43 protein-coding genes, 1 tRNA gene and 1 pseudogene (1 of these 45 cut by a window edge) are annotated in these 57,639 nt (G+C 63.2%); 16 read left to right on the plus strand and 29 right to left on the minus strand.

The genetic code is table 11. From position 1 onward, the window contains the following. The 4 genes from E8F06_RS25935 to E8F06_RS25950 all read right to left on the minus strand — a co-directional run. A protein-coding gene (locus tag E8F06_RS25935) for an MMPL family transporter (RefSeq protein ID WP_280359978.1) crosses the window boundary here: on the minus strand, positions 1–80 show its start. Its footprint begins 2,341 nt before the window's first position; 80 of the gene's 2,421 nt are visible here — the first part of the coding sequence; it begins with the start codon at positions 78–80; its stop codon lies beyond the left edge, outside the window. Between the two features lie 56 nt (positions 81–136). Then, the gene (locus E8F06_RS25940; RefSeq protein ID WP_256873270.1) at positions 137–1,234 is read right to left on the minus strand and encodes a YCF48-related protein; all 1,098 of its coding nucleotides are present in this window, start codon (positions 1,232–1,234) and stop codon (positions 137–139) included. Between the two features lie 75 nt (positions 1,235–1,309). Next, on the minus strand, positions 1,310–2,668 hold the full coding sequence (locus tag E8F06_RS25945) for a DUF1329 domain-containing protein (protein ID WP_179057929.1): 1,359 nt from the start codon (positions 2,666–2,668) through the stop codon (positions 1,310–1,312). 8 nt (positions 2,669–2,676) lie between these two features. Then, positions 2,677–4,320 carry a DUF1302 domain-containing protein gene (locus E8F06_RS25950; RefSeq protein WP_348530032.1) on the minus strand — a complete coding sequence of 548 codons (1,644 nt, stop codon included), beginning with the start codon at positions 4,318–4,320 and terminating at the stop codon, positions 2,677–2,679. Positions 4,321–4,992: 672 nt separating this feature from the next. Here E8F06_RS25950 and E8F06_RS25955 point away from each other — a divergent pair. Together E8F06_RS25955 and E8F06_RS25960 are read left to right on the plus strand one after the other, a co-directional pair. Beyond that, positions 4,993–5,889, plus strand: coding sequence for a LysR family transcriptional regulator (locus E8F06_RS25955; protein ID WP_179057928.1), 897 nt, complete (start codon positions 4,993–4,995; stop codon positions 5,887–5,889). Positions 5,890–6,087: 198 nt separating this feature from the next. After that, positions 6,088–6,444, plus strand: coding sequence for a histone-like nucleoid-structuring protein, MvaT/MvaU family (locus tag E8F06_RS25960; RefSeq protein WP_179057927.1), 357 nt, complete (start codon positions 6,088–6,090; stop codon positions 6,442–6,444). A 231-nt stretch (positions 6,445–6,675) separates the two neighbouring features. On the opposite strand, the gene E8F06_RS25965 is transcribed toward E8F06_RS25960, so the two are convergent. The 4 genes from E8F06_RS25965 to E8F06_RS25980 all read right to left on the minus strand — a co-directional run bounded on the left by E8F06_RS25965 (position 6,676) and on the right by E8F06_RS25980 (position 9,755). Further along, entirely contained in the window at positions 6,676–6,990 is a 315-nt protein-coding gene (locus tag E8F06_RS25965) for a hypothetical protein (RefSeq protein WP_179057926.1), read from the minus strand. Positions 6,991–7,169: 179 nt separating this feature from the next. Then, entirely contained in the window at positions 7,170–8,027 is an 858-nt protein-coding gene (locus E8F06_RS25970) for an inositol monophosphatase family protein (protein WP_179057925.1), read from the minus strand. Between the two features lie 81 nt (positions 8,028–8,108). Next, positions 8,109–8,315, minus strand: coding sequence for an antitoxin Xre/MbcA/ParS toxin-binding domain-containing protein (locus tag E8F06_RS25975; RefSeq protein ID WP_179057924.1), 207 nt, complete (start codon positions 8,313–8,315; stop codon positions 8,109–8,111). 840 nt (positions 8,316–9,155) lie between these two features. Beyond that, entirely contained in the window at positions 9,156–9,755 is a 600-nt protein-coding gene (locus E8F06_RS25980; protein WP_179057923.1) for a DUF6088 family protein, read from the minus strand. 303 nt (positions 9,756–10,058) lie between these two features. On the opposite strand from E8F06_RS25980, the gene E8F06_RS25985 reads away from it, so the two are divergent. Continuing rightward, positions 10,059–10,403: a YggL family protein gene (locus E8F06_RS25985; RefSeq protein WP_179057922.1), complete on the plus strand. Its 345-nt coding sequence runs from the start codon at positions 10,059–10,061 to the stop codon at positions 10,401–10,403. A gap of 397 nt (positions 10,404–10,800) precedes the next feature. Here E8F06_RS25985 and E8F06_RS25990 read toward each other — a convergent pair. After that, positions 10,801–10,863: pseudogene (locus tag E8F06_RS25990) on the minus strand (hypothetical protein); the annotation flags it as partial. A 224-nt stretch (positions 10,864–11,087) separates the two neighbouring features. Between E8F06_RS25990 and dacB the strand changes: the two are divergent. Next, complete coding sequence (gene dacB, locus E8F06_RS25995; RefSeq protein WP_280372120.1) at positions 11,088–12,545, plus strand: D-alanyl-D-alanine carboxypeptidase/D-alanyl-D-alanine-endopeptidase; 1,458 nt, start codon at positions 11,088–11,090, stop codon at positions 12,543–12,545. A 33-nt stretch (positions 12,546–12,578) separates the two neighbouring features. Here the strand turns inward: dacB and E8F06_RS26000 are convergent, their stop codons facing one another. Then, the gene (locus E8F06_RS26000; RefSeq protein ID WP_280372121.1) at positions 12,579–15,356 is read right to left on the minus strand and encodes a diguanylate cyclase; all 2,778 of its coding nucleotides are present in this window, start codon (positions 15,354–15,356) and stop codon (positions 12,579–12,581) included. A gap of 174 nt (positions 15,357–15,530) precedes the next feature. Continuing rightward, on the minus strand, positions 15,531–17,708 hold the full coding sequence (rlmKL, locus tag E8F06_RS26005) for a bifunctional 23S rRNA (guanine(2069)-N(7))-methyltransferase RlmK/23S rRNA (guanine(2445)-N(2))-methyltransferase RlmL (protein WP_280372122.1): 2,178 nt from the start codon (positions 17,706–17,708) through the stop codon (positions 15,531–15,533). Positions 17,709–18,140: 432 nt separating this feature from the next. Between rlmKL and E8F06_RS26010 the strand changes: the two genes are divergently transcribed. Further along, positions 18,141–18,356: a ribosome modulation factor gene (locus tag E8F06_RS26010; protein WP_151132935.1), complete on the plus strand. Its 216-nt coding sequence runs from the start codon at positions 18,141–18,143 to the stop codon at positions 18,354–18,356. A gap of 100 nt (positions 18,357–18,456) precedes the next feature. Here the strand turns inward: E8F06_RS26010 and E8F06_RS26015 are convergent, their stop codons facing one another. Further along, on the minus strand, positions 18,457–19,479 hold the full coding sequence (locus E8F06_RS26015) for a quinone-dependent dihydroorotate dehydrogenase (protein ID WP_280372123.1): 1,023 nt from the start codon (positions 19,477–19,479) through the stop codon (positions 18,457–18,459). Between the two features lie 57 nt (positions 19,480–19,536). Continuing rightward, complete coding sequence (locus E8F06_RS26020; RefSeq protein ID WP_280372124.1) at positions 19,537–19,758, minus strand: DUF2835 domain-containing protein; 222 nt, start codon at positions 19,756–19,758, stop codon at positions 19,537–19,539. A 147-nt stretch (positions 19,759–19,905) separates the two neighbouring features. On the opposite strand from E8F06_RS26020, the gene E8F06_RS26025 reads away from it, so the two are divergent. Then, positions 19,906–20,775 carry a DUF6685 family protein gene (locus E8F06_RS26025; RefSeq protein ID WP_280372125.1) on the plus strand — a complete coding sequence of 290 codons (870 nt, stop codon included), beginning with the start codon at positions 19,906–19,908 and terminating at the stop codon, positions 20,773–20,775. 183 nt (positions 20,776–20,958) lie between these two features. Here E8F06_RS26025 and E8F06_RS26030 read toward each other — a convergent pair whose 3' ends face one another. After that, positions 20,959–25,821 (minus strand): NAD-glutamate dehydrogenase, encoded by a 4,863-nt coding sequence (locus E8F06_RS26030; RefSeq protein WP_280372126.1) that lies wholly within the window; start codon positions 25,819–25,821, stop codon positions 20,959–20,961. A gap of 408 nt (positions 25,822–26,229) precedes the next feature. Here E8F06_RS26030 and E8F06_RS26035 point away from each other — a divergent pair, with 408 nt between their 5' ends. The 6 genes from E8F06_RS26035 to E8F06_RS26060 all read left to right on the plus strand — a co-directional run bounded on the left by E8F06_RS26035 (position 26,230) and on the right by E8F06_RS26060 (position 33,054). Then, positions 26,230–27,189: a MoxR family ATPase gene (locus E8F06_RS26035; protein ID WP_280372127.1), complete on the plus strand. Its 960-nt coding sequence runs from the start codon at positions 26,230–26,232 to the stop codon at positions 27,187–27,189. A gap of 122 nt (positions 27,190–27,311) precedes the next feature. After that, positions 27,312–28,187: a DUF58 domain-containing protein gene (locus tag E8F06_RS26040; protein ID WP_280372166.1), complete on the plus strand. Its 876-nt coding sequence runs from the start codon at positions 27,312–27,314 to the stop codon at positions 28,185–28,187. Then, positions 28,184–28,675 carry a DUF4381 domain-containing protein gene (locus E8F06_RS26045; RefSeq protein ID WP_280372128.1) on the plus strand — a complete coding sequence of 164 codons (492 nt, stop codon included), beginning with the start codon at positions 28,184–28,186 and terminating at the stop codon, positions 28,673–28,675. The genes E8F06_RS26040 and E8F06_RS26045 overlap by 4 nt, the downstream gene beginning before the upstream one ends. Beyond that, a complete protein-coding gene (locus tag E8F06_RS26050) occupies positions 28,668–29,687 on the plus strand; it encodes a VWA domain-containing protein (protein WP_280372129.1) in 1,020 nt (339 codons plus the stop codon). Before E8F06_RS26045 ends, E8F06_RS26050 begins: the two co-directional genes overlap by 8 nt. Further along, entirely contained in the window at positions 29,684–31,405 is a 1,722-nt protein-coding gene (locus E8F06_RS26055) for a VWA domain-containing protein (RefSeq protein WP_280372130.1), read from the plus strand. Before E8F06_RS26050 ends, E8F06_RS26055 begins: the two co-directional genes overlap by 4 nt. Then, positions 31,405–33,054: a BatD family protein gene (locus tag E8F06_RS26060; RefSeq protein ID WP_280372131.1), complete on the plus strand. Its 1,650-nt coding sequence runs from the start codon at positions 31,405–31,407 to the stop codon at positions 33,052–33,054. Before E8F06_RS26055 ends, E8F06_RS26060 begins: the two co-directional genes overlap by 1 nt. Before the next feature lie 476 nt (positions 33,055–33,530). Here the strand turns inward: E8F06_RS26060 and E8F06_RS26065 are convergent, their stop codons facing one another. The 10 genes from E8F06_RS26065 to E8F06_RS26110 all read right to left on the minus strand — a co-directional run bounded on the left by E8F06_RS26065 (position 33,531) and on the right by E8F06_RS26110 (position 47,902). Next, positions 33,531–35,906 (minus strand): RND family transporter, encoded by a 2,376-nt coding sequence (locus E8F06_RS26065; protein ID WP_280372132.1) that lies wholly within the window; start codon positions 35,904–35,906, stop codon positions 33,531–33,533. A 19-nt stretch (positions 35,907–35,925) separates the two neighbouring features. Continuing rightward, positions 35,926–37,014 carry a YCF48-related protein gene (locus E8F06_RS26070; protein WP_280372133.1) on the minus strand — a complete coding sequence of 363 codons (1,089 nt, stop codon included), beginning with the start codon at positions 37,012–37,014 and terminating at the stop codon, positions 35,926–35,928. Positions 37,015–37,215: 201 nt separating this feature from the next. Then, complete coding sequence (locus E8F06_RS26075) at positions 37,216–38,583, minus strand: DUF1329 domain-containing protein (protein ID WP_280372134.1); 1,368 nt, start codon at positions 38,581–38,583, stop codon at positions 37,216–37,218. 61 nt (positions 38,584–38,644) lie between these two features. Further along, entirely contained in the window at positions 38,645–40,714 is a 2,070-nt protein-coding gene (locus tag E8F06_RS26080; RefSeq protein WP_280372135.1) for a DUF1302 domain-containing protein, read from the minus strand. Positions 40,715–41,234: 520 nt separating this feature from the next. Then, positions 41,235–43,892: an aminopeptidase N gene (pepN, locus tag E8F06_RS26085; RefSeq protein ID WP_280372136.1), complete on the minus strand. Its 2,658-nt coding sequence runs from the start codon at positions 43,890–43,892 to the stop codon at positions 41,235–41,237. A 155-nt stretch (positions 43,893–44,047) separates the two neighbouring features. Then, positions 44,048–44,878 carry a DUF2797 domain-containing protein gene (locus E8F06_RS26090; RefSeq protein WP_280372137.1) on the minus strand — a complete coding sequence of 277 codons (831 nt, stop codon included), beginning with the start codon at positions 44,876–44,878 and terminating at the stop codon, positions 44,048–44,050. Continuing rightward, positions 44,878–45,138: a DUF1315 family protein gene (locus tag E8F06_RS26095; protein ID WP_190828545.1), complete on the minus strand. Its 261-nt coding sequence runs from the start codon at positions 45,136–45,138 to the stop codon at positions 44,878–44,880. Before E8F06_RS26095 ends, E8F06_RS26090 begins: the two co-directional genes overlap by 1 nt. 39 nt (positions 45,139–45,177) lie before the next feature. Then, positions 45,178–46,044, minus strand: a complete 867-nt coding sequence (locus E8F06_RS26100; protein WP_280372138.1) for a rhomboid family intramembrane serine protease — start codon at positions 46,042–46,044, stop codon at positions 45,178–45,180. After that, entirely contained in the window at positions 46,041–47,015 is a 975-nt protein-coding gene (locus E8F06_RS26105; protein WP_280372139.1) for a metallophosphoesterase, read from the minus strand. Before E8F06_RS26105 ends, E8F06_RS26100 begins: the two co-directional genes overlap by 4 nt. Beyond that, on the minus strand, positions 47,015–47,902 hold the full coding sequence (locus E8F06_RS26110) for an NAD(+) kinase (RefSeq protein ID WP_280372140.1): 888 nt from the start codon (positions 47,900–47,902) through the stop codon (positions 47,015–47,017). The genes E8F06_RS26105 and E8F06_RS26110 overlap by 1 nt, the downstream gene beginning before the upstream one ends. Positions 47,903–47,996: 94 nt before the next feature. Between E8F06_RS26110 and E8F06_RS26115 the strand changes: the two genes are divergently transcribed. After that, positions 47,997–48,941 (plus strand): DUF1853 family protein, encoded by a 945-nt coding sequence (locus E8F06_RS26115; protein WP_280372167.1) that lies wholly within the window; start codon positions 47,997–47,999, stop codon positions 48,939–48,941. Positions 48,942–49,032: 91 nt separating this feature from the next. Here E8F06_RS26115 and E8F06_RS26120 read toward each other — a convergent pair whose 3' ends face one another. The 3 genes from E8F06_RS26120 to E8F06_RS26130 form a co-directional block, all read right to left on the minus strand. Next, positions 49,033–50,139 (minus strand): cyclic nucleotide-binding domain-containing protein, encoded by a 1,107-nt coding sequence (locus tag E8F06_RS26120; RefSeq protein ID WP_280372141.1) that lies wholly within the window; start codon positions 50,137–50,139, stop codon positions 49,033–49,035. A gap of 4 nt (positions 50,140–50,143) precedes the next feature. Continuing rightward, positions 50,144–51,109, minus strand: a complete 966-nt coding sequence (locus E8F06_RS26125; protein WP_280372168.1) for a pyridoxal-phosphate dependent enzyme — start codon at positions 51,107–51,109, stop codon at positions 50,144–50,146. Between the two features lie 70 nt (positions 51,110–51,179). After that, positions 51,180–52,550: a chromosome partitioning protein ParA gene (locus E8F06_RS26130; protein ID WP_280372142.1), complete on the minus strand. Its 1,371-nt coding sequence runs from the start codon at positions 52,548–52,550 to the stop codon at positions 51,180–51,182. Positions 52,551–52,688: 138 nt separating this feature from the next. On the opposite strand from E8F06_RS26130, the gene E8F06_RS26135 reads away from it, so the two are divergent. Further along, on the plus strand, positions 52,689–52,880 hold the full coding sequence (locus E8F06_RS26135) for a hypothetical protein (RefSeq protein ID WP_280372143.1): 192 nt from the start codon (positions 52,689–52,691) through the stop codon (positions 52,878–52,880). Positions 52,881–52,940: 60 nt separating this feature from the next. Here E8F06_RS26135 and E8F06_RS26140 read toward each other — a convergent pair whose 3' ends face one another. Next, positions 52,941–54,977 (minus strand): NADPH-dependent 2,4-dienoyl-CoA reductase, encoded by a 2,037-nt coding sequence (locus E8F06_RS26140; protein WP_280372144.1) that lies wholly within the window; start codon positions 54,975–54,977, stop codon positions 52,941–52,943. 205 nt (positions 54,978–55,182) lie between these two features. Here E8F06_RS26140 and E8F06_RS26145 point away from each other — a divergent pair, with 205 nt between their 5' ends. Continuing rightward, on the plus strand, positions 55,183–56,115 hold the full coding sequence (locus E8F06_RS26145) for a hydrolase (protein ID WP_280372145.1): 933 nt from the start codon (positions 55,183–55,185) through the stop codon (positions 56,113–56,115). Beyond that, complete coding sequence (locus E8F06_RS26150; RefSeq protein ID WP_280372146.1) at positions 56,112–57,149, plus strand: AraC family transcriptional regulator; 1,038 nt, start codon at positions 56,112–56,114, stop codon at positions 57,147–57,149. The genes E8F06_RS26145 and E8F06_RS26150 overlap by 4 nt, the downstream gene beginning before the upstream one ends. A 252-nt stretch (positions 57,150–57,401) precedes the next feature. On the opposite strand, the gene E8F06_RS26155 is transcribed toward E8F06_RS26150, so the two are convergent. Further along, positions 57,402–57,478 (minus strand) — tRNA-Asp (locus tag E8F06_RS26155). Positions 57,479–57,639 lie beyond the last annotated feature (161 nt).

Consider the following 57,639-nt stretch of genomic DNA (forward strand, 5'->3'; position numbering starts at 1 on the left):
ACGAGGCCGCCTGACTTGGTGTCAAAGTCCTCAAGGGACGCCACTATGTCTTTATTTTGTGCAGCGATATCAATGGTCACGGGATGCCCCTAATCTGACGAAGTGAATGACCGTGTATGGCGGAGACGATGCCGCCTCACTCGGCGGCGGCCCCTTGGTCGAGCGGGGCCCGCTCCAAACCATGCAATCCCACGGCTGACAGTTCGCCCGCCGGCGTTTCGGTAATGTCAGAAACAGAACCTGCGCCGCGCCACGGCAGCGTTTCAAAACTGGCGCCCCCTCCCCTATTGGTGAACACCTCGCCCGCCTGGCTGGCAAGCAGCAAGCTGCCGTCGCGCCTCTGCGCGGCCGAGGAGATAGCTGCGTCAGTTTTAATACTCACCTTCTGCCAACTTTCCCCGTTGTTACGGGAGAGGTAGGCGTTGCCACGCAGTCCGTAGATCAGGACATCGCCGGCGCCGGTTGACAGGGCTCCGAAGAAACTCCCCTCATAGGGAGATTCCATCGTCGCGAATGTTTCCCCTCCGTCTAAAGAGCGCAGCAAAAGCCCGCGTTCTCCGACAATGAAGATGTTCTTCCCGTTGGCTGTAATGCCATTGAGGTGCAGGCTTGAGTCGTTGGAGAGGTGCTGCGCCCATGGCAGCCAGGTCTTCCCACCATCACGGGTCATGAAGATCAACCCATAGGCGCCGGTGATAAAGCCGGTGGATTGGTCGATGAACGCCAGGTCCAAGAAAGGTTTGTCAGGGCCGTCAGCGACCAGCCACTCGGCATTCTTGATCGCCTGGCCGTTACCACTCTGCTTGGCCTGTTCCATCATCAACTCGGCAGCACGAATGCCGTCCAGTTGCCGGGTCCAGGTTTCTCCGCCGTCCGCACTGTGCAACACAATGCCAAGATGCCCGACGGCCCATCCTTGATCCGCGTTGACAAACTGGACTGCGGTCAAAGTTACGCTCACCGGCGATGAAGCTTGTCGCCAGTTCTGCCCGGCGTCGTCGGAGAGCAGGATGATTCCGCGCTCACCTACCGCTACCAATCGATTACCAGCATGAGTAATTGAAAGCAGAACCGATCTCTGTGCTTTGGCACTGATGGTTGACGATTCCTTGAGCACACGCAGGGGTTCAGCAGCGACAACAGGCATGGTCTGCATGGCGGCCTGCATCACTACTGTGGCGACCATGAGAATCCTCAGCCTGAACTGCATGGACGAGAGAATCCGGTTAGCCATATTCACTCCAACAGCAAAAAACATTCATAAGCAGGCCTGGAGCGACGTATGTCGCCCCGGCCCCATTAGCGAGAATCAACGAGAGCTTTCGCTGGCCATTGCATCCGGAGTGAAAGCGGATGGCGGGAGTCGATCCGTGCGTTTGTAATGGAACTTGGAGTCGTTGGACGACATGCCATAAACGTAGGCGCCGGTTTCGATGTTGTAGAGCCCCCACGCAAACTGAGTGGTCAATGCGGGGAGATCCGGAGCCAAGTAAGGAAGAGACCATTGCTGGCGGATGAGTTTACCCTGCGCGTCATAACCGTCGACCAGGATGATTTGCCAGGAGTCCTCATCAATGTAGTAAGTGCGACGTGGAACCACGTGGCGCTGGCCAGCTTTAAGCGTCGCCTCAACCACCCACATGCGGTGTTTCTCCCAACGCACATGATCAGGATTGAGGAAGTTCGGGCTCATCAACTCGTCACTCGAAACCAACTGAGACTTATTAGAGTTATAGGGCACGAACATCTCTTTCTTGCCGACGATCTTCAGGTCATGTTTATTGGACGGGCCGAACATCATGAACGCTTCGTCGAAGAAGCTGACGCCAGACACTACGAAGTTTGGCGTATCGTAGGCCACGTTAGGCAGTCGGCGCACGCGACGCTGACCGACCAGATACTGCCAACTGGCACGTGCGTCTTGATTGGTGTTGTAGAAGATCATCAAACCTTCGCCGTTCTTCGAGGACGGCCGCTCAGTAATGATCTTGCCCTGATAATAGTTTCCATCGAACTTTTCCAGACTGCTTTCCTGGAAATAGTAGGGATATTGGAAATAATAAGGAGTAGTGGTGGCCAATACCTTCTTGCCACCGGCTGTCATAAGCCAACTGCTGATGTAGCTATTGAATGAGTCACCACCATTCCAAGACAGTCGGTGGTTCCACATGACCTCGGCACCGTTCTTCGGAATGGGGAAAGGAATACCACCGAAAGCGCCAGTTACGTTCTCGGTCTTCTCATCAACTTGAGCACGGGTTGCGTTGCTGAAGGTGTTGTCATACACCCATTGCGGGGCCGCAACGGTGCGATGGCTCGGATAGATATCCAGACGGTAGTCTGGATATTTCTTCAGCATGACTTTGGTGCCCTCGGCCAGTTGATCCGCATACTGGTCCGCATTCGCGGCCGTGATGCTCAGCACCGGTTTTTCGGAGGCAAAGGGGTCCGTGCGTTTGTCGCCTTGCTTGTAGTCGGCTGGAGCTTTTGTGTAACCACCATCCCATGCTGGGATGCTGTTGTCGGCATTGCCTGCACGCTCCGCACCAAGCGGAGTCAGCGTCGTTTTCAGTTTGCCAGCCTCATCCGCTGATATAGCCGCCTGGGTCATCTGTGCGCTGAAAAGCGCGCAGGCCAAGAGAGAAATCTTCAGGATCTTGTTGTTCATGATCGGCCTCAGAAGGTCTTTTTCACGTAGGCAGAGATAAAGTCACGGTCGGCCAAACTCTGGCCGTAGGTGAACACAGCGTTTTCATCGAATAGCGGATCTTTCTTGCCAAAGAAGTTCACGTAGTTCACACCGAACTCAATGGACTGCATGTAGTTGGCTTTCAGGCCGATGCTCCAGTCCCCGCCGTGGCGAGTGCCGAAACCGGCCTGGCTAACAGCCGAGGACTGGCCATCCAGACCAATGCCCAGGCCCATCGGCACGCTCAAATCCAGGCCATCAAAGAACTGGAAGTAAGCAGGCTCGAAGAGGACGCGAAACGCTGTAGCGTCCCGACTACTGTTGGGATCAAGAGCCGCGCGGTTCTCCGTCACGCTGAGAGTGCGGTTCCAAGCCAGCTCTGCAAGCAAGGTGCCGCCGTCCCACAAAGAGGACGGATCGAGCGAGTAGATGGTCGAGAGGTTGATGTGAGCAGTTTTACCGCGTGCGAACAGGCCATTCTCGTCGTTATCCGCAGTCACTCCCGGCGTCACTGCCTGTAGCCCACTAACCAGTGGCGCGTCCCAGCGGATAGAAGCTTCACCTGCGAAGTTGAACGACCCCACGGAGGTAGAAGCGCTTACCCCAGCAGTCTTGATGTTCTCAGCGAAGACCTGGTTATAGGAGTCAAAGAAAGGGGCCGGACCTACCGGAGTCGGGATAACGGCAGCCAGATTGGCGTAGATGTTGCTCGGCGTCTTGTCGTGATATTGGGCGGCATAGAAGCCGTACTCGACGTCCGAACCTTCTGGACTGAACCGGATCTGGAATCCACCCTGCCCCGAGTCCTTAGCGTGTATATCGCCACCATTCCGAGTAGGCCCAGTCAGCGACTGAACAGTGCCTGCACCATGACCCAAGAGGTCGAAGAAACTCAGGTAGCTCCCGGCACCCGGAATCGTCGAGCGCTCCCACTCAAACTGGTAGTAGGCGCCGATGGATAGCTGGGGATTGATCTGATACTGGCCGGAGATTTGATTGACCGGTCGCAGAATTTCCTTGAACTGGGTGCCCGGTACGCTCAGAAGCTTGACCACGTCGATTGGGCCTTGCGCGTTGGCTATACCATTGCCCCCGAAGAACAAACTCTCACCATAGATGAGACTGTGTTGACCGAGACGGACCGTGGCCTGCCCATCACCAACAGCAGAGCGCATGTACACGAAAGCATCAAGCAACTCGGCGTCTCGACCGTGCAGCTCTTCGGTGTCATCAAGGAAATGACGTTGGGTATCGCTGTCAGTGTTCTTGTTGTAGATATCGTCATACCAGGCTGCACCGCTAACGCGAGCACCAATGTTGTTATGACTGATATCCAGTTCGGAAAGCACATCTAGACGATTTGAGACCAAGCCGCGGTCAAAGTTACGATCACCTTGGCTTTGGACATCCGGGTAAAGACCGCCAAGGGTTGGCGATTCAGTCAGTTCGGAATCCTGACTCTGCAGGCGGTAGGCAACACTGTACTTCAGCGTATTGTCCCAGCGCACTTTCCAGTCCGAATCCCCAGTATCGATCTCCATTGCCAGAGCACTCGATCCGGGAAAAACTGCGCCAATTGCGGCAGCAAGAACCGCGACCTTGAATGGCCGAACTGCTTTATTGCTCTTCATTTCAACCCTCATTGTTTTTATTTTGAATCATGGGTAGCTGAGCGGCCTTCAGGCCATAACCTCAGCTTTTTGCGACACTTTCAGCTTCAACCAGAGCGCCCTCTTCTTCACGCCGGCAAAAGAGATCAGCACCAACATCTTTTTTTGAATAAAGTCATCCCCTCCCGCCAGGCATCCGAGAACAGATTGACCAAATCATTTATTACAACTTAGGAGAAACAGAAATTTGGCACTAGCAAGACGGAACCGCTGAGACCGCACAAAAACCTAGAACTGACCAAATATTCTTGAACGACAACCTACCCGCATCCCAATAAAAATTAATTAGGGAAAATTTCACGAGGAGGTTGATCTACTTCAACAGACCTACGGACCTATCCCAGCCCACCTCACAAATTTACGACTCAAAAACAGCGATTAACTTAACTGAGACACCACTTTCGTATACTGTGCAGGTTCATCCTATCGACACTTGGCAACACTGATCACAGACTAATGTCCTTCGTTCAATGTGCTTACTATGTAGATCCAGCGGCTACCAGAGCGTCCTCCTGCAGCCTTTGACTCAAAACTATTGGCCGCATGCCAATCCGTCCAATACTATAAAAACGGCCGAGCATTACCTAAAAGGTATCGAGATAGCGCAAAGGCCCATCATCAGCGGGAGCGCCCATGGATTTCCGACATCTCCGTTACTTCATCGCCGTGGCCGAGGAGCAGAACATTGGCCGTGCGGCAGCTCGACTGCACATTTCCCAGCCACCGCTGACCAGACAGATCCAGCAACTCGAAGCAGAAATCGGCGTGCAGCTGTTCAATCGCACCCCTAGAGGTATGGAATTGACTCCTGCCGGGGAACTCCTATTGGAAGAGGCACGCAACATTCGCGCGCTGGTCGAGCAAGCGACCGAACGGACTCAACGTGCCGGTCAAGGCAAGCTCGGTCGTTTAGATATAGGCATTTTCGGTTCGGGAATCCTGGATACCATCCCACGGCTGCTGGAGCGCTTTCGCGAAAGCAACCCAGACGTCAAGCTGGTACTGCACAGCATGAGTAAGCATGAGCAGGTCGAAGCATTGCGCCAGAAGCGGATCAGCATTGGCTTCAGTCGGATGCTATCGCCATTGCCAGATCTTTCCTGCGAGACCGTCTCATCTGAATCACTCCTGCTCGCAATCAATGAAGGTCACCCTCTGGCTCGAGAAACCACGGTGCCTTTCCGGAGCCTCGCCGAGCATCCGTTGATCCTCTTCCCCACGGGAAGTCGCCCCAGCTTCCTGGATAAGGTACTTAGCCTCTGCCACCAAGCAGGCTTCGAACCACAGATTGCTCAGGAGGTGGGTGACACCATAACCGCGGTTGCCTTGGCTGCCCGAGGCCTAGGGGCGAGTCTTGTATCGGAGTCTACGGAGGTGCTCAAACTGCCAGGTCTGACCTACAGACCTCTGAGTGGCCTGCCGGAAAATGCCCGGTTCGACCTGGGATGCATCTATCGGCAGGAAGACGACTCTCCGACGCTTGGCGAATTCCTGCGAATCATTCGGGAGTTTCGCAAAGAACAGGCCTAAGAAAACTTCGAAGGATGTATGCACCGGAAACTTCGAAGGATGTATGCACCGAGGCCGGATGCCCTCGCCGTCAAAAATGCGAGAGGGGGCGGAGAAGAACGCTATGCAGAGGAAAAGCTTAATGGTCCATTCACTAAGACCGGGACAGACCAATCGGTCAACTGCGGTGTGTAATTGCATCACGCTAAGGAGAACGCAATGAGCAAACTGGCTGAATTTAAACGCCTGGAAGCACAGCTGGCAGAACAACTCGCTGCGCTGGACAGCCTGAGGAACGATACGGAGCTCAAGCGCGAAATTGAGTTTGAATCCAAACTCAAAGCGCTGCTGGATGAATATGGCCTTGGGCTAAAGGCCGTAATGAATATCCTTGATCCAGGTCGCACGCGCACTCCGCTGCTTGCTCAAAAAGGCCAGCGGCGCGAGCGCACCGTCAAGGTTTACAAGAATCCGCACACCAATGAAGTCGTCGAGACGAAAGGCGGCAACAACAAAGTGCTGAACGCTTGGAAGGCCGAATATGGTGCCGCAGCAGTAAAATCTTGGGTCCAGTGAGACCACCCAGCTTAAGGTCGGCAATGTCCGGCCTTCAGCCAATGCCACTGATGACGTGAGCAAGCTGCTGCCGTAGCAAGTTTTCAGGCAGTCGGGCCAGCTAAACGCCCAGTGCTTTGGCATCGATGCTCTCCCTGGATAAAGCGTTTCATACGCCGCCCCCGCTGGTGTTGATCTAGCAATTCTAGGGGAAATGCCGGCTAGACTTGGGATGCTGTCCCAACAGGGAGATCAGCTGGCCGAGTTGCTGCCGCCATTGAACAGATCATCACGAGCAACGCGCCCAAAATTGCTGAGGTCTTGATCCTCCTCACTGAACATGAAGTTCACCATGCGGTCACGTCTGAGACCTGAAAGCGTCCTAAAAAAACAGGTTTCGCACAGATGGACTTCATAGCGTTCGCCTTCATGGGCCGAGCCACAGCCCCAACTGGCGCGAAGCGTGCCAAATTGCAATCCAGCCCCTTCAAGACGCGTGCTATCGCCACAAACGTCGCACAGGACATCACTGACCGATTCGGCCTGTTCCAGAGCGGCGATCTTCATCGAGAACCTCCTACCAAGGTACATGTACGCTTTCGTTTATCTGGCACACGATACTCCTGCAGGAGCGTTGCTCGGTGGGATGACGTGCTCCCCTGACGGTGCTCCGCACCCGCAGCAGAACTCAGCAGTGGTTTTTACATAGTCTAGGGAGACGGCCCTCTTCTAGGCTCGCCACACACCTATGCTCTGTTTGCGAGAACAACCTGCCACGGGCGCCTCACCAATTCCTGACAGGCTATTTCCCCACCGCCGAAGCAATACCCAACTGGCTGATTGAATGTCGCCGCTGTCGCGTAACCCAAGGCCTGTCCCCGTTCGTTCCAGAGGCCACCGCCACCTGCCCGCAGCAACGCGTGACCCGCCACCACATCGTGGGGCGACACCGCGTACAAGGAGACTGCAGCGATCCCATCCCCCACCGCCACCCGGGCAAGCCGATAGGCAATGCTTGGCATCGGATGGTAGGTGGCGGGCGCACACAGCTCGGCATTCTCGATGGGCCGGGCACGCGCGGTGAGGCTGACGAAGACTTGGGCACCTTCCGCCAGTCCGCCTTTCGCGACATTCGGCACGATCAACGCGCCATTACGGAGCAAGTGTGGCATCCCCTCAGCCCAAGCAATACAGTCCGCCCCGCGTTCCGTCATCGGCGCATAGACGACTCCCAGCACCGGTACACACTCTCGCAGCAATCCTACGGAAATCGCCGAGCCCAGATGCCCTTGCAGGAAGTCGCGGGTGCCATCATTGGGATCCACAACCCAGCAGTAGTGATGCCCCGTCAGCTGCACACCGGTTTCCTCACCGACAAAATCGCAGGGGAGCAGCTTCGTCAGTCCCTGGCGCAACATGACCTCGACCTCGCCATCAACTTCGGCCTTGTCCCCAGCGCCTCTCGGACCACCGGGTCGAACCAGCTCAGCAGCGATCAGGCACCCCGCCTCCCGTACCAGCGCAATCACCGCATCAAGCAGAGCGCGATCGATGTCCTGGCGAGTTAATGCCCTCGGTGACAACGGGACAGATCGTTCACGCATGCCGAAACCCTCGAAGTCGGTTAGCGAAGGGGCTGGCTGGCAGTCACGCCCGGTCGTTAACGGCGGCCCTAAAACATAGGGTCAGTGATAGACCCCATACTCGATGCGCCCGAGAAAAGTCTCGAGCACTTCCAGATCCTCTGCACTCGCGAGCATGTCGATCGGACGACGCCGCTCGAGCCCCTGCGCCGGCGTCACCATCCAGCGCTCAGCCTTCTCTCGACTGCCGAAGATCTGCGTGGCGCGTACCAGCGTCTCGGCATACCGCACAGCAAAAATCTCAGTCATGGTAGACGCTCCTCACCGAGCCATGCAGAGGCCCGGTCCCAGTTAGCCAAGCCTAAGCTCCCTGCCTCCTATGCCGATGCGCTGGTGAGGCCGTGCATGGGGGCCAGGTCCGGTCACTACGAGCGGCGCAGCTCGCCAAGCGGCCTCTCCGACTCAACATAGCGCAAGGCAGCCTTGGCATAGCGCCAGCCGACGTAACTCATCAGAGCCTTGGCGCTCCACTGGTTACGACTGGCTCAGGTGGCAAAGCCACGGCGCAATGAATGACGGCTGAAGCGCTCTCCCTCCAAGCCACTGTGCACCATCGCGCGACGGAGGATGCACGAGATGCAGTCCGTGCTCTGCCAGGTTGCCCCAACGGCCCACCGCACGAAACTCCGGGCCTTGGCGCAATCCCGAAACCGCGATCCAGTCAAGATAGGCCTTCACAGAACACAAACGTTTCCATGTGGGCGTCAGGTGATCGAGTAGGGCAAATGTCAATGCACATTAACCAGAACGCATTAGATCCAATCGCCAGTTCTGCGGAGATAAGACCTCGCATCCGGGCCCTACTCGCCGGCAGAAAACATTCCGTTTTCCAACGGGCGGTCGATGATGAGTATCTCGGGGTTACGGAGAAGCCCGGTTCTGAGGAAACCCAAGCCCGCCAGGTTCTGCAGGCTACTGAGTTAGACCGCTAGCAAGTCGCTGCCCTACCCGGCTCTCCTTGAACTTCTCCTAGCGCAGCGGGCTGCAGCGGGCGCAGGTCGGACAAGTAGCCCCTGTCTGCGGCTTAGCGACCACGCCCCCCGACTTCGCATCTCACCAGCAGACATAGTGCTGTGAGACTGAAAAAACCTACTCGACTTTCTGAGTCGCAAGGCTTAATGCCATCCGCATCCATTCCGGCATAATGCACGCTCGGAGTTTCGACAGTTCTTCACTGCTCAGCGCGTTGACGACTGTCGAAGCCACCTGGGTGGACAGCCCCTCCTTCCCGACATAGTGGAGAGCGGTAAGCGCCAGTCCCACGTTCGTTCCAGCATGCTGCAAGCGGTCCCTGGAGACATGCTGAAGGCGAACGACCGCATTGCCAATTTTGAGTTCTCGAGTCGAGCCACTGGTGTAGAACGTCGGCAGCATCTGCATCTGGGTGCTGAGACCGAGCCTACGGACTGCCTCAGCACCGTGAATCTGGATCGTTTCACCGTTCGACTTCGCGATGACGCGCATCACGGTAGTTGGGCTGGGGCGGACGTTCTTGCCGACGTACTGGTTGAACTTCGGACGCATGTAGACGCCGCGAACAACGCGTTCTAGCCGGCCTGACTGCACCAGCCTGGAGAGTGCCTTGTCAACCGATGCGCGAGAGCCAAGCTGCGCGAAAACCGTGCGGGAAAAGGGTTTACCCTTCCGCATGAACTTAATTCGCGCTGAGATGGCTTTCGCAACGGACATGACAGTCACTAAGAGTCACGCTTTTGACAGGCAAGGAGACTTTTAGCCTCGACGGACAATGCACCCACCCTGAGACGGGCCGTGGCCTCGTGAACAGAGTCGGGGTCAGGTAAGCGCTATGTCCGATCGGGCACGTTAGTCCGGGATCCTGCAAGCGCACACTACACCCAGCCCACGCAGAGTCAATTCGCCAGTTATGTTGCGGCCTACTGATCCTAGGACAGGCCCTCGAGACGCATCTCCCAGGCATTCCAACTCCTTAGCTGATAGACTGCGCGCCAAATTTACCTAGAGGATTTTTTCATGGCTACTAACCGTTCCCGCCGTCTGCGCAAGAAGCTCTGTGTTGACGAGTTTCAGGAATTGGGGTTTGAGCTCAATCTGGATTTCAAGCAAGACCTTTCGGATGAAGCCATCGATGCCTTCCTGAACGCCTTCCTGGACGATGCCATGGCCGCTAACGGCCTGGACTACGTAGGCGGCGAAGAGTTCGGCTTGGTCTGCCTGGCTAAGCGTGGCTCGGTGAGTGAGGAGCAACGCGCGGCTGTTGAAGCCTGGCTGAAAGGCCGTAGCGAACTGACCAAGATTGAGGTCAGCCCATTGCAGGACGCCTGGTACCCAGAGAAGCCGATTAATCCGGCTGTTTGAAACCAGAGCATCTGCGAGCATTAGGCCATCCGAAAGGGTGGCCTTTTCGTTTGTATCAGCCCCTCGTGTTACTCAGTGAGCGGCTACGCAATATGTCTGCCTTGGGGCGCACGTCAGCCCACAGGAGACCGCGAACGTAAGTAGCGAACTGCTGAAATGAAGCCTGGGACAGACTCGATCAAAGAATGACTGGCGACCCACACGTGGGGTTTGCCTTGCGTTTGAAAAGCGCGCGTCAGGCGTTCACGAGGGAATGGCTGAGACTGGACTTCCGTGACATACCCCGGGGGCGTCAGCGGCGAAAGGCGGGCGGATAATTGCGAGGGGAGCAGCAGGGATTCTGGGCGGAAGGGGTGAGACGTTTTTGACAAAATCCTGATTATTTTTTGCTAATTAGCAAAACCTGGAATTCATCGACGCAAAGCTTCTTGCGCAGGCGGCGGGAGCGATTGGTGGCCATATGGCAGTTCCTCGGCATAAATGACGGGCGGCACTCTAGCAGCTTCCGTTGCAACTTGCCCGTTCGCGGTGCACCCGAGGTTGCACTGGCAGACGAAATGAGTCGCTAACCCATACCGTTAGGACGGGGTTACGGCATAATGCGCCGATTTCCCGAACCCTCGTGGGAACTGTCGCTATGCCAACTTCTTTCGTCAACCGCCCTCGCCAGGAGGGCAAGCTTTGATGTTCAAGTCCATTCGTACCTTCACCCTTGCTGCCCTGATTCTCCCCGTTGCCCTGCCGCTGTCCGCCGCCCAGGTCAACACCAGCCTTCCCGCCAAGGTGCAGAAGGCCCTGACCGCCAACAAGATTTCCGCCAACTCGCTGTCCCTGGTGACCCTGCCGCTCACCGGCCCGGGCGCCCAGACGCTGGTCAACGCCGATGTGTCGGTGAACCCGGCGTCCACCATGAAGCTGATCACCACCTACGCCGCCCTTGAGCTGCTCGGCCCCACCTACCAGTGGAAGACCGAGTTCTACGCCGACGGCCCGCTGAAGAATGGCGTGCTCAACGGCAACCTCTACCTCAAGGGTGGCGGCGATCCCAAGCTGAACATGGAAAAGCTCTGGCTGATGATGCGCGACCTGCGCGCCAACGGCGTGCGCGAGGTCACCGGCGACCTGGTGCTGGATCGCAGCTACTTCAACCACCCGCAGCTGCCGTCCTTCAACGACGACGGCGGCGACGACAACAAGCCCTTCCTGGTCGGCCCGGACTCGCTGCTGGTCAACCTCAAGGCCGTGCGCCTGATCGCCCGCGCCGAGGGCGGCAAGGCCAGCCTGGCCATGGAGCCGCCGCTCGAGAACATCCGCATCGAAAACAAGCTGCAGGTGACCAAGGCCGCCAAGTGCCCCTCATGGCCCGACGTGCGCTACAACCCGGTGACCCAGTTCGACGGCACCACCCTGATCGCCAGCGGCAAGCTGCCGGAAGGCTGCAGCGCCCAGACCTACATGTCCCTACTCGACCATCCGGGCTACGCCGCCGGCGCCGTGCGCGCATTCTGGAAAGAGCTGGGCGGCACCATCAACGGCAAGGACCGCGCGGGCGACGTGCCCAAGGACGCCAAGCTGCTGGCCCGTTCCTTCTCCCCGGACCTGGTTGAAGTCATCCGCGACATCAACAAGTACAGCAACAACACCATGGCCCAGCAGCTGTTCCTCAGCATCGGCGCGCGCTACCGCACCGATGCCGATGGCGACGACGCCAAGGCTGCGCAACGGGTGATCCGCAACTGGCTGGCGAAGAAAGGCATCACCGCGCCGCACCTGGTGATGGAGAACGGTTCGGGCCTGTCGCGCAACGAGCGGGTCAGCGCCCGCGAGATGGCCACCATCCTCCAGGCCGCGTGGCAGAGCCCCTACGCCGCCGAGTTCGTTTCCTCGCTGCCGCTGGTGGCGATGGACGGCACCATGCGCAAACGCCTGCGCCGCACGGCCCTGGAAGGTGAAGCCCACATCAAGACCGGCACTCTGAACACGGTCCGTGCCATCGCCGGCTTCAGCCGCGACAGCAATGGCAACACCTGGGCTGTGGTGGCGATCCTCAACGATTCACGCCCCTGGGGCGCGTCGGCGATCCTCGACCAGGTACTGGTGGACCTGTACCGCCAGCCCAAGAGCGTGGCCGGCGCCAACTGACCCGATGGCCGCCCCCCTGCGGGCGGCCATCTCTCACTCGGCGATACGGATCTGATTGCGCCCTGCCTGCTTCGCTGCATAGACGGCCGTATCCACGCGTCGTAGCAGATCATCGGCATCTTCCCCCTCACGCCAGGCGGCGCAGCCGAAGCTGGCGGTCACCTGTCCTACCCCCGCCACGTTCTCCTTCGCCAGCGCCTGCCATAGCGCCTGGGCGACCTGGAATGCCTGTTCGACATTGGTGTCCGGGCAAAGCACGACGAACTCTTCACCACCCAGCCGGCACAGCACGTCGATGCGCCGCAGGCGCTCGCCGACCCGCATGCACAGTGCCTTGAGCACCCGGTCCCCGGCGTCGTGGCCATGGCAGTCGTTGATCTGCTTGAAGTGGTCGACATCCAGCATCACCAGCGCCAGCGGGCCTTCGCGGCGCTCGGCGCGAGCGATCTCCAGGTCCAGGCGTTCCTGGAAGTAGCGCCGGTTGTAGACGCCGGTCAGGGCGTCGGTGACCGAGAGCGCACGCAACTCCTGCTCCACCAGCTTGAGCCCGGTGATGTCCGTGATGTAGCCGTGCCAGAGTACGGTGCCATCCTCCCCGCGTTCGGGTACCGATTCCCCGCGCAGCCAGCGCAGGCCCTGGCGCGGGAGCAGCACGCGGAAATCCTCGCGCCAGGGCGTGAGCAATTCGGCGGAGCGGCGGATCGAACTCTGCACCCGTTCCAGGTCATCGGGATGGACGCGCTCCAGCAGGCCCATCGCGTCGTCCCGCACCGTTTCCGGGTCCACTTCGAAGACCTCAAGGATGCCGGCGCTGGTGTAGGGGAAGCTGAAGTGCTCGTTCGGTTCCATGCGGAACTGGTAAAGCACGCCGGGCACCCGTGCGCTGAGCTTCTCCAGCAGACGATCGCGGGCTTCCAGGGCCTGCTGCACGTGCTTGCGCTCGGTGATATCGATCGCCACCCCCAGGTAGCCCACCAGCACTTCGCGCTCGTCACGCACACCCGTGAGGATCAGGCTCCCGATGAGACGACTGCCGTCGCTGCGCTGGAAGGTCCACTCCTGCTCGTCGAAGCGATCCCCCGCCGTGACCTCCTCTACATAGGCCTGGAAATCCGGGACCAGCTTGCCCAAACGCTGCCCGAGCGCCCGACAGCGCTCCGCCACCTCACTCTCCAGATGCAGCACCACCGGATGGCGGCCAATCATTTCCACGGCCCGGTAGCCAAACATGCGCTCGGCGCCGACGTTGAACTGAAGGATGGCACCACGCAGGTCGGTGCTGACGATCGCCACCTGGGTCGCGGCATTCAGCAGGCCGCGGAGCTGGCCGTGAGCCATGGCCAGTTGCAGTTCCACCGCCTTGCTGGAGCTGATGTCGGTCTGGGTGCCGATCATTCGCTGGGGCAGGCCATCGCCCCCCCGCTCCACCACCTTTCCGCGATCCAGCACCCAGATCCAGCGGCCGTCCTTGTGCAGCATGCGGTGCTGGCTCTGGTAGACCGCGCTGGCACCGCGCAGGTGGCGTTCCAGCTCCGCCCGCGCCAGTGGCTGGTCCTGGGGATGGATCAGCCGCCCGCGCGCCTCAAGGCTGTCATCCACCTCGTCCTCCCCATAGCCGAGCATGGTTTTCCAGCCACGGGAGAGAAAGACGCGCCCGGACTGCGGCTCCCAGTCCCAGACGCCGTGACCGGCGCCATCCAGGGCGAAGCTCCAGCGTTCCTCGCTGAGCTGCAGCTCGATCTCGCGCTCACGCAAGGCTTCGGTGCGCTCGGCCACCAGCGCCAGGGCGTTCTGCCGCTGGTTGACCATCAGCAGCAGGTAGCCCGCCAGCAGCAGCGTGAACACCAGACCGCTGAGCGCCACCAGATCGGCCGTGGACAATGTGTCTTCCGCGAGGAAGTCCGCGCTGGGGACCACCTCCAGCAGGTACTGGCGGTCGCCGAAGGGCACCACCCGGCGCTGCAACAGATCGCTCTCGGGAGCCTCGGCGCTCTGGTAGATCAGCGTCTCGTGGCCATCCTCGCTGACATCGCTGACCCGCATCACCAGGCTCGCCAGGTTGTCCGGCGCAATAGCCGCTTCCATCTCCAGATTGAGGCTGAGCACCGACACCACAAAACCGCGCAGGCGCTCATCGCTTGGCGGAGTGCCGTCGTAGACCGGCGCCAGCATGACCACGCCGCTGGCCTCACGCTCCACCACACCGATCACCCGCACCCGCTCGGTAACGGTGACGCCATGGCTGCTCCGCGCCTTGGCGATGGCGGCGCGACGCTGCGGGCTGGAGTTCAGGTCCATCCCCAGCGGCACCTGGTCGATGCGCGAGGTCACGCTGTAGTAGACCGGGAAATACTCCTGCCGAAGCGGACTGGTCACCAGGCTGTCGCCCTTCAGGTCGCGGATGGCAAAGCCCGCCATTCCCTCTTCACGGGCGCGGGCCTCGAACTGCTCCCGCTCGTTTCCGGCAATACGCGGCACCCAGGAATAGACCAGGGTGTCGCCCAGCAGTGGACCGACGAATCCCTGGAACTCGCCAAGGGTGACTTCATGGGAATTGTTGAAGAAGCGCTGGACGGCATCCAGCTCCTTGAGCTGCCCATCCAGGCGCTCCTTGATGCGGCTGATGCGCTCGCCAGCGGCCAGATTGAAACGCGCGCGCAACTGGTTCTCTTCGGCGCTGCGCACCGCCTGGCTGAGCAGGAGGGTAAGCGCCGCACCGCCGAAGACGACCAACAAGCAGACCAGCCACACCAGCGGGCGGCCGGACAGCAATGCCGACAGGGTCAGTTTTTCCGGCGCAAGCGACTGCATGCTCACATCTCGAATCTGGGTGTGGAAATACCGTCCCTGTGAGCATCAACATAGCTAGGTAGTGGCACTTTGCCTAGAAGCGCGCATGAGCAGCCGACCGTCCAAGGCAAACGCCGGACGGCCGGAACCTCCGGCGGGTCGATCGGAGAGCTGGAGGTGAGGCGCGCAGGCGCCTCAGCGGGTGGTCAGGCGCCAGGCGCGGTGGATCTTCGCGTTGCGGGCGAAGTCCGGGTCCAGGGTCTCGGCGCTGATTTCGGTGACCGCGTAGCGCGACTCCAACCCCTCATCCAGCTGGAATTTGCGGAAGTTGTTGGAGAAGTACAGGACCCCGCCGGGCGCCAGGCGCGCCATGGCCAGGTCCAGCAGCTGGACGTGGTCGCGCTGCACGTCGAACACCCCCTCCATGCGCTTGGAGTTGGAGAAGGTCGGCGGGTCGATGAAGATCAGGTCGTACTCGCCACGGTCCTCCGCCAGCCAGGCCATCACGTCACCCTGCTGCAGCCTGTGCTTGTCGGAGAAACCATTCAGCGACAGGTTGCGCCGTGCCCAGTCCAGGTAGGTCTTGGACAGGTCGACGCTGGTGGTGGTGCGCGCACCACCCTTGGCCGCGTGCACGCTGGCAGTAGCCGTGTAGCAGAAGAGATTGAGGAAACGCTTGCCGGCCGCCTCGCGCTGGATGCGCAGGCGGATCGGGCGGTGGTCGAGGAACAGGCCGGTGTCCAGGTAATCGGTGAGGTTCACCAGCAGCTTCACGCCGCCTTCGCTCACTTCCGTGAAACGTCCTTCGCTGCCCTGGCGCTCGTACTGGCGGGTACCGCTCTGGCGCTCGCGACGCTTGACCACCACGCGGGCCGGGTCCACATCCAGCGCCTGGGGAATCGCCGCCAGGGCGTCGAGCAGGCGTGCCTGAGCCTTTTCCGGGTCGATGGAACGGGGCGGTGCGTATTCCTGCACGTGCACCCAGTCGCCATAGAGGTCGACGGCCAGGGCGTATTCGGGCATGTCGGCGTCATACAGGCGGTAGCACTGGATACCGTCCTTGCGCGCCCACTTGCCCAGTTGCTTGAAGTTCTTCTGCAGGCGGTTGGCGAACATCTGCCCGCCCTCGGAGAGACGCGCGGGCTCGGCGCGCGGAGTGGCACGGTCGCCCTCACCGGCCGCACGGCGTTCGCCGGTCACGAACTGCTCCGGCAGCACCTTCAGCAGCAGCAGCTTGCACGCCAGGGCGCCGTTCCAGAAGGCGTACTGCTTGTGGCTGCGGATACCCATGCGCTTGCCCAGTTCCGGCGCGCCGGTGAATACCGCCGCTTCCCAGCCCATGCAGGCCTGGCGCAGGCGCTCACCAAGGTTCTGGTAGAGGTAGAGCAGGCTGGCTTCGTCGCCCAGTCGCTCGCCATAGGGCGGGTTGCTGATGACCAGGCCCTTCTGGTTCTGGTCCGGACGCGGCTCGAAGGTCGCCAGCTCGCCCTGGTAGATCTTCACCCAGTCGCCGAGGCCGGCGCGCTCGATGTTGTTGCGACCCGGCTGGATCAGGCGCGGGTCCGCTTCATAGCCACGAATCCACAGCGGCGGCTTGGCCAGGCCCGCATCGGCACGAACCTGGGCTTCTTCGTGAAGCTTCTTCCACAGCGCCGGTACGTGGCCCAGCCAGTTGGAGAAACCCCAGCGCTCGCGCTTGAGGTTGGGCGCCATGTCGGCGGCCATCATCGCGGCCTCGACCAGGAAGGTGCCGACACCGCACATGGGGTCGGCCAGGGCGCCACCCTCGGCGGCGATACGCGGCCAGCCGGCGCGGATCAGGATGGCTGCTGCCAGGTTCTCCTTCAGCGGCGCGGCGCCCTGCTGCAGGCGGTAGCCGCGCTGGTGCAGGCTGTGGCCGGCCAGGTCGATGGAGAGAATCGCCTCGCCCTTGTCCAGGCGCAGGTGAATGCGCAGGTCCGGGTTCACCTTGTCCACGGAGGGGCGCACGCCGTCGGCGCTGCGCAGCTTGTCCACCACCGCGTCCTTGACCTTGAGCGCACCGAAGTGGGTGTTGTCGATACCCGAGCCGTGGCCGCTGAACTCCACCGCCAGGCTGCCGCTGGGCATCAGGTGGTCATGCCAGTCCACCGCCAGCACGCCCTGGTAGAGGTCCTCGGCGTTCTGCACCGGGAATCGCCCCAGCACCAGCAGCACCCGGTTCGCCAGGCGGGACCAGAGGCAGAGGCGGTACGCGGTTTCCAGGTCGCCCTGGCCACGCACGGCGGCAACCTGCTCGCGCACCTCCTGCAGTCCGAGTTGCGCGGCCTCTTCGGCCAGGAGGCCCTCCAGGCTCTTCGGGCAGGTGAGGAAAAGTTCGTAGCGGTCCGACATTGGAGTTCCAGGGCCCATTCGAGGCGATCAGCGGCACAGAACCTGAGCTGTGCGGTAACAAAATATGTGACGTAAGGTCGCAGAACGGCCCTTCGTCGGAATGAAAAGTCATCAGATTCGTGCGCCAGACGAAATGGCACAGCGACATCATTGATCCGGCCAGCCCCGACGCTACGGGGCTTAGACCGAAAAGTGGCAAAAAATGCTTCCGTCAGCTTATGGCCGTTGCCACCTACAAGTTACGTCCTTATGACAAAACGATCATTCACATGCCTGGGGGCATTGGTTAGAAATCAGCTTAACCCGCCGCCGCAATGGCAGTGGATGAAGGGGCGTCACGCCGGCAACGCACCTTCGGGGCAGAGCACTTTCTGCCAGGTTCCACCTGTGGAACCAATGGACATAACAGTCAACAAATGAGGGCTACACCCTATGAGAAGACTTAAGCGTGATCCGATGGAACGAGCATTCTTGCGCGGCTATCAGCACGGCATCAATGGCAAATCCCGCGATCTTTGTCCTTTCACCCATCCCACCACACGGCAAGCCTGGATCAACGGTTGGCGCGAGGGCCGTGGCGATAACTGGGATGGCTACACCGGCGCCGCCGGTATTCATCGTCTGAACGAACTCCACGCCGTCGGCTGACACAGGATCACACCGACTTCACCAAGCACGCCCCATCCGGGCGGCGGGCGCAAGCCCAGGGGCTCCCTTAGAGGGAGCCCTTTTTATTTGCCCTCGATATTTACTTCTGCAGTCCGGCGATGGCGTCCACCGCCTCGCGGATCAGCGCCGGTCCCTTGTAGATGAAGCCGGAGTAGATCTGCACCAGGCTCGCGCCAGCAGCGATCTTCTCCGCGGCATGACGGCCTTCGGTGATGCCGCCGACCGCGATGATCGGCAGTCGGCCGCCCAGCTCGCCGGCCAGCACTTTCACGGTATTGGTGCTCTTGTCGCGCACCGGCGCGCCAGACAGTCCGCCGGCCTCTTCGCCATAGGGCAGGCCTTCGACGCCTTCACGGCCGAGGGTGGTGTTGGTGGCGATCACCGCATCCATGCCCGACTCCAGCAGTGCCTGGGCGACCATGGCGGTTTCTTCGTCGCTCATGTCCGGCGCGATCTTGATGGCCAGCGGCACGTGCCTGCCATGCTGGGCGGCCAGGCTTTCCTGGCGGCTGCGCAGCGCTTGCAGCAGCTGCTTCAGCGAGTCACCGAACTGCAGGCTGCGCAGGCCGGGGGTATTCGGCGAGCTGACGTTCACGGTCACGTAGCTGGCGTGGGCGTACACCTTGTCCAGGCAGATCAGGTAATCATCCACCGCGCGCTCGACAGGAGTGTCGAAGTTCTTGCCGATATTGATGCCCAGCACGCCGTCGTACTTGGCCGCACGCACGCGCGCCAGCAGGTGGTCGACACCCAGGTTGTTGAAGCCCATGCGGTTGATGATGGCTTCGGCCTGGGGCAGGCGGAACAGGCGCGGCTTGGGGTTGCCCGGCTGCGGACGCGGAGTCACGGTACCGATCTCGACAAAGCCGAAGCCCAGTTGGGCGAAGCCGTCGATGGCGTCGCCATTCTTGTCCAGGCCGGCGGCCAGGCCTACCGGGTTGGGAAACTCCAGCCCCATCACCTTCACCGGCAGGCTCGCCGGCGCCTTGGTCAGCAGGCGGTTGAGACCGAGACGGCCACCGGCACCGATTAGGTCGATGGACAGTTCGTGGGAAGTTTCCGGGGACAGGGAGAAGAGCAGCTCGCGGGCCAGTTTGTACATGGTCGGTCGGGCATCGATCGGCGATATGGGCCGGCGATTATAGCTGCGCAGCCCCCGTCACGCGAGGCGGCGCAGGCTGAGGAGCTTGCCGTCAGCGGAAAAATCCAGCTCGAAGGTACCGCTCACTCCCCCGTGCCCCAGGTGCGGGCGCAGATGCCGGGCCGGCAGGCTGACCTTGCGGCCGTCACGGCTGCGCAACAGCACACGGTTGGCCCGACCTTGATAGACTGCGAGGAATTCGTCCGCAGTCAGGGAAATATCCAGCACTAGGCTGGGCATGGAGGCATCCTCGACAATGAAGAGCTGGATTCTGCCACACCGTCCGTTCGCTCTCGCTCCTCGCCAGGCAGAATTGTCCGACACCCGGTTCGCGCAGCCGGCAAGCCTCTGCCACACTGCCACCCGTGACCGGGGAGTATTCAGGCCATGAGTGAGATGCAGCCAACACCTTTGAGCGCCCGTCTGGCTGCAATCGCCCAGCGTTTTGGCTTCGGCAATTCGCCTCGCAAGGTGTTCGAGCGAGCCAGCCAGCTGCGCCTGCCCTTCCAGCAACTGCACCTGCCCGAGGACACCATCTGGTGGCAGTCCGGCCCACCATTGCAGCGGCTGGTGGAATTACCACGCGGAGCGCTGTCCGGCCCGGTCCAGGACGACAAGGCTGAAGCCCATGCCGTTCTGGTTGGGGTGGTCAAGCGCAGCGAACAGCGCCTTCCCAGCTTCGACCTGCGCCAGATCGACGGACTTTGCGGCAACGACCACACACCGACGCCCTCCCCCAGCTTCGAGGACTACCTGGCCGGCCTGGACAGCCGCAAGGTGCGAATCATCAGCTACAAGGACTTCGTCAAGGCCATCAGCCTCCCCCTGCCACGCTTCCTCGCCGGCGAGCCCATCAGCTTGCTCCGGGCCGACTGGTACGCCTATCGCGTGTTCTGGAGCGGCGAGCAGCACGTCGAGGCCTTCGCCGCCTCCATCGCCTATGCCCGACTGCGTGCACTGGAAACCACCCTCCCCGCCGAGATCACCGACTACAGCCTCGATCCCGACGGCCTGGCCGTGCTGGACGAGCGCTACCACGTCCTGGCGATGCCAGCGCAGGCCTGGAGCGATCCGGCCTTCATGGGTCTGCTGCTGGACGGTGGTATCCCCTATTCGCGCCTGACCATCCTGCGCAACTCCGGCACCCCGGAATTCATCCTGCTGCCCAAGAAGCACGCCGAAGCCACTGCGCTGGGTGAAGGCTTGCGGCTGGCCGGGGCAGCCGATGTGGTGAAGTACCTGCGGGCGTTGGGCTAGGTCCGCCGCCTCCGCTTCAGAGCCGGTGCGCACGACGCACCCTACCGCCCCGACAGTAGGGCGCGCTGCGCGCACCGATTCATCCCCGACTCCCCTGCATAAAGCTGGTGCCCCATTCTCCAGACCAAAAAAAGCCCCGCCGGAGCGGGGCTAGAGCACTAAAAACTTACGACATCACGGGCATCAGGGAATGCATACGCCGTGCTGGCCGCTCTGGGCCAGGTCCATGAGCTCGCGGTTGGCCACTGCGTACATGGCGTAGTCAGTGGCGGTAGAGGCGCGCAGTTCGATCAGCATGGCCTTCCAGCGGTCCACCAGGGCACGGTGCTGGTCCAGCCACAGCGCTACGCGCTCCTCGACATCCGCCGGACCTTCGTTCATCTGCAGGACAGAGACGGTAATCGCCCGCTGCTGCCAGTCCAGGTCGTCGCGGAAGGCTTCCCGCGCCAGCGCTTGCCAGTTGCTTTCCACCGGCAGGCTGGTGATCTGCTGCAGGTACCAGGACAGGTCCAGCGCGCCGCCGACGGCGAAGTAGGCGGTGGCGACTTCGGCGGTGTCCTTGCCGGTGACGTCCGACGCCTCGATGATCGGCAGCAGCGTGTAGAGGTGGCTGGTGCCAGCCACGACACGAGCCAGGTCCTCGGGGGCGCCGGCCTCGACGTAGGACTGGTAGCGCGCCAGCCACTGCTCGCGGGACGGGCCTTCCAGCAGCTCGTCCAGGCGGCCGGCCAGGGCCTCCACGCGCGGGAGGAAGTGGTTTACGTCACGGGCGGCGTTCTGGTCTTCGCGACGGCTACGCAGGAACCAGCGAGTAGCACGGCGGCCCAGGCGCATCAGCTCATCCATCAGGGTCAGCTGCAGCTCGGCCGGCACCTTGTAGTCCAGGGCCTCGATCTGCTTCCACCAGTGCGGCAGGCGGAACACATCGCGCACCACCACATAGGCGCCCGCCACATTGGCCGCACTCATGCCAGTGGACTCCTTCAGGCGCTGCACAAAGGTGATGCCCATGTGGTTGACCAGGTCGTTGGCGATCTGGGTGCTGATGATTTCGCGCTTCAGGCGGTGGCGACGCATGGACTCGCCGAAGGTCTCGGCCAGGCGTGCCGGGAAGGCGGTTTCCATTTCCTGGGCCAGGTAGTCGTCGTCCGGCACCAGGGATTTGAGCAGCGACTCCTTGAGGTCGATCTTGCTGTAGGAGATCAGCACCGACAGCTCGGGGCGGGTCAGGCCCTGGCCATTGGCGATGCGCTCGTTCAGCTCTTCGTCTGCGGGCAGGAACTCCAGGCCACGGTCCAGCTTGCCGGCCGCTTCCAGGGCGGTCATCAGGCGCTTGTACTCGCCGATCTTCTCGCGAGCGCGGCGCTGTGCCAGGGAGAGCGCCTGGGTCTGCTTGTAGTTGTTGCCCAGCACCAGGTTGCCCACGTCATCGGTCATCTCGGCCAGCAGCTTGTTGCGCTGTTTGCCGGTCATGTCGCCATTGGCAACGATCTCGTTGAGCAGGATCTTGATGTTGACCTCATGGTCCGAGCAGTCCACACCGCCGGCGTTGTCGATGAAGTCGGTGTTGCTGGCGCCGCCGTTGAGGCCGTACTCGACGCGGCCCAGCTGGGTCATGCCGAGGTTACCGCCCTCGCCCACCACCTTGGCGCGCAGTTCACGGCCGTCCACGCGCAGGGCGTCGTTGGCCTTGTCGCCCACGTCGGCGTGGCTTTCGCTACTGGCCTTGACGTAGGTGCCGATGCCGCCGTTCCAGAGCAGGTCGACCGGCGCCTTCAGCAGGGCATTCAGCAGTTCGGTGGGGGTCAGCTTGTCGGCTTCGATCTCGAAGCGCTGCTGCATCTGCGGGCTGATGGCGATGCTCTTGGCACTGCGCAGGAAGATGCCGCCGCCTTCGGAGATCAGCTTGGTGTCGTAGTCGGCCCAGGAAGAACGCGGCAGCTCGAACATGCGCTGGCGCTCGACGAAGCTGGAAGCCGCGTCCGGGTTCGGGTCGATGAAGATGTGCATGTGGTTGAAGGCAGCCACCAGTTGCAGCTTGTCCGACAGCAGCAGGCCGTTGCCGAACACGTCGCCGGCCATGTCGCCGATGCCGATCACGGTGAAGTTGTCCTTCTGCACATCGATGCCGCGCTCACGGAAGTGACGCTGCACCGATACCCAGCCACCCTTGGCGGTGATGCCCATGCCCTTGTGGTCGTAGCCGGCCGAACCGCCGGAGGCGAAGGCGTCGCCCAGCCAGAAGCCGTATTCCTGGGCAATGCCGTTGGCGATGTCGGAGAAGGTCGCGGTGCCCTTGTCGGCCGCCACCACCAGATAGGGGTCGTCGACGTCATGGCGCACCACGTTGGCCGGCGGCACCACCTTGCCTTCCTTGAGGTTGTCGGTGACGTCCAGCAGGCCGGAAATGAAGATGCGATAGCAGGCGATGGCCTCGGCCTGGATATCGTCACGGCTGCCGCCCACCGGCAGGCGACGCGGGATGAAGCCGCCCTTGGCGCCCATGGGCACGATCACGGCGTTCTTCACCTGCTGCGCCTTCACCAGGCCCAGCACTTCGGTACGGAAGTCTTCTTCACGGTCGGACCAGCGCAGGCCGCCGCGCGCCACGTCGCCGAAGCGCAGGTGCACGCCCTCTACGCGCGGGCAGTAGACGAAGATTTCGAACTTGGGCACCGGACGCGGAATTTCCGGAATCAGGCGCGGACTCAGCTTGAAGCTGAAGTAGGACTTGTTCTGGCCAGCCGCGTCGGGCTGGTAGAAGTTGGTGCGCAGGGTCGCCTTGATCAGGTCCAGGTAGCGACGCAGGATGCGGTCTTCGTTGAGCACCGCGACATTGTCCAGCTCACCGAGGATGGCCTGCTCCAGCTTCTGCTGCTTGTCGTCAAGGTCGACCGCCGCCATCTTGCGCGCCAGGTAGAAGCGGGTCTTGAACAGGCGCACCAGTTCCTTGGCGATGTTGGCGTGGTTCAGCAGGGTGCTGGCGATGTAGGACAGGTCGAAGCCGAGGCGAATCTGCTTCAGGTAACGCGCGTACGCACGCAGCAGGGCCACATCGCGCCAGGGCATGGCGGCGGTCAGCACCAGGCGGTTGAAGGCATCGTTCTCGGCATGGCCGCCGACGATATGCACGAAGGCGTCCTGCAGGGTGTCGTTGAGTTCCTGGATATCGACTTCATCGCCCAGGGCGCTGGTGAAGGCGAAGTCGTGGATCCAGTACTGGCGACCGTCCTGGCGCACCAGGCGGTAGGGGAACTCGCCCAGCACGCGCAGGCCGAGGTTCTCCAGGATCGGCAGCACATCGGACAGCGCCAGCGGGTTGTCCGCGTGGTACAGCTTGCAATGCAGCTGCTGCTCACCCTGGGCCAGCGGCTGGTAGAAGCTCATCACCAGCGGACGCTCGTCGGACAGGCTGTACAGGTGCTGCATGTCCACCACCGCCGAGTGCGGGGCGAAGCGCTCGCGATAGCCGGCCGGGAAGCCTTTCGGGAAGTCGGCCAGCACGCGGGTGCCCTGCCCTTCGCCGAAGCTTTCGTTGATCAGGCTGGCGTAGTCGTCCTTCCAGGAACGGCAGGCCTGGATGACTTCCTTCTCCAGCATCGCCGTATCGACGTGCAGCTTGTTCTTCGGGTCCAGGCGCAGGATGAACTGCACCCGAGCCAGCACGGACTCGGAGAAGAAGGTCCAGAACTCGCAGTCACTGGCCTGCAGGCGCTCCATCAGGATCTGCTGGATCTTCAGGCGGGTCTCGGTGGAGTAGACGTCACGCGGGACATAAGCCAGGGCGTAAGCGAAGCGGCCATAGGGATCGCGGCGCAGGAACAGGCGGATCTTGTTGCGTTCCTGCATCTGCACGATGGACATGGCCGTGGTGAACAGATCGTCCACCGGGGTCTGGAACAGGTCGTCGCGCGGCAGCACTTCCAGTACCTGGGCCAGTTCCTTGCCCAGGTGGGCCTTGGCATCGAAGCCGGAGCGGCGCTGGATCTCGGCCACCTTGCGGCGGATGTAGGGGATGCGGCCGACGCTTTCGGCGTACACGGCCGAGGTGTAGAGGCCCATGAAGCGGCACTCCTTGATCACCTTGCCCTTGGCATCCAGTTCGCGGATGGACACGAAGTCCGGGTAGGCCGGACGGTGCACGCGGCTCGGCTCGGCGGCCTTGGCGAAGGACAGCAGCATCGGCCCGCGCAGATACTCCAGGGCCTCGGTCTCGATATGCAGCTCTTCCTTCTTCAGGCCGGCGCGACGCAGCCTGGAGACACCCAGCAGGGATTTCTCGTCGTAGACCAGGTGGCCGCCGCTCTTCTCGTCGGCCACGGTGAATTCTTCATAACCCAGGAAAGTGAAGTGGTCGTCCAGCAACCAGTCCATGAACACCTTCACTTCGGCCAGCTCTTCGCCATCGACCTTGAGCTTGGCCTTGTCCAGCCAGGCCAGCAGTTCCTGGGCCTTGGCCTTCATCGGCTTGAAATCGGCCACGGCCACGCGGACATCGCCCAGCACTTCCAGCAGGGCCTTTTCTAGGGTCTTCATGGCGCCGTTGTTGGCGCAGCGGTCGATCTCCAGGAACATCATCGATTCCTGGCGCACGTCCTTGCCCTGGCTGCCCTTGGGCAGGACTTCCACCAGGTCGCCCTTGGCATTGCGGCGCACGCTGATGACGTTGTTCTGCAGGGTGTGGATGCTGTAGCCGCGGCGGTTCAGCTCCATGCGTACCGAGTCGACGAGGAACGGGATGTCCGGGTGCAGCACTTCCACGGCGGTGTGGGTGGATTGCCAACCGTGCTTCTCGTAGTCGGGGTTGAACACCCGCACTTCAGGGTTGGCGGGGTCGAAGCGCTCCAGCAGGCGCCAGGACGAGAGGGTGCAGCCGACAAGGTCGGACAGCCGGCGCTGGGTCAGTTCGTCGAGCGCGATGATGCCGAAGAATTGCTCGGCGAACAGGGCTACTTGTGGCAACGCCTTTTCGCTGACGTGCTGCGCCAGGGCCGCTTGCAGTTGGTGCTGGAAGTCGGCTTTGCTGGCTGCGGTGAAGGACGTCATGGTTGTGCTCCGCTGGGCTCGTTTCGTTGGAATTAAGCGTAGAACGCCTACGTGCGGAGGAAGGGCCACAGGTCGATCCGGGCAGTGTGACCCTGCTCCGGGAGAACGCCGGGGGACAACTGCGACCCGGCGGTCACCATTGCCGCGAAAGCTTAACGAGGGAGCAATGCGGGACGCTTACGGCGCTGCGACATATTCGTTCAATCAGAGTCCGCTTTTACCAATGCCGTACTCTCGACCCGAAGGTGTAGGAATGGGCCGCGCAACGCCCACGAATATTCGCCCGCGTCACGGAACCATCGCCTGAATTCAGGCTCTTCTAGGCCGCCTCCCCTGGTCTGGATTAAAGTTATGCGTCATCACCTGAGGGCTTACAGCTCTCTTTTCCCCAGTTCAACGAGCCCATCGATGGAACACCGTGAAGCGCTAGTCGCCCTGCGTAACTTCCTTTCCACCCAGATTCTCGGCCAGGAAAAACTCATCGATCGCCTGCTGATCGCGCTGCTAGCCGACGGCCACCTGCTGGTGGAGGGCGCGCCCGGCCTGGCCAAGACCAAGGCCATCAAGGACCTGGCGGACGGTGTGGAAGCCGAGTTCCATCGCATCCAGTTCACCCCGGACCTGCTGCCGGCGGACATTACCGGCACCGAGATCTACCGCCCGGAAAACGGCAGTTTCGTCTTCCAGCAGGGACCGATCTTCCACAACCTGGTGCTGGCCGACGAGATCAACCGCGCACCGGCGAAGGTGCAGTCGGCGCTGCTGGAGGCCATGGCCGAGCGCCAGGTGTCCATCGGCCGCTCGACCTACGACCTGCCGCCGCTGTTCCTGGTGATGGCGACCCAGAACCCCATTGAACAGGAAGGCACCTACCCCCTGCCTGAAGCCCAACTCGACCGTTTTCTGATGCACGTGCGCATCGGTTTCCCGGATGCCTCGGTGGAACGCAAGATCCTCCAGCAGGCGCGGGGCGAAGCGCTGCACGGCGAAACCAAGGCCGAGCATCAGGTCAGCCAGCAGGCGATCTTCGCCGCGCGCAAGGAAATCCTCGGGCTCTACATGGCCGACGCGGTGGAGGAGTACCTGGTGCACCTGGTCATGGCCACCCGCACCCCGGCCAAGTTCGACCCCGAGCTGGCCGAGTGGCTGGCCTGGGGCGCCAGCCCGCGCGGCTCCATCGCCCTCGACCGCTGTGCTCGCGCCCATGCCTGGATGGCCGGTCGCGACTTCGTCAGCCCGGAAGACATCCAGGCGGTGCTCTTCGACGTGCTACGCCATCGCATTATTCTCTCGTTCGAAGCAGAAGCTGCCGGTATCGACCAGGACCGGGTGATCCAGCGCATCCTGGATGTGGTAGCGGTGGCCTGATGCGCCTGAAAGCGGCGGCCTGGAAGTTCCGGGTCAGGAAGCGCCGCCCGGCGACGCCCGGCGATGCCCCGCCGGCCGCCAGCGCGGAAGGCGTGCACGTGGACCTGGCCGAGCTGATCGACATGCGCCACCGGGTCCGGGAGGTGCAGTTGTTCTCCAGCCCCGCGCGCCGCAGCCCGCTGATCGGCCTGCACCATTCCAAGCTGCGTGGCCGTGGCGTGGATTTCGACCAGGTGCGCATCTACCAGGCCGGCGACGACGTCCGCACCATCGACTGGCGTGTCACCGCACGCACCCAGGAACCCCATACCAAGCTGTTCCACGAAGAACGTGAGCGGCCGGTGTTCATCATGGTCGAACAGACCCAGCGTCTGTTCTTCGGCACCGGGCTGGTATTCAAGTCGGTGCTCGCCGCCCAAGCCGCCAGCCTCATTGGCTGGGCGGCGCTGGCCCACAACGACCGGGTCGGCGGCCTGGTGTTCAGCGACCATGACCACCACGAAATCAAGCCGCGGCGCAGCAAGCAGAGCCTGCTGCAACTGCTCAGCCGCCTGGCCCGCGCCAACCAGGCCCTCGGCAGCCCGGGCAGCTCACAGCGCGAGGGCTTCAGCCTGGCCCTGCGCCGCGCCCGCGAGGTGCTGCGTCCGGGCAGCCTGGTGGTGATTCTCTGCGACGAACGCGCGCTGTCCGATACCGCCGAACAACAGATCGCCCTGCTCGCCCGCCATACCGACCTGATCCTCATGCCGGTTTCCGACCCACTGGACCACGCCCTGCCTGCAGCCGGCCTGTTGCGCTTCGCCGAGCAGGGCGCCCAACTGGAGTTGGACACCCACGCGGCGGACCTGCGCCAGGCCTACCGCGAACAGGGCGAAGCCCGCGTCGCACGCTGGGAACGCCTGGCCCAGCGCCTCGGCGTCCTGCTGCTGCCGCTGTCGACCCAGGAAGGCATGATCGAGCAACTGCGCGACTACCTGCAGCACCGGGGTGCGCGATGAACCCTCTGGATGGGCTGGAGCCGCTCATCGCCCCGGCCGCCATATCGTGGTGGCCCCCCGCTCCCGGCTGGTGGTGCCTGCCACCGCTGCTCGGGTTGCTGGGCTGGGGCCTGTGGCACTGGTGGCAGCGGCAAATGCGGCAGGATGCCGTGGAAACCGAACAACCGCTGGACCCGGCGCGCCAGGCTGCGCTGGAAGAACTGTCGCGCCTGCCCAAACCCTATGACAGTGCGCCGGCCGGCCCCTGGTTGCAGGAGCTCAACGGACTGCTCAAGCGTCTATGCCGCATGCATTACCCCGGAGATCACAGCCACACCCTGAGCGGCCGCGCCTGGCTGGCCTACCTCGACAACCGCTGCCCGGCCGCTGGCCTGACCCGCTGGATGATCCTGGTCGAAGGCGCCTATCGCCCGCAGTGCAAACTGGATGACAAGGCCATCGCCGGCCTCTACCAGTCCGTCGAGACCTGGATCCGCAAGCATGTTTGAGTTCGCCTGGCCCTGGATCTTCATCCTCGCCCCGCTGCCCTGGGTGCTGCGGGTACTGCTGCCGCCGGCGGACAGCGGCGACGCGGCGCTCAAGGTGAGCTTCCTCGCCGACCTCGAAGGCCTGATCGGCCGGCGCGCCCGTGCCAACCTGCCAGCCTGGCGCCAGCAGGCCCCCTTCGTTCTGCTCTGGCTATTGCTGCTCTGCGCTGCCGCCCGCCCGGAATGGGTCGGCGAGCCGCAGCCGATTCCTATCAGCGGTCGCGACCTGCTGCTGGCGGTGGATGTGTCCGGTTCCATGGACTACGCCGACATGAAGTGGGAAGAAGAAGACGTCAGCCGGCTGACGCTGGTGAAGCACTTGATGGGCGAGTTCATCGACGGTCGCCGCGGCGATCGCATCGGCCTCATCCTGTTCGGCAGCCAGGCCTACGTGCAGGCGCCGCTGACATTCGACCGCGAAACCGTGCGCACCTGGCTGGATGAAGCCCTGATCGGCATCGCCGGCAAGAACACCGCCATCGGCGACGCCATCGGCCTGGCAGTGAAACGCCTGCGCCAGCGCCCCGCCAACAGCCGCGTACTGGTCCTGATCACCGACGGTGCCAATACCGGCGGCGAGATCGACCCGCTGACCGCCGCGCGCCTGGCGGCCGAGGAGCAGGTGAAGATCTACACCATCGGTATCGGCGCCGATCCGGAGCAGAGCGACGTGCTCGGCATCCTCGGGCTCAACCCCAGCATGGACCTCGACGAACCCACCCTGACCGCCATCGCCGAACAGACGGGCGGCCAGTACTTCCGCGCGCGCAGCAGCCAGGAACTGGAACAGATCGAGCAAAGCCTCGACCACCTTGAACCGGTGACCCAACGCGCCAGCCAGGCACGCCCGGCCTACTCCCTCTACAGCTGGCCCCTGGCGGGTGCCCTGTTGCTGAGCATCGCGCTGGTCTGCCGCGTGCTCTGGCCCCACGCCCAGCAGCAGCGGCCGCAGTGGCTGCGGAGGCGCACATGATGGAGCTCTGGCCCCACTGGCTGCGCCCTGTCTGGTTGCTTCTGCTGCCCCTGTTGGGCTGGCTGCTCTGGCAACTCTGGCACCGTGAACGCCGCAGCGGACGCTGGGAGCAACTGCTGCCCCGGGCCTTCCAGCCCTGGCTGCTCAGCGGCGGCCGCCTGGGCAACAACCGCTTGCCCTGGCTGGCCCTCGGCCTGGCCTGGATGCTGTGTCTGGTGGCGCTGCTGGGGCCCAGCTGGCAACTGATGGAACAAAGCACGCAGAAACGTGCCGACCCGCTGGTGGTGATGCTGGAGCTGACGCCATCGATGCTTGCCACCGATATCGCACCGAGCCGCCTGGAGCAGGCCAAGCGCAAGCTGCGCGACCTGCTGGACGCCCGTCGCGACGCGCAGACAGCAATCATCGTCTACGCCGGCAGCGCCCACAGCCTGGTGCCGCTGTCCGACGACCTGATGACCAGCCTCAACCTGATCGACGCCCTGAAGCCCTCGATCATGCCGGAGAAGGGGCACCGCGCCGACCTGGCCGTCGCCAGGGCCCTCAAGTTGCTGGAACAGGGGGCCCAGGGTCAGGGCCGCCTGCTGCTGATTACCAGTGGCCTCGACGAACAGGAACAGACCGGTATCCGCAAAGCCCTCGGGTCCCGCTCGGAGCGTCTGGCCATCCTCGGTATCGGCACGGCGGCGGGCGCCCCCATCGCCCAGGAGGATGGCGGCTTCCTCAAGGACGACCACGGCGCCATCCTCCTGCCCAAGCTCGACAGTGGCCAGCTGCGCCGATTCGCCGCCGAGCTGGGCGGCCGCTACAGCAGTGTCCAGCTCGATGAGGACGACCTGCGCAATCTGGGCTTGCTCGATGGTCCCGGTAGCCTGCGCGACACCGGCGAAATTGCCCGCCTGGCGGCCTGGGCCGACCAGGGCCACTGGCTGCTGCTCCCCCTGTTGCTGATCGCAGCCTGTGCCGGGCGCCGAGGCTGGCTGTTCTGCCTGCCGCTGTTGCTGGTACTGCCGCGCCCCAGCCTGGCCATGGATTTCGAGGACCTCTGGCTACGCCCGGACCAGCAGGGCCAGCGCCTGCTGCAAGCCCAGCAGCCTGCCGAGGCGGCCCTGCATTTCAACGATCCACGCTGGCAAGGCATGGCGCTCTACCAGGCCGGCGATTATGCCGAGGCCGCCGCTCGCTTCGCCCAGGGTGACAACGCGACGGACCACTACAACCGCGGCAATGCCCTGGCCCAGGCAGGGGAGCTGGAAGCTGCGATCGACGCCTACGATTCCGCGCTGCAACGCCAGCCCGACCTGTCTGCGGCAAAGAAGAACAAGGCACTGGTGGAGGAACTGTTGCGACAGCGCGAGGCCGAAGCCAGTAGCAACGACCCTGACCAGCAAGGCAGTGAGCAACAACAGGCTGGACAGACCGGCGAGCAGAACGCAGCGCACACCCAGTCCGGTGAGCAGGACGCGGACAACAAGGCTCCGCAGCAAGGCAGCGGCGAAACCCAGCCGGGCGGCCAGACTCGTTCCGCCACCGGCGGCACCGCCGAAGAAGCTACACCTACGAATGCCGCCCAGGCCCAGACCGCCAGTGCCGAACCCCTGGGCGAAGAGCGTCGCCAGGCCCTCGAACAATGGCTGCGGCAGATTCCGGACGACCCCGCCGAACTGCTGCGCCGCAAGTTCTGGTATGAACAGCAACAGCGCCAGGAAGAACAGTAATGACGCGCCTGCTATGCACCCTTCTCCTCAGCCTGCTGGCGTTGGCCGTCCAGGCCGCCGGCTTTTCCGCCAACGTCGACCGGACGCGGCTGAGTGAGGGCGAGACCGTCGAGCTGACCCTCGAATCCTCCGACCCGACCCTGTTCGGCAAGCCTGACCTGACGCCGCTGGACGCCACCTTCGAGGTGCTCGGCACCCGTCAGATCAACCAGCTCAGCACCCTCAACGGCAAGAACGACCGAGCCACCCGCTGGATCATTACCCTGCAACCGAAACAAACCGGCTTCGTCACCATTCCGGCGCTGAAGCTGGGGGACGTCCACAGCGCGCCCATCACCCTGCAGGTGGCGAAGGCCGAGAAGTCCGAGAAATCCGGCAGCAGCAACCTCGCCCCGGTGTTCATCGACGCCAGCCTGGACCAGGAAAACGTCTACGTGCAGGCCCAGGCCATCCTCACCCTGCGCATCTACCACTCGGTTTCCCTCTACGACGACAGCAGCCTGAGTCCCCTGCAGATGGACGACGCCCGCGTCGAACAACTGGGCGATCCGCGCACCTACGAGAAAGAAATCAACGGCGTGCGCCACGGCGTGATCGAGGTGCGTTATGCGGTCTTCCCGCAGAAGAGTGGTGTGCTGAACATCCCTCCGCAGGTGTTCAGCGCCACTCTGGTGGACCCTGCCAGCGAAACCGGCTACCAGCCCTTCGGCCCCCGCCCCGGCAAGCAGACCCGGGTGAACTCGCCGCGCATCCCGCTCACCGTGCTGCCCAAGCCCGCCGACTACCCGGCCGACGTGCCGTGGCTGCCGGCACGCAACCTGGTCCTGACCGAGTCCTGGAGCCCGGACCCCGGCAGCGTACAGACTGGCGACTCGCTGACCCGCAGCCTGATGCTGAACGTCGAAGGCCTTTCCAGCGCGCAGATCCCTCCCCTGCCAGCCACCCAGGCCCAGGGCCTGCGGCGCTATCCCGACCAGCCGCAACTGGGCAACAAGATCGACGAGCGCGGGCTCATTGGCAGCCGCGAAGAGCGCGAAGCGCTGGTGCCCACCACCAACGGCCGCCTGGAATTGCCGGCGGTCAGCATCACCTGGTGGAACACCCGGGATAACCGCCTGGAACGCAGCGAGATCGCCGCACGGACCCTGGAGGTCGCCATCAACCCCGAGCTGGAAGCCAACCCGGCGCAGAGCGCGGGAACAGCGGTCGGCAATGCGGTTGTCCTGGCGCGGCTCTGGCCCTGGCAACTCGCCTGCGCCCTGCTCGCCTGCACCACCCTGCTGGGCTTCGGCCTCTGGTGGCGCGCACGCCGCCAACCGGCGATCCTGCCTACGGTCCAGACCGGCCCGAGCCCGCGCACCCTGCTGGACGAACTGCGCCGCGCCTGCCAATCCAACGATTCTCACGCCACTCGCCAGGCCCTCGACAACTGGGCCCGCCAGCAGCCGGAAACCCTCGCCGACATGGCCGCCCGCTTCGTCCCGCTGTCCGATGCCATGGACGGGCTCAACGGTGCCCTCTACAGCGAAGCCGGCCAGCATTGGCAGGGTGAAGACCTGTGGAAAGCCATCCGCGCCCTCCCCGCCCTCGTGGTGGAACAGCAAACCACGGGCGATCCGAGCCAGTTGCCGCCGCTGTATCCGCGCTGACCCTCTCCACTCCGCCTGAGCTTTGCACGTCCCTGTGGGGGCGAATTCATTCGCGAAGGAGGCCGCCGGCCTCCCCTCCGAAGTTCCAGCCAGACTAGGCCTCCCTCACCCCCGCCCTCTCCCAGAGGGAGAGGGGGTCAGTCCGCGCAAGAGGTCGGTCTTCTCGCTTTCCCTGTAAGGCGAATTCATTCGCCAACCTGCCGTATGGCGAGGCCCAACGCAGGGGTTCAACCCGTTACGTTGGGCTTCGCTGCGCTCTGCCACAACCTACGAGTAATCCTAATGCCGGCAGCCGCGTTCCCTTGCGGGGATGAGGCACGCGTAGGTTGGTCCGAGCTTGGCGAGGCCCAACGTGGGGGTTCGATTACGATCGTTGGGCTTCGCTGCGCTCAGCCGCAACCTACGAGTAGCAACAACAATTCGCGCCCATAAAAAAACCGCGGCCAAGGCCGCGGTTCTTTTTCAAGCGATCAGGCTCAGTGGGCCAGCAGCGAACCACCGACCTTGCCTGCAAGTTTCTCAGGCTTGATCAGGAAGCGCGCCAGGGCAGGCAGCAGCCACAGGGCACCGAACATGTTCCAGAGGAGCATGAAGGTCAGCATCAGCCCCATGTCGGCCTGGAACTTGATGGCCGAGAAGATCCAGGTGGCGACGCCGATGGCCAGGCAGAGGCCGGTGAAGAGCACGGCCTTGCCGGTGGACTTCAGGGTCTCGTAGTAGGCCTCCTGCAGGGGCAGGCCAGCACGCAGGAAGCTTTCCAGGCGGCTGTAGATGTAGATGCCGTAGTCGACACCGATACCCACACCCAGCGCGATCACCGGCAGGGTCGCCACTTTCACGCCGATACCCAGCCAGGCCATGAGCGCGTTGCCCAGCACCGAGGTGAGGATCAGCGGCAGCACGATGCACAGGGTCGCGGCAATGGAGCGGAAGGTGATCAGGCACATCACGGCAACGCAGATGTACACCAGGATCAGGATGGTCAGTTCAGCCTGGGCGATCACCTCGTTGGTGGCCGCTTCGATGCCGGCGTTACCGGCGGCCAGGAGGAACTGCAGGCCGTCCTTGTCGTGTTCCTTGGCGAACTCTTCCACCACGGCCACGGCGCGGGACAGGGTCTCGGCCTTGTGATCGTTGAGGAACACCAGAACCGGTGCCAGCGAGCAGTCGGAGTTGTACAGGCCTTCAGCGCGGCTGATGGAGTTGTTCAGCACGTCCTGGTTGCGGGACAGGGTTTCCCACTTCAGGTTGCCTTCGTTCATCCCTTTGATCACCTGCTTGGAGACGGTGACCATGGAGATGGCGGACTGCACGCCCGGCGTGTTCTCCATCTTCCACATCAGCTCATCCACCGGCGCCAGGGCCTCATGGGTGGAGCAGCCCTCGGGGCCGGTCTTGACCATGACCACCAATACGTCAGAGCTGGTGGAGTAGTTGTTGATGATGAAGTTGTTGTCCTGGTTGTAGCGCGAGTCCGGACGCAGTTCCGGAGCGCCCTGGTCGAGGTCGCCGATCTTCAGGTTCTGGCCGTACCACAGGCCGCCACCGAAGCCGATCAGAGCGATGACCACGGAGATCGGCGCTACAACCGGGTGGGCGAAGTTGGACAGCAGGCGCCAGAACGGATGGTCGCGCTTGGCGTCCTTCTTGCTGCGCTCGATGGCCTTACTGCTGATGCCTACGTAGGAGATGGCAACCGGCAGCAGGATCAGGTTGGTGAAGACGATCACCGCCACACCGATGGAGGCGCCGATGGCCAGCTCGCGGATCACGCCGATGTCGATGATCAGCAGGGTGATGAAGCCCACGGCGTCCGCCAGGATCGCGATCATGCCGGGCAGGAACAGCTGGCGGAACGTGCGCCGGGCTGCCGTCAGGGCGTTGTCGGCATCACTGGATTGCAGGGCAATACCGTTGATCTTCTGCACGCCGTGAGAAATACCGATGGCGAAGATCAGGAACGGCACCAGCATCGAGTACGGGTCGAGACCGAAGCCCACGGTGTGCATCAGGCCCAACTGCCAGACCACCGCCACCAACGTGGTGATGAGCACGGCGATGGTGCTGCGGATACACCAGGTGAACCAGTAGAGCAGCACCAGGGTGATGAGGAAGGCGATGCCGAAGAACATCACCACCATGATCAAACCATCGATCAGGTCGCCCACCTTCTTGGCGAAGCCCACCACGTGGACTTTCACGTTGGGGTTCTGGGCCTGGTACTTGTCACGGATCTTCTCTTCCAGCTCGTGGGAGAACTGGCGGTAGTCGAGCTTCATCAGCTTGCCCTGGTCGTTCGGGTCCGGGTAGGACTCGAGCAGGGGCACGTCGACGATGCTGGACTTGAAGTTGTTGGCTACCAGGCGGCCGATCTGGCCGGACTTGAGCACGTTGTTGCGCAGCTCTTCCAGGCTGGCCGCGGAGCCGTCGTAGGTCTGCGGGATGACCTCGCCGCCGGCGAAGCCTTCCTCGGTCACTTCAGTCCAGCGAACGCTCGGGCTCCACAGGGACTTCAGGCCGGAACGGTCGACGCCAGGAATGTAGAAGACCTCGTCGTGGATCTGACGCAGGGTCTCCATGTACTCCTTGCTGAAGATGTCGCCGTTGACCGCTTCCACCGAGATACGCACGGTGTTGCCCAGGTTGGCCAGGTCATTGCGGTGTTCGAGCATCTTCTGGATGTACGGATGATGCAGCGGAATCATCTTCTCGAAACTGGTGGACGGCCGTACGTGCATGGCCTGCCAGAAGAGGAAGACACTGACCAGCAGGCAGATGACGATCACCGCCGGCCGGTTGTTGAAGATCAGGCGCTCCAGGAAGGTCGCCTTGTCCTGGTGATGGGTACTCATCGAAACTCTCCGCCTTTTCTTATAGTTGGCCCAGCTCGGCGCCGGTCGGGGACGCTACGCGTACACCGCCCTGTCCCACCAGGATCAGGTTGCCTTTCTCGTCGGCGATGACACTGGCCAGCGACAGTCGATCGCTGCGGTTCACCACGGTGAAGCTGCGGCCACTGTCGGTGCTCTTCAGCACACTGCCGCCGTGGCCGACGACCACCAGGCTGCCATCGGGCAGCAAGGCGCCGCCGGACAGGCCGAACTCCAGTTCACCATTGCCGGCTTTCAGCGGCACGGTTTCCCAGGTGTTGCCGAAGTCCGCGGAACGGAACAGGTGGCCACGCAGACCGTAGGCGATCACGACGCCCGGCTCGGCGGTCCCGAGGGCACCGAACAGCGAGCCCTCGTAGGGGCCTTCGAGGCGCTCCCAGGTCTCGCCCCAGTCGGCGGAGCGGAACATGCTGCCGGCCTCGCCTACCACGAACAGACCGGAGTCCTTCACGGCGGCGATGGCATTGAGGTGGTACTGGTCTTCGTTGTCGAGGCGGTCGCTGACGTCTTCCCAGTTCTTGCCACCGTCGCGGGTGGTCAGCAGCGCGCCATAGGCGCCCACGGCGAAGCCGGTGCTGGCGTCCTTGAACCAGACGTCCAGCAGCGGGGCTTCCCGTTGCAGGTCTTCGAACTGTTGGGTCCAGGTCGCGCCGCCGTCCTCGCTGGCGAGGATCTGCGCGTCGTGACCGACAGCCCAGCCTTTCTTGTCATCGATGAAGAAGACAGCGGTGAGCATCTGGCGGGTAGGCACCTTGGCCTGGGTCCAGGACTTGCCGTTGTCGTCGGAATAGAGAATGTGGCCACGGTCGCCAACGGCCACCAGGCGCTTGCCCGCGTGGGCGACGTCGAGCAGCAGGCTGCTTACGGCCTTGGGCGATTCGATGGAGAGGACGGGTGCATCAGCGGCCAGCGCGGATGCGGTAATGGGCGCAGCGGCTACAGCAAGGACAGAGAGCACACTGAACAGCGAGAGCGCTTTGGCCAGCGGCGAGTGGTAGCGGAACGTCGGCTTGTGGAGGCTATCCACGGAGAGGCCGGACGGGGTGCGCCGCATGACGGGCTCACTCATACACCTTTCCCCTTTTTGTTATAGGTGGACGCTGCCCAGGGCAGGCAGCGCACTAATCCTAGCCAGCTTTGGAAAGCGCGCACAATCAGCGGGACGTTATGTTTTGTTAAGCGCAGGTGGCGCTCTGTAACACGGCATTCCCGTTCCCCAAAAGAAAAAGGCCGCTACGAGTAGCGGCCTTTTTCATGGAGCACTGCGGGATCAGCGAGTACCGCGACGACGCAGGGCGGACGGCTTGAAGTAGCCATCGTCCGGAGTGGCCTGGGTGAAGTCGATGGTGGTCGGCTCTTCGTTGTCCAGGTTCTGCACGTGGTAGCGGCGGGCCTGCAGGTCGTGGAACACGTCGAGTGCGGACCAGGTGGTCGGCAGGTCGTAGTAGTTCTTCAGGTACGCCACCGATACGCGCCACAGTTCACCACGGCCGTCGTACTGGTCGACCACAGCGGCTTGCCAGCTGTCCTCGTCGAGGAACAGGGTGCGCTTGGAGTAGATGTGGCGGGCGCCGGACTTCAGGGTGCCTTCCACGACCCACACGCGGTGCAGTTCGTTGCGGGTAAAGGCCGGGTTCAGGTGGCCGGGCTGCAGCAGGTCCTTGTACTTAACCTCAGGGCTGGAAACCTTGTAGTTGTTGTACGGGATGTAGATTTCCTTCTTGCCCACCAGCTTCCAGTCGTAACGGTCCGGAGCGCCGTTGAACATGTCGGTGTCGTCGGCGGTACGCAGGCCGTCGGCAGCAGCAATCGGAGTGTCGTAGGCAAGGTTAGGTGCACGGCGCACGCGACGCTGGCCGGCGTTGTAGCCCCAGGCCTGGCGCGGTTCCTTCACCTGGTCGAGGGTCTCGTGGACCAGGGTCGCACCACCAGCCAGGCGAGCCGGGCTCTTGGTGAAGGACAGGTAGTAGAACAGGATGTTGTTCAGGTCGGCGTAAGTACCTTGCGGGTTGTAGTACTTGAACCGGGCTTCCTGCTGCGACGTCACCAGCGAGTAGTCGCCATTGCGCTGCACGGCCACTTCCGAAGCGCGGCGCACGATGTAGGAGCCACGGTAACGGGTGATGTGGTTCCACAGGGCTTCCACGCCGTTCTGCGGAATCGGGAACGGGATGCCGCCATAGGCATCGGAGAAGCCGTTGCCGCCGTCCAGCAGTTTGGCTGTGGTGGCGTTCTTGACGGTGTTGTCATACACCCACTGCGGCGCAGAGCCGGAGCGACGGGTCTGGTACACCGGCATCTGGAAGCTGTTCGGGTAGGCGTTGAACAGGGCGATCTGACCCGGGGTCAGGTTGGCCTTGTACTGGTCCAGGTTCGCCTTGGTGATGGTGAACAGCGGCTTGTCTTCCGGGAACGGGTCCGGATGGTGCTGGCCGGACTTGTAGCCAGCCGGAGCCTGGGTGATGCCACCGGTCCAGGCCGGGATGGTGCCAGCGGCGTTGCCGGCCTTCTCGGCACCGAAGGGGGTCAGGCTGGCGCCAAGCTTGGCGGCGTCCTGGGTCGAAACCGAGGCCAGGGCGGCGCTGGCGGAGAGCGCCAGGGCAACCGCGGCGCTAATCAGCGAAAGCTTTTTCAGCATGTGGGTTCTCCGTGATGAGTCTGTATCGGGCGCCGCCAGGGCGCCCGTATTGTTCTTGTGCTTAGAAGGAGTACTTGACGTTGAAGCCGATGTTGTCGCGGTCGCGTACCGAGTTGTTCTGGCCGCCGCCGTAGAACTCGGTGTACTGCAGTTCGGCTTCCAGGCTGTTCAGGTAGGTCGCCTTGACGCCGAGGGTGTATGCCTTGCGACCTTCGATGAAGCTGCCGGTCTGGTAGGAGTTGCCCTCGAAGTCGTCCTTGTAGACGACGTAGGGGGAGATGTTCACGCCCGCGTAGACGTCGTTCCAGGTACCGGACACCAGCAGGGTGTAGCCGTAGGCGTTCTTGTTGACCTGGTCATCGCGATCGCCGCCGGACACGTAGGAGTTGTTGCCACGGCCGGAGTAGTAGCGCTTCTTGCCGTTGAACGCGGTGTACTGCAGATCGCTGCCGCGCAGGTGCTCGGACGCCAGTTCAGCCACGCCGATCAGGGAGTCGAAGGACAGCGACGGACCGAAGTTGTAGATGGTGCCCAGAGAGGTGTTGAAGGCTTCTACGCGTTCGGAGTTGTGAATCGAGTCGCCCAGTTGCACGTCCTGACCGCCGATGTTGACGGTGCTGCCGGACGCCAGTTGCGGCGCCTGGAGCAGCAGGTCGCCCAGCAGGTCGTTGGTGGTGGCGATGCCGATCGGCAGGTTCGGACGATAGGCCAGCTCACCGAATACCGAGGCGTCGCCCAGGGTGGTGTTGAAGCTGAAGCCGTACATGCGGATGTCTTCGGCGTACTCGCGACGGGCATTGACCTGGTTGGCGACGTCGATGGTGGCCAGACCGCCCACTGCCTGAGACAGGGTCGAGGTCGGGTCGGACAGGCCTGCGTTCACGATGTTCGGGATGTTGCTCAGAGCACCGCCGATGGCCGCGTCGAAAGCCGGAACACCAGTGGTACCGCCTGCTGCGACCGTCGCGATCTGCTGCGGAGTGAAGCCGGCTTGCATCAGTTGCTGGAAGGTTTGCCCGCTCACAACGCCAGTGGCGATCTGCTGCAGATTCAGCCCCTGATAGCTGCCCAGGTCAGCCTGGATGGTGGGCTCTTTGGCGTGGTAGTTGACGAAGTAGAAACCGAACTCGGTGGAGTTCAGCTCTTCGGCGATATAGCGGAAGGCCACGCCGAACTGACCATCGTTCTTGGCGTTGATGTCCGGACCAATGGAAGCCACCTTGATGTTGCCATTGGCATCCACGGTACGGCCGCCTTGCAGGCCGCCAACACCCTGGCTGCTGAGAGCCGAGTAGGCTCCGGCGAGAGGCAGCAGACGCGGCTGGGTCGAATAGGCAGTGTTGCCGCCGTCAGCGAACAGGTCGGTCTCGGAGTAGTAGGTGCCTACCGGATCGATAGCCGATTCTTTCCAGTTCCACTGGTAGAAGGTTTCCATCGACAGGTTTTCGGTCAGGCCGACGTTGAAGCTCAGGGCTTCCACCGGCACCAGCACTTCCTTCAGTTCGGAGCCCGGCAGGCGGAACTTGGCGGCGTCCACCGGGTTGGTGGTGTTTACGCCACCGCGGTAGAAGATGCCCTCACCCCAGTTGAACACCTGCTTGCCGATACGGCCGGTGACTGGCATGTCGGCCACGTCCCAGTTGCCATAGAGGTAGGCGTCGAGGATCTGCGCATCACGACCGGCCTTGTGGCGGGTCTCGTAGGTGAAGCTGTCGTCTTTCGGGAAGTTCTGGCTCGGCTGGACCGGGTTGTTGTTGTCCAGGTAGTCGTTGCGCTTGTCCATGATCTGGGTGTCATAGAAAGCAGTGCCACGAACGAACATACCGTAGTTCTTGTAGGTCGCTTCCAGGTCGGAAGTGATCTTGTAGACCTCGGAGACCAGGCCGGTATCGAAGTTACGGTTACCGTCGTTGGTGTTGATGTCGTCGTTGTTCTTATCGCGACCCTGTACGCGCCACAGTTGGCCGTAGGAAACGGTGGTATCCAGAGAACCGGAAATTTCGTCGTTGGCGAAGCTGAACTCCACTGCCTGCGCCTGGGCGGCTACTAGCAGGGGCAGGATACCGGCAAAGGCGAAACCTGCCTTGGCCGGTGCGAAACGCAACATGGGCTTGCGGGACTTGAGCTCCATCGAGTCTTACTCCGTGGACTGATCACTTTGTTATTGGCAGCCCGTCAGGCGGGCTTGTTTGTCCAGCCGCTTCGCGGCCTTGTCTTGCTTCGGCAGGAAATCCCCAGCGCAGAGCACACCCCGCTCGGAACGCACCGAAACAGGGCTGAATCATCAGCGGCTCTGCAACCATGGTGCCAAGTCGTAAATGCGCGTCAGAAAAGTTCCACAAGACAAGCGACAAATTTCTGTCAAACAAGTGACTGATCATCCATTGATCAATTTCATTTTTTCTGTCCGATCTTGTCGGACGATCTGGCTCGATTTGTCACTCAAGATCACACTTGCAGGGCATGTACGCTCATACCAAAAGCTGTCTGGTCAAGCTATTTATGGCCTTTTCAGACTGCTTGCGCATAAACGCGCCCTGAATTATTTCCTTGAGTAACAAAAAAGTGTTACCTGAGCTAACCGGTAACACTTCTTGAAGGAGAGATTTCGGAGGGATGACAGCCCGCTTTCACGGGCTGTCGGAAGCGAGTCAGGCGAGGCTCTTGCTGACCACTTCGAAGACGTCGCTGGACAGCTCGCCGGAAGCGAGGATGCGCTCCAGCTCGGCCTTCATCAGTTGCTGGCGACTGGCGTCGTACTTGCGCCAGCGCGTGAGCGGCGCCAGCTGGCGGGAAGCGATCTGCGGGTTGAGCGCGTTCAGCGTGATCACATGGTCGGCAAGGAAACGGTAGCCGGCACCGTCGCCCCGGTGGAAGTTCACCAGGTTCTGGTTGGCGAAGGCGCCGATCAGGGCTCGCACCTTGTTCGGGTTCTTCAGGGTGAAGGCGGGATGCGCCATCAACGCCTGGACGCGCTCCAGGCCGCCCGGCAGGCCGCAGCCGGCCTGGACGCTGAACCACTGATCCATCACCAGCGGATCGTCCTTGAAGTAGTCGGCGAAACGCGCCAGCGCATCGGCCTTTTCCTGCTCGAAGCCGGAATTAACCAGCACGGCCAAGGCCGAGAGGCGTTCGGTCATGTTGTCGCAGTCGCTGAACTGCTCCTGGCAGGCCTCCAGCACTTCCGGCTTGCCGCTCTGCATCAGGTAGGACAGGGCGATGTTCTGCAGAGTCCGGCGGGCAATATGAGCGGCCTCCGCCACGTAGCCGGTATCACGGGAGATCGCACGATTGGCCTGGAAACGGGCCAGCAGCGGCTGGAACAGGGCCTCACCGATGGACTGGCGAGCAAACTCGCGGGCGGTGTGGATGGCATCCACATCGGCCACTTCGCTGATTTCGGTGAGATAGGCCTCGCTCGGCAGCGAGAGCATCTCGGCCACCATCGCCTGATCGAGGGAATCGTCTTCCAGCAGGGTACGGAAGGCAGTGATCAGGCGCGGGTCCAGCACCAGCTTCTCGCCGCGCTGATGCTGGCCGATCAGCTCCTGCAGCACCTGCACCGACAGCTGCTGCCCGGCTTCCCAGCGATTGAAGCCGTCGGAATCGTGCTGCATGAGGAACATCAGTTGGTCGCGGTCGTAGGGGAAGGCAAGCTTCACCGGCGCCGAGAAGCCGCGCAGCAGCGACGGCAGCGGACGCTCCGAGATATCGACGAAGGTGAAGGTCTGCTCGGCCTCGGTGACCGACAACACGCGATTGCCGCCCATCGCCTTGGCTTCGCCTGTGAGGCGCAGCGGCAGGTCATTGCCGGCAGCATCCAGCAGGCCCAGCTCCACGGGAATGACGAAGGGTTGCTTGTCCTTCTGGCCCGGAGTGGCCGGGCAGCTCTGGCGGAAGGTCAGGCTGTAGGTCTTCGCCACCGCGTCGTAGCCGTCTTCCACCTGAAGGCGCGGAGTGCCGGACTGGCTGTACCAGCGCTTGAACTGGGCCAGGTCGACGCCGTTGGCATCTTCCATGGCCTTGATGAAGTCGTCGCAGGTCACGGCCTGGCCGTCGTGGCGTTCGAAGTAGAGATCGGTGCCTTTGCGGAAGCCCTCGGCACCCAGCAGCGTGTGGATCATCCGCACCACTTCCGAGCCCTTCTCGTAGACGGTCAGGGTGTAGAAGTTGGAAATCTCGATAAAGGAATCCGGGCGCACCGGATGGGCCATGGGGCCGGCGTCCTCGGCGAACTGGTTGGTACGCAGGAAGGCCACGTCCTCGATGCGCTTGACGGTGCGCGAGTTCATGTCGGCGGAGAACTCGGCATCACGGAATACGGTGAAGCCTTCTTTCAGCGACAGCTGGAACCAGTCGCGGCAAGTGACACGGTTGCCCGACCAGTTGTGGAAGTACTCGTGCGCGACAACTGCCTCGACGCGCTGGTGCGCAGCGTCAGTGGCGGTCTCCGCCTTGGCCAGCACGCAGCTGGAGTTGAAGATGTTGAGCCCCTTGTTCTCCATGGCACCCATGTTGAAGTCGTTCACCGCGACGATCATGAAGATGTCCAGGTCGTACTCGCGGCCATACACCTCTTCGTCCCAGCGCATGGACTTCTTCAGGCTGTCCATGGCGTGCTGGACCTTGTCGATGTTCTCCGGCTCGACATAAATGCGCAGCGCCACGTCACGCTGGGTCATGGTGGTGAAGCTGTCTTCCACGCACCAGAGGTCACCCGCCACCAGGGCGAACAGGTAAGCGGGTTTCTTGAAGGGGTCTTCCCAGGTCGCCCAGTGCCGACCGCCCTCCTCCGCGCCGCTGGCCACCGGGTTGCCGTTGGACAGCAGTACCGGGTAGCGATGCTGTTCCGCGCTGACGGTGGTGGTGAACTTGCTCATCACGTCCGGGCGGTCGAGGTAATAGGTGATCTTGCGGAAACCTTCGGCCTCGCACTGGGTGCAGAACATCTTGCCGGACTTGTACAGGCCTTCCAGCGCGGTGTTGGTTTCCGGGTGGATACGTACGGTGCTGTCGAGGGTGAAGCTGGCGGCCACCGGTTGCAGTGTCAGGTGGCTGTCTTCCAGCTGGTAATCGGCGGAGCCCAGCTCGCGATCATCCATGGACAGGGACAGCAGCTCCAGTTGCTGGCCGTCGAGCACCAGCGGCGGCAGGCCCTCACCCCGTTCGGGGTTGCGGCGCATCACCAACTGGGCGTGGACCAGGGTGTGGTCCTCGTACAGCTCGAAGGTCAGGTTGGTCTCGTCGATCAGGTACTCGGGGGCCTGATAATCCTTGAGGTAGATGACTTTCGGTTGCTCGGTGCGCATGGTCGTCTCTTTGAATGCGAGGCGGCCCCGAAACCCTGGGCCGCTCTGGATGAATGGGTCAAGGTCGGAGTATGGCCTATTACCCCACCGACCTGATGACAAGGGCCTGCACGAACAGTCGCCGGGCGAAGGCGATCTTCGCCCGGGACCCGGAGCTATGCGGCGCTGATGGCCAACTGGTAGGCCGTGAACTTGCGCAGGTTGATCACGCCGGTGTCGAGGATCAGGTACTGGCCCTTGATCCCCCGCAGCGTACCCTCCACCACCGGCGTCTTGTCCAGATCGAAGCTGACGACCTTGGTCGGATAGGCGTCCACCGGATAGCTGATCTCGATGGGCTGGATATCGCTGACCGGCTGGATGGCCTGGAGGCCGAAACGGTCCTGGAGCGCGCGGATGCCTTCCGCGCAATGGTCGAACAGCTCGTCGCGAATGCTCTGGAGATCCAGCGGCGGCGCTTCGCCCTTGAGCATGGCGCGCCAGTTGGTCCGGTCGGCCACCTGGCTGCGCAGCAGGTCTTCGACGAAGCCGGATTGCTGACGAGTGGCCACGCGCATGATCGGCAGGGCCTGACTGGCCCCCTGGTCGATCCAGCGGGTCGGCACCTGGTTGGCACGGGTAATGCCCACCTTGACGCCCGAGGAGTTGGCCAGATAGACCACATGATCGGTCATGCAGAAGCGCTCGCCCCACTCCGGCTCGCGGCAAGTGCCCTGGTCATAGTGGCACTTCTCCGGGCTGACGATGCAGCTGTCGCACTGCGCCAGCTTGGTAAAGCAGGGGTAGCAGTAACCCTGGCTGAAGCTCTTCTTCGTCTTGCGCCCGCAATGGATGCAATGAATGGCGCCGAGGAACTCGAGGCGCAGCTGCTTGCCGATCAGCGGGTTCGCCGCAATATCCGCCTCGCCGAGGCGGAAGCCGTATTGCACGGGTGTTTCAAGGCGCACCGACATCTTGCTGAGTGCGCCACGTCCTAATTCCAGCATCAGTGAACCGAATTCGACTTGAACAGGATATTGGGGATGGTTTCGGACTTGGAGCTGCACTCCTGCGGGCCCATGTAGCCGGTGCGCTCTTCCTCAGGCAGGTTCTTCAGCTCCCAGGCGATCACCGCCTGCAGCGACAGCTCCTTCTGCTCCTGGGTCAGCTTGCGGCCGTCCGGCCACTTGCCGATTTCCACGGCCAGCTTGAGGCTTTCGTAGACATCCTGGGTGATGTTGCTGATCAGATGGGCAAAAGACGACATGGGCGATTCGGGTCCTGGGAGTGGGACGGAGCGCGCATTCTACCGACGCAGGCGCGCCAATGCACCGCCGAGCAGCCCGGTGGCGCAGCCGGCAACCAGGCCGCCGACATGGGCACCGTTGGCAATGGCGCCAAAGCCCAGCGCGGTGATCAGGCCGGACAGGCAGATCAGCAGCCAGACCAGCATCATCGCCATCACGCCCGGCGGCAACCGGTAAGCCGGGCACGGCGCCAGGCGCTGGAACACCCAGCAATGGCCGAGCAGGCCGTAGAGCACGCCGGACAAACCGCCAAACAGGGTCGCGCCGCTGCTGAAGTACTGGGCGAAGTCCGATACCAGGCTGAAGCCCAGGGTCAGCACCAGCAGCATGAAGCCGCCCTGGCGCGATTCGATGCGCCGGCCCAGCTCCCAGAACCACATGCCGTTCATCGCCAGATGGAGAATGCCGAAGTGGATCAGCATCGGCGAAACCAGACGCCACCACTGCCCCGCTCCCAGGCCCTCGGCCAGCGGCGAGAAGTAGACGTAATCGCCCTCGATCTGGAAGTCCTGGAAGCTCAGCCAGCGGATGACCGAGAAGTTGTCCCCCAGGTTGGTAAGCGCAGCGACTACCAGGGTGACCAGCAGCACCAGACTGGTGATGCGGCTGTGCATGAGCTGAGCGAAGAATCCTGCCCGTTCAGGTGCCTTCGGCGCCTCCGCTTGCAGCTGGAAATGCGGATCGCCGTCGGGGAAGCTCGCATAGAGTCCGCGCACCTGCTCCGCCAGTTGATCCCCAGGCACCCAGAGCACCTGCTCGCCGGATTCCTCGCTGACGCGGTAAGGCACTTCCAGACGTTGCAACAGGGTTATGAAGCCGGAAAGGTCGACCGTCAGGGGCAACCGCAATACTTCCACCGCACTCATTGGGGCACCTCGGGACGCTCCACTTCCACCCAGACGAACTTGTCCGGGTCCAGCCGGCTTTCCTGGTCGAGCCGATAGGCCACCAGCTTGCCGTACATCACTGCGCTGTAATCCAGGCAGGCCAGGTTGCCGCGGATGGGCGCCGGGCGGCCACGCCGCCAGTAGTGGCCGACGAACAGCATGGGCTCCTGCGGTCCGTAACTGAGCAGGCGCGACTTGTGTGCCTGGGACAGGGGCTGGCTGGCGACCTGATCGGGCAGTGCGTCGGGCTGGAACACCACGTCGCCGTAGGTTTGCGGGTCCTCCGCCCAGAACTTGGTGCGGAACACCGAACGGGTGAAGCCGTCGCTGCCGGTCAGGGTCATGCCGCCGGGCAGCGGCAGGTCGGTACCGCGCAGCAGGCGATCGAACACGCGACCAGCAAAACTGGACGAGTCGGTAGCGGCCTTGACGAAGGCCTCGTTGATCCGCCCGTCCGGATGCATGTCCCGCAGGGCGGCGATCATTGCGCTGTCCCAACAGGCGTGCACCATGCGGAAACGGCCGCCATCGAGGAACAGCGGCAATTCGTAGAACCAGCCGAGGAAATCCCTCCAGTCCGCCGGGTGGCCTTCGAACTGCTCCAGGGTTTCCTTGATCAGCCGGGTATGGCGCGGCGTGTGTTCACGGACGAAATGCCGGCCGCTGCCCGGTGGCGCGGGGGTGCTCCAGCCGAGTGCGTTGTACTCATGGTTACCCATGATGCACAGGGCCTGCCCGGCCTCCACCATGGCATGCACCAGGTGCAGCGCCTCTCGGATACGCGGCCCCCGGTCGATGATGTCGCCGAGGAACAGCGCCATCCGCTGCGGGTGCCGCCAGACGTCGCCCTGCTTGCGATACCCCAGGCGCTCAAGCAGGCGCTCCAGGGTATGGGCGCAACCATGGACGTCGCCGATCAGGTCATAGCCACGGGCGGGATCGAGGCTCATCAGTCGCCTCCACCCAGTCGGCTGCCCCAGCCCAGCTTGGTCCGGCAGACCTCGTAATAGTTGTGATCCAGCGGGTGGATCAGGCGCAGCTTCTGCGGCTTCTTGGCCACCGTGATGGTGTCGCCTGGGGCGCAGGTGAAGTGGTTCTGGCCGTCGCAGGACACCAGGGGGTAGATCTGCAGATTGGGCGATACCACGATCTTCAGCTCACTGGTGCTGTCCACCACGATGGGCCGGCTGGACAGGGTGTGCGGATACATGGGCACGACCACGATGGCATCGAGCTTGGGATGCATGATCGGACCACCGGCGGACAGCGCGTAGGCGGTGGAGCCGGTGGGCGTGGCGATGATCAGGCCGTCGGCCTTCTGGCTGCAAACGAACTGGCCGTCGATGTGCAGTTCGAACTCGATCATCCGCGTCGACTTGCCGGGGTGCAGCACCACGTCGTTCAGTGCGTCGCCCTGGCCGATGGTCTCGCCGTGGCGGCGGACTTCGGCTTCCAGCAGGAAGCGCGTCTCGACGCTGTAGCGGCCGTCCAGCACCTCGGCCACCTTCACTTCCAGTTCGTCGGGACGAATGTCGGTGAGGAAACCCAGGCTGCCGCGGTTGATCCCCAGCACCGGCACGTTGTGCCGCGCCAGGGCGCGGGCGGCGCCAAGCATGCTGCCGTCACCGCCGACGACGATCACCAGGTCGCACACCTCACCGAGGATCTTCCGCGAAGACGTCTGCAGGCCGTGACCCGGCAGCACTTCGGCGATGGTGTCTTCGAGAATGACGTGGAGATGGCGGTCCAGCAGGAATTTTTTCAGCCGGCGAATGGTGTCGAGCACGTGGGAACTACCCAGGCGACCGATGATGCCGATATTGCGGAATTGCTCCATGGGACTCCAGAACGGCATTGGCAAGGTGAGGAATGGCGAAATTATGGGGGATAGCAGCGGACAGCGGCAAACCGCCGTCGGCTATGCTCGCAGCATGCACGCCTTCGAATCGCTGACCGACCTGCCCCGACAACTGCACCATTGCGGTGTACGCGACCTGGCGTGGGCCCTGCTCTCTCCGCCGCTGCTCAGCCAGCCGCCCTGGCGCCAGCGCCATCCCCTCAGCGCCAGCGGCTGGTTCAGCCACCCCGATCGCCTCGCCGACTGGCTGTGCGACCTCGACCGGCAACCCGCCGTCCTCGACCAATGGCTGGCGCAGGCTCCGAGCCGGCGCCTCGGCCTTTACTACGAGCGTCTCTGGCAATTCGCCCTGAACCAGGCCCCCGATGTGGAGCTGCTGGCGGCCAACCTGCCGATTCGCATCGCCGGCCAGACCCTCGGCGAGCTCGACCTGCTGCTGCGTGACGCCGAGGGTGTGCACCACCTGGAGCTGGCGATCAAGCTCTACCTGGGGCCACGCCATGGCGACGGCAGCAACACCTCCGAGTGGCTCGGGCCAGGCAGCCACGACCGTCTCGACCTCAAACTGGAGCACCTCAGCCAGCACCAGCTGCCGCTCTCGTCCAACCCGGAAAGCCGCCAGGTACTGGACCGGCTGGATGCCCAACCGGCCAGCGCCGAACTCTGGCTGGGCGGCTATCTCTTCTACCCCTGGCCGGGGAACTGCACGGCACCACAAGGCGCCAACCCTGGCCACCTGCGCGGGCAATGGCTGCGCCAGAACGAGCTGGACGATTTTCTCGCGCAGACAACAGACGGCAACTGGCAGCCCCTGCCCCGGCAATCCTGGCTGGCGCCCGCCGTCAGCGAAGCCGAGGATCGCTGGAACCTGGAGCGCTTCCAGCACTGGCGCGAACAGTTGGAGGCGGACAGCCCCGCGCGCCTGCTGGTGCGACTGGTACCTGATGGGGATGGACGCTGGAAGGAAGCGGAGCGCGCCTTCGTGGTCAGCGATCGCTGGCCGCTGGCACCGCTGTAGGGTGCGCGACGTGTTCAGCCGGTGGCTCATGACCACGCCCTGAGGACGTGGTTTCACACGTTCAAATGAACTTGGCTGCGCGACGCGGGGATCAGCGGCTGCGTTCGATCCGGCCGCCGGAACGGGCCAGGTAGCCAGAGCCGGTCTCGCTGATCAGCGCATCCCGCTGCAAGGCCGGCAAGGCGTCCAGACCGTCCCGCAGCGCGTAGGCGCGAAAGCCCAGTTGGGAAAGCATGAACACCGCACTGGCGCTGCGCTTGCCGCTGTCGCAATAGCAGAGATAGGTCCCGCCGCCGTTCAGCAGCCGCGCCTTCAGGCGCAGCAGATGCAGGGGCATGTTCAGAGCCTGGGGCGCATGGGCGCGCTCGTATTCCTCTTGCAGGCGCACGTCCAGCCATTGGCCGCCGCTACCCAGCATGCGCACCGCTTCGCCGAAGCTGACCTCGTCCACTACCGGAGCCTTGAGCAGTTCGAGGAAGTCCTCCCGGTCCAGCCTCTGCAGCACGCTGTCTTCCAGCAGGGTGACGCTGGCGTTGCGCGGGCAGTCTCCCAGCAGCGCTTCCTCGCCGAAACAGGCGCCCACTTCGAGCTCGGCCAGCAACTGCTGCTCGCTGCCGGCACCACGAATGACTTCGGCGCGGCCGGACTGCAGGAAGTAGCAACAGTCCCCGGTCTCCCCTTCCCCCATTACCTGACTGCCCGCCGGCAGCTCCACCCGCCGCAGGCGCTCCAGCATGCTGCGCACGTTGGCTGGCGGCACCCTGGCCAGTAATGGGCTGGCGAGCAGGGTTTCCAGCCACTCGCTGTCGCCAGCCTGGCTGAGTTCCAGCATCAGGTCCTGGTGGGTCGAGCCCCAGGTGAGCTGGCGCGCCAGCATGGCGCTGTCGATGGCGAGCAGAGAGCAGTCGCGAAGCGCCATGGCTTCGTGCAGGCGCGGCAGGGTCGGGGAAATGGGATGGCAGCTGGCTTCGCTGCCCGCTTCCAGCCGCGTCTCGACGCCATCGGCGTCCCGCAGAAGCAGTTCGCCGGACAGCAAGTACCAGGTCACGCGCGCATGGTCCTCACGCCGGAACAGCAGTTGCCCTGCCAGCAAGGGCTGGGGCACCAGCTGCGAGCGCAACTCGCGCCACTGCTGGTCCGACAGGGCATTGAGGGGAATGAGGCTGCGCAGTTGCTGGGGAATCAGGGGTTCGCTCATGGAGTCATCCTTGTGCTTCCACTGCCCGGTCAGTGTAGCCGGCCAGTCGCAACAATTCGTCGTGCAGAGCCCTACGCCCTTGCAGGCCGCCGGTGTGGAGCAGCACCAGGCGGCTGCCCGAGGGGATTCGGCCGGCGCGTGCTTCGTCGTGGATGGCCAGCAGGGCCTTGGCGGTATAGAGGGGCTCCAGGTCGATTCCGCCGTCGCGCTCGCAGTCCAGCAGGAAGCGCGCAAGTTCGGCATCCAGTCGGGCGAAGCCGCCGCGGCTGGCGTCGATCAATCGGTAGCCCGCATCGGCGCAGCCGGCCTCGGCGAGGATGCCACTCACCTGTTCGGCAACACCGTGATCCGCCGGCACCGCCAGGGCGCCGATCACCGGATGGGCGCCCTCCTCGCCCAGCACCAACCCGGCCAGGGTGGTGCCGGTACCGGCAGCGGTCCACAGGCTGTGGTAGTCCTCCCAACCCAGGGCGGGAAGTTGCTCGCGGATCATCGCCACCAGAGCGGCGCAGCCCTGGGCACCCGGCAGGCCGCCACCCCCTTCAGGCACCGGCTGGTAGCGCGGGTAGCGCTCCAGCCAGGGCTCCCAGAAACCCGGCTGGCGGCGCGCCCGATAACCGCCGTAGCCCAACCAGTGCAACTCCATGCCGAAACGGCGGAGATCCTGCACGGTCGGTGTGTCCTGGGGTTCGCCACGCAGCAATCCGACGGTGGGAAAACCGAAACGCGCACCAGCGGCGGCCAGCGCGTGCAAATGGTTGGAGTGGGCGCCGCCCAGGCTGATCACGCCCTCGGCGCCATCATCTCCGGCCCTGGCCAACCAGGGCGCCAGCTTGAACCACTTGTTGCCAGAAACCAGCGGGTCCAGTGCATCCAGGCGCAGCACGGCCAGCTCCAGCCCGGCGGCGTCCAGCCAGGGCAGGCGCAAGGGCTCGAGTGCGGCTCGGGGATTCCAGTCAGGCAGGATCAGGGGCAAGGTCGGGTCCGTTGGCGTCCAGGGAGGGGGCGCAAGGATAAATCAGGCGCAGGTGCGATTCCGCTCAACCGGCGGTGCGCAAGCGCCCTCCCGAGCGATGCCGGGGGCAGCAGTTGGATTCGCCGGCGACGAAGCGACTGGGAGCTTCGATGCGGTCGATCGGCATACTGCAACGCTCGCCGCTGGGCAGGCTCGCCTCACAGGTCGGCTGCTGGTAGTGGGCCAACCATTGGCGGTACTGGTTCTCGGAGACGAAGCACTTGGCGGCGGCGTAGGCCTGGGGGTTGTCCTGGTATCGAGCGATGTCGGTCAGCGGAATGGTCAAATGGCCGGCACCGGGGTGGTAGACCACGAACACAACGCCCAACTGGGCCAGACGCTCCAGCATCTGCTGCCCGGACTGGGACTCCAGTGCCTCGCAATCCTGGCGCAGACGATTGAGCTCGACCTGGAGCTGGGCGTCCAACTGGTCGCGATAGGCCAGCTCGACATCGCGGATGGCCAGCTGCTCGCGATACTCGGATACGGCAGCGGCGACCCGCGTTTGCAGCTCGCTTTCGAACTGGGCGCGAAGGATGTCGGCCTCGGTGCGCCCGTGGCGCTCCAGGGCGCGCAATTGCAGGTTCATTTCCTCACGGCTGGCCTGATGGCGCTCCGACTCGCTGTCGAGCTCAGCACGCAGGCGGGCATTGGCCTCTTCCTGCTCACGCAAGGCATGCTGCAGCGCGCGGATCTGCTCCTGCAGCGCCGAATGGCTCTGGTCGGCGTCGTGGCGCACGCGCGCGATGGCTTCTTCGTTCTGCTGGCTGAGGGAGCTGAGGCGAAGACGCTGCTGGCGGACCAGCTGGGCGGTCTTCAGGCGGTGCTCCTTTTCCATTTTTTCCGCCAGTTGCTCGGCCATCTCCTTGGTGATTTCCGGCGGGGCGTACCAGCTGTCTTCCGGTGCCACCTGGAGCTTCTCGGCATCCAGCACCTTGGGCAGCTCTTCCTCCACCAGAACACCGAGGTTATTGAGCTTGATGGCGTCGCGCAGCAGCGCCAGGTCGTTGCGGTCGGCATTCAGGCTCGGGTCCCACAGGTGCATCTGCTGCCAGGACACCGGGCACTGGCTGCGGCAGGCCAGGCGAATGGGACCGGCGCCAAGATCAGGACCACGGCCAGCGCGCTCGGCCAATTGCCGCAGCGGCAGGTTCCAGCCGGTATCGGCACGACCTTCTTCGTCGAAGTCGAGGTAGAAGAAGACCACCGCCCGAACCTGCAGGCGCGGGCTGATCATCAGGTAGGCCAGTTGCATCTGGCAGTCGGCGAACTCCGGCAGGCCGACCACCCCGTCGAGGATGGCTTCGAATTCCGAGTAGAGCATCTGCTTGCAGATGCCGCGGTCGTTGAAGAACACGACGGCTTCCACCGTTTGCGGTTTCTTCAGCATGCTCATCGCTCTACCTCTGGCTCTGCGCGGTGAATCACGGCGGACATTGATGGGGGCTTGGTGGCACGGTTCTTTCGTCCGCACACACTGATCCGGACTTTAGAAAAGTCTAGGGGATATTAGTCGTCGAGCAATGTGACTGGGTTGGCAGAGCCCTACCGCCGCAACCTGTCGGACCAGCGGCAAGGCAAAAGTGTGACGTGGTTGGAACTGGAAATGAAACCGCCCGGCGAAAAGCCGGGCGGCTGGTGGAAAAAAGCCTGGACAGGATTTCGCGAGCTAGCGGGCTGCCAGGCGAAAACCGCCGAGGAAGTGCAGTTTACGAATGCTAAATGAGCATTCCGAGGCGGTTATCAACAAAGCAGAACCGACGCGCAGCAAATCCTGTTCTGGCTTTCAGAGCTCTGCGGCGAGGCGCGAACCTTGGTTGATGGCGCGCTTGGCGTCCAGTTCGGCGGCCACATCGGCGCCACCGATCAGGTGCACGCTCTGGCCGGCTGCTACCAGGCCTTCGTGCAGCTCGCGCAGCGGGTCCTGGCCGGCGCAGACGATCACGGTGTCCACCGGCAGCACCTGGGCTTCACCCTCGGCCACGCGGATGTGCAGGCCGGCGTCGTCCACCTTGAGGTACTCCACCGCATTGAGCATCTGCACCTGCTTGTTCTTCAGGCCGGTGCGATGGATCCAGCCGGTGGTCTTGCCGAGGCCGTCGCCCACCTTGCTCTTCTTGCGCTGCAGCAGGAACACCTGACGTGCCGGCGCATGGGGCTGGGCCTTGATCCCGGCGATACCGCCACGGGCTTCCAGGTCGCCGTCGATGCCCCATTCCTTCCAGAAGGCTTCGCGGCTCAGGCTGGTGGATTCACCCTTGTGGGTGATGAATTCCGACACGTCGAAGCCGATACCGCCGGCACCGATCACCGCCACCTTCTGCCCGACCGGCTTGCGCTCGAGGATGGCGTCCAGGTAGCTGATCACCTTGGCGTTCTCGATGCCCGGAATGGCCGGGGTGCGCGGCACAATGCCGGTGGCCAGGATGATTTCGTCGAAGCCGCCCTGAGCCAGGTCCTCGACCGAAACACGGGTGTTCAGGCGCAGGTCGACGCCGGTGGTCTCCAGCTTGCGCTTGAAGTAGCGCAGGGTCTCAAAGAACTCCTCCTTGCCCGGTACGCGCTTGGCCACGTTGAACTGGCCACCGATCTCGCCGGCAGCGTCGAACAGGGTCACGCTGTGGCCACGCTCGGCAGCGACGGTGGCGGCGGAAAGGCCGGCCGGGCCAGCGCCGACCACGGCGATCTTCTTCGCCTGGGTGACCGGAATGTAGTTCAGCTCGGTTTCATGGCAGGCGCGCGGGTTGACCAGGCAGCTGGTCAGCTTGCCGCCGAAGGTGTGGTCCAGGCAGGCCTGGTTGCAACCGATGCAGGTGTTGATCTCGTCGGCGCGGCCTTCAGCAGCCTTGTTGACGAAGTCCGGGTCGGCGAGGAACGGACGGGCCATGGACACCATGTCGGCGTCGCCTTCAGCCAGGACCTGCTCGGCCACTTCCGGGGTATTGATGCGGTTGGTGGTGATCAGCGGAATCTTCACCGCGCCCTTGAGCTTGGCGGTGACCTTGGTGAAGGCCGCACGCGGAACCTTGGTGGCGATGGTCGGGATGCGCGCTTCGTGCCAGCCGATGCCGGTGTTGATGATGGTCGCGCCCGCGGCTTCGATGGCCTTGGCCAGGGTGACGATCTCGTCCCAGGTGCTGCCGCCTTCCACCAGGTCGAGCATGGACAGGCGGAAGATGATGATGAAGTTCGGGCCAACGGCCTCACGCACGCGGCGGACGATCTCTACCGCCAGGCGCATGCGGTTCTCGTAGCTGCCACCCCAGCGGTCGGTACGCTGGTTGGTGTGAGCGGCGAGGAACTGATTGATGAAGTAACCCTCGGAACCCATGATCTCGACGCCGTCGTACTCGGCCTTCTGCGCCAGCACGGAGCAGGTGACGAAATCCTGGATCTGTTTCTCGATGCCCGCTTCATCCAGCTCGTTCGGCTTGAAGGGGTTGATCGGCGCCTGGATGGCCGACGGCGCGACCTGCTTGGGGTTATAGGCGTAACGGCCAGCGTGGAGGATCTGCATGCAGATCTTGCCGCCCGCCTCGTGCACCGCGCGGGTGACGATCTTGTGCTTCTCGGCCTCTTCCTCGGTGGTCAGCTTGGCCGCGCCGGCATAGACACCGCCTTCGGCATTCGGACCGATGCCACCGGTCACCATCAGGCCGACGCCACCACGGGCGCGCTCGGCGAAGTAGGCAGCCATGCGCTCGAAGCCATGGGGCTTTTCTTCCAGGCCGGTGTGCATGGAGCCCATCAGGGTACGGTTGCGCAGGGTGGTGAAGCCCAGGTCCAGGGGTGCGAGCAAATGCGGGTAACGGGTGGCGGTCATGGTTCCTCCACAACAGGCGGTGCTATTCACGAAAGTGCCCCTGGCCTCGGAGGGCCGGAGTCGGTTGTGGGGCAGACGATAAAGAGCCGTCACTGCCCGCTCAATGATCGGAACTGACAAGTTACTGATCGAAAATGACAGCGACCCTTGGCAACCGGCAGCGCGTCCCCTACCCTGATCGGCATTCCCCAACCCCGGACATTCCATGCGCAAACTGCTGACGCCCCTGATCGCCGCCATCCTGGTGAGCTGCCTGACCGCCTATGCGGTATGGACCGGCGAACGCCCGCGCGTCCACTACCTGTCCGATCTGCGCGCCAGCCTGGCCAGCGACGTCGGAGCGGCCAGCGCGAGCGGCAACCTGCTGGCGATCCGCCCGGAGCTCTACCCCAGCGACTACCGCGATCCCGACCTGCTGCGCATGAAGCTCGTGGCGGCCCTCGACCAGGCCCGCGCCCAGGGCCTGCTCAATGAAAGGACCGTGGTTGCCCTGCCCGACCACATCGGCACCTGGCTGCTGCTGCGGGACGAGAAACACAACCTCTACCAGGCCCGCACCTTCACCGAGGGCAGCCGCCTGCTCACCCTCAGCCACCCGACCCTGCTGGGCCGCCTGTACCTCCAGGGCCAGGACCTGGAGGAAGCCCTGCTGCGCGCCAAGGCCCGGCGCATGGCACGGGATTACCAGAAGCTGTTCAGCCGCCTGGCTGGCGAATACCGGGTCACCGTCCTCGCCGGCTCCATCCTCCTGCCCTCGCCCTATCTCAAGGAAGGCAAGTTGCGCAGCGGCCATGGCGACCTCTACAACCTGGCCCTGGCCTTCTCCCCGGACGGCAACCTGCTCGGCGACCCCTTCAGCCAGCCCTGGCTAGAGAGCACCCGCAACGAATCGCGCCAGGAACTGCAGACCGTCAGCGGCCAGGTGACCATTACGCGCAGCTGGGCTTCGGGCTACCCGCAGAGCGAGGTCACCCTGACCGACGGCCAGACCAGCGCCAGCGAAGCACTCTTCCTCCGCGGCCGACTCTGGCCCCTGCACGATGCACCGGCCGGCAGTGTGCTGACCCCCATCGGCGCCCCGCAGGCCAGCAAGGCGCCGGGTAGCCATCTGCTGAATGCCTGGCTGGGTGCCCGGTGAAAACGCAACGGGTGAAGCTGGGCGACCTCTCCGTGAGCTCCGTACTCAGCATGGCAGCGGCGCTTGAACAGGCCGGTCACTGCGCGACGGACCTGCTGGAGCGCTTCGGTCTGGATGCCGCGCGCTTCGCCGAGCCCCATGGGCGTTTGTCGATCCCACGCTTCATGCGCCTCGGCCATGCCGCCATCCAGCTTTGTGGCGACCCCGCACTCGGCCTGGCCATGGGCCGCCTCAGCCGCCTCAGCCAGCTCGGGCTCGCGGGCGTCTGCGCCGAACAGGCCCCCAACCTGCGGGAAGCAGCCCGCGCCCTGGCCCGTTACGAACTGCTCTACGCCAGTAACTATCGCGGGCAGTCGAGCTTCCACGAGGATGCCAAGGGCGCGTGGCTTCGCTTCTATTCCATCAGCCCCTACAACGCCTACAACCGCTTCGTCGTGGATTCGGTATTGGCGGGCTGGCAAAGCCACCTGAGCCAACTGGCAGGAGCGGGCATCCGCATCGAGAAGGTGGAGATCGAATTCCCGGCACCTGACTACGCCGAGCGCTACACCGAACATTTCGGCTGCCCGGTGGAGTTCGAGGCCAGCGCCAACCAGCTGCGACTGTCCCAGGACACCCTGGCGCTGCGCGGCAGCGAACACTGCCCGAGCACCTGGCGGCAATTGCTGGATATCTGCGAGAGGGAGCTGCTGCAGCTGACCCGCACCCGCAGCCTGCGCGAGCGCATCACTCAGTTGCTGGGGCCGCTGCTGCACGGGCGGGAACCGGATCTGGAAGAAGTGGCGGCGCGCCTGCAGATGCCCAGTTGGACCTTGCGCCGCAAACTGGCCGAGGAAGGCACCCAGTACCGCGCCATCCTCAATGAAACCCGCCGCGACCTGGCCATGGCCTACATCCGCGACACCGAACTGGCCTTCGGCGAAATCGCCTACCTGCTCGGCTTCGCCTCGGCGGAAGCCTTCCAGCGCGCATTCAAGCGCTGGAGCGGCAGCACTCCAGGTGAGTTCCGCCGCGCCCAGCGCCAGGCGGGCTGATCACATTTCGGTGGCGTCGTCCGCCGGTTCTACCGGGTCCTGCTCGCCAGCGTGAAAATCGAGAATCTCTTCCTGGTAGTCGTCCATCACGTGCTCCTCCTGGTTTCGACAGAGGTCATGGAAACAAAACCCGTGCCAGGAATGTAACGATCCCAGGTGACCGGAAAATTACCCCTGCGGAGCAGAATCGAAGAATGCGGAAGCGAGAAAAGAAAAAGCCCCCAGGTATTGCTACCTGAGGGCTTCTCTATATGGCGCAGCGGACGGGACTCGAACCCGCGACCCCCGGCGTGACAGGCCGGTATTCTAACCGACTGAACTACCGCTGCGTGTCGGTTGGACTTGCGTCCGGTGAAACCTTTGCATCGTCTGGTGACCTGGCCCTGTGGACCTTGCCACCTCATGCCCGAGCATCTCGAACATGGGAAATATGGCGCAGCGGACGGGACTCGAACCCGCGACCCCCGGCGTGACAGGCCGGTATTCTAAC

Origin of the sequence: Pseudomonas sp. BN411 (genome assembly GCF_029871235.1) — a bacterium.
Classification (GTDB): Bacteria; Pseudomonadota; Gammaproteobacteria; order Pseudomonadales; family Pseudomonadaceae; genus Metapseudomonas.

What these genes read in the sequence shown, in the direction of transcription:
- E8F06_RS26115 (WP_280372167.1), top strand. Translation starts at nt 47,997, where the DNA reads ATGCACGCCTTCGAATCGCTGACCGACCTGCCCCGACAACTGCACCAT.
- E8F06_RS25945 (WP_179057929.1), bottom strand. Translation starts at nt 2,668, where the DNA reads ATGAACAACAAGATCCTGAAGATTTCTCTCTTGGCCTGCGCGCTTTTC.
- E8F06_RS26015 (WP_280372123.1), bottom strand. Translation starts at nt 19,479, where the DNA reads ATGTACAAACTGGCCCGCGAGCTGCTCTTCTCCCTGTCCCCGGAAACT.
- E8F06_RS25985 (WP_179057922.1), top strand. Translation starts at nt 10,059, where the DNA reads ATGGCTACTAACCGTTCCCGCCGTCTGCGCAAGAAGCTCTGTGTTGAC.
- E8F06_RS26060 (WP_280372131.1), top strand. Translation starts at nt 31,405, where the DNA reads ATGACGCGCCTGCTATGCACCCTTCTCCTCAGCCTGCTGGCGTTGGCC.
- E8F06_RS25940 (WP_256873270.1), bottom strand. Translation starts at nt 1,234, where the DNA reads ATGGCTAACCGGATTCTCTCGTCCATGCAGTTCAGGCTGAGGATTCTC.
- E8F06_RS26020 (WP_280372124.1), bottom strand. Translation starts at nt 19,758, where the DNA reads ATGCCCAGCCTAGTGCTGGATATTTCCCTGACTGCGGACGAATTCCTC.
- E8F06_RS26030 (WP_280372126.1), bottom strand. Translation starts at nt 25,821, where the DNA reads ATGACGTCCTTCACCGCAGCCAGCAAAGCCGACTTCCAGCACCAACTG.
- E8F06_RS26025 (WP_280372125.1), top strand. Translation starts at nt 19,906, where the DNA reads ATGAGTGAGATGCAGCCAACACCTTTGAGCGCCCGTCTGGCTGCAATC.
- E8F06_RS26140 (WP_280372144.1), bottom strand. Translation starts at nt 54,977, where the DNA reads ATGACCGCCACCCGTTACCCGCATTTGCTCGCACCCCTGGACCTGGGC.
- E8F06_RS26090 (WP_280372137.1), bottom strand. Translation starts at nt 44,878, where the DNA reads ATGCTGGAATTAGGACGTGGCGCACTCAGCAAGATGTCGGTGCGCCTT.
- E8F06_RS26065 (WP_280372132.1), bottom strand. Translation starts at nt 35,906, where the DNA reads ATGAGTACCCATCACCAGGACAAGGCGACCTTCCTGGAGCGCCTGATC.
- E8F06_RS26070 (WP_280372133.1), bottom strand. Translation starts at nt 37,014, where the DNA reads ATGAGTGAGCCCGTCATGCGGCGCACCCCGTCCGGCCTCTCCGTGGAT.
- E8F06_RS26100 (WP_280372138.1), bottom strand. Translation starts at nt 46,044, where the DNA reads ATGAGTGCGGTGGAAGTATTGCGGTTGCCCCTGACGGTCGACCTTTCC.
- E8F06_RS26080 (WP_280372135.1), bottom strand. Translation starts at nt 40,714, where the DNA reads ATGGAGCTCAAGTCCCGCAAGCCCATGTTGCGTTTCGCACCGGCCAAG.
- E8F06_RS26095 (WP_190828545.1), bottom strand. Translation starts at nt 45,138, where the DNA reads ATGTCGTCTTTTGCCCATCTGATCAGCAACATCACCCAGGATGTCTAC.
- E8F06_RS26105 (WP_280372139.1), bottom strand. Translation starts at nt 47,015, where the DNA reads ATGAGCCTCGATCCCGCCCGTGGCTATGACCTGATCGGCGACGTCCAT.
- E8F06_RS26000 (WP_280372121.1), bottom strand. Translation starts at nt 15,356, where the DNA reads ATGCAGTCGCTTGCGCCGGAAAAACTGACCCTGTCGGCATTGCTGTCC.
- E8F06_RS25975 (WP_179057924.1), bottom strand. Translation starts at nt 8,315, where the DNA reads ATGACTGAGATTTTTGCTGTGCGGTATGCCGAGACGCTGGTACGCGCC.
- E8F06_RS25980 (WP_179057923.1), bottom strand. Translation starts at nt 9,755, where the DNA reads ATGTCCGTTGCGAAAGCCATCTCAGCGCGAATTAAGTTCATGCGGAAG.
- E8F06_RS25955 (WP_179057928.1), top strand. Translation starts at nt 4,993, where the DNA reads ATGGATTTCCGACATCTCCGTTACTTCATCGCCGTGGCCGAGGAGCAG.
- pepN (WP_280372136.1), bottom strand. Translation starts at nt 43,892, where the DNA reads ATGCGCACCGAGCAACCGAAAGTCATCTACCTCAAGGATTATCAGGCC.
- E8F06_RS25965 (WP_179057926.1), bottom strand. Translation starts at nt 6,990, where the DNA reads ATGAAGATCGCCGCTCTGGAACAGGCCGAATCGGTCAGTGATGTCCTG.
- E8F06_RS26110 (WP_280372140.1), bottom strand. Translation starts at nt 47,902, where the DNA reads ATGGAGCAATTCCGCAATATCGGCATCATCGGTCGCCTGGGTAGTTCC.
- E8F06_RS26045 (WP_280372128.1), top strand. Translation starts at nt 28,184, where the DNA reads ATGAACCCTCTGGATGGGCTGGAGCCGCTCATCGCCCCGGCCGCCATA.
- E8F06_RS26010 (WP_151132935.1), top strand. Translation starts at nt 18,141, where the DNA reads ATGAGAAGACTTAAGCGTGATCCGATGGAACGAGCATTCTTGCGCGGC.
- E8F06_RS26075 (WP_280372134.1), bottom strand. Translation starts at nt 38,583, where the DNA reads ATGCTGAAAAAGCTTTCGCTGATTAGCGCCGCGGTTGCCCTGGCGCTC.
- E8F06_RS26035 (WP_280372127.1), top strand. Translation starts at nt 26,230, where the DNA reads ATGGAACACCGTGAAGCGCTAGTCGCCCTGCGTAACTTCCTTTCCACC.
- E8F06_RS26145 (WP_280372145.1), top strand. Translation starts at nt 55,183, where the DNA reads ATGCGCAAACTGCTGACGCCCCTGATCGCCGCCATCCTGGTGAGCTGC.
- rlmKL (WP_280372122.1), bottom strand. Translation starts at nt 17,708, where the DNA reads ATGTCGGACCGCTACGAACTTTTCCTCACCTGCCCGAAGAGCCTGGAG.
- dacB (WP_280372120.1), top strand. Translation starts at nt 11,088, where the DNA reads ATGTTCAAGTCCATTCGTACCTTCACCCTTGCTGCCCTGATTCTCCCC.
- E8F06_RS26055 (WP_280372130.1), top strand. Translation starts at nt 29,684, where the DNA reads ATGATGGAGCTCTGGCCCCACTGGCTGCGCCCTGTCTGGTTGCTTCTG.
- E8F06_RS25960 (WP_179057927.1), top strand. Translation starts at nt 6,088, where the DNA reads ATGAGCAAACTGGCTGAATTTAAACGCCTGGAAGCACAGCTGGCAGAA.
- E8F06_RS26050 (WP_280372129.1), top strand. Translation starts at nt 28,668, where the DNA reads ATGTTTGAGTTCGCCTGGCCCTGGATCTTCATCCTCGCCCCGCTGCCC.
- E8F06_RS26120 (WP_280372141.1), bottom strand. Translation starts at nt 50,139, where the DNA reads ATGAGCGAACCCCTGATTCCCCAGCAACTGCGCAGCCTCATTCCCCTC.
- E8F06_RS25970 (WP_179057925.1), bottom strand. Translation starts at nt 8,027, where the DNA reads ATGCGTGAACGATCTGTCCCGTTGTCACCGAGGGCATTAACTCGCCAG.
- E8F06_RS26130 (WP_280372142.1), bottom strand. Translation starts at nt 52,550, where the DNA reads ATGAGCATGCTGAAGAAACCGCAAACGGTGGAAGCCGTCGTGTTCTTC.
- E8F06_RS25950 (WP_348530032.1), bottom strand. Translation starts at nt 4,320, where the DNA reads ATGAAGAGCAATAAAGCAGTTCGGCCATTCAAGGTCGCGGTTCTTGCT.
- E8F06_RS26040 (WP_280372166.1), top strand. Translation starts at nt 27,312, where the DNA reads ATGCGCCACCGGGTCCGGGAGGTGCAGTTGTTCTCCAGCCCCGCGCGC.